Source organism: Streptomyces sp. NPDC111507 (assembly GCF_055638955.1).
Genome location: NZ_JBVKBU010000023.1, coordinates 1 through 57,671, shown reverse-complemented (window position 1 = coordinate 57,671; position 57,671 = coordinate 1). Strand labels below are relative to the sequence as shown.

Annotated in this window: 40 protein-coding genes and 1 pseudogene (1 of these 41 running past the window's edge); 13 read left to right on the top strand and 28 right to left on the bottom strand. The window is 71.8% G+C overall.

Features of this window, described 5'->3' with window-relative positions; genetic code table 11:
- On the top strand, positions 1-1,026 hold the 3' portion of the coding sequence (locus ACZ7M2_RS47315; protein WP_352049999.1) for a threonine/serine exporter family protein. Its footprint begins 615 nt before the window's first position; the window shows 1,026 of its 1,641 coding nt (coding positions 616-1,641); its start codon lies off the left edge, out of view; its stop codon occupies positions 1,024-1,026.
- A gap of 96 nt (positions 1,027-1,122) precedes the next feature.
- On the opposite strand, the gene ACZ7M2_RS47310 is transcribed toward ACZ7M2_RS47315, so the two are convergent.
- Positions 1,123-2,130 carry a DedA family protein gene (locus ACZ7M2_RS47310; RefSeq protein WP_471600541.1) on the bottom strand — a complete coding sequence of 336 codons (1,008 nt, stop codon included), beginning with the start codon at positions 2,128-2,130 and terminating at the stop codon, positions 1,123-1,125.
- 166 nt (positions 2,131-2,296) lie between these two features.
- On the opposite strand from ACZ7M2_RS47310, the gene ACZ7M2_RS47305 reads away from it, so the two are divergent.
- The gene (locus ACZ7M2_RS47305) at positions 2,297-2,662 is read left to right on the top strand and encodes a YbjQ family protein (protein ID WP_471600540.1); all 366 of its coding nucleotides are present in this window, start codon (positions 2,297-2,299) and stop codon (positions 2,660-2,662) included.
- 69 nt (positions 2,663-2,731) lie between these two features.
- On the opposite strand, the gene ACZ7M2_RS47300 is transcribed toward ACZ7M2_RS47305, so the two are convergent.
- On the bottom strand, positions 2,732-3,499 hold the full coding sequence (locus ACZ7M2_RS47300) for a MerR family transcriptional regulator (RefSeq protein WP_471600539.1): 768 nt from the start codon (positions 3,497-3,499) through the stop codon (positions 2,732-2,734).
- Positions 3,500-3,629: 130 nt separating this feature from the next.
- Between ACZ7M2_RS47300 and ACZ7M2_RS47295 the strand changes: the two genes are divergently transcribed.
- Both ACZ7M2_RS47295 and ACZ7M2_RS47290 read left to right on the top strand, forming a co-directional pair.
- Positions 3,630-4,895: an ion channel protein gene (locus ACZ7M2_RS47295; RefSeq protein ID WP_471600538.1), complete on the top strand. Its 1,266-nt coding sequence runs from the start codon at positions 3,630-3,632 to the stop codon at positions 4,893-4,895.
- A gap of 113 nt (positions 4,896-5,008) precedes the next feature.
- On the top strand, positions 5,009-6,415 hold the full coding sequence (locus ACZ7M2_RS47290; RefSeq protein WP_471600537.1) for a glutamate decarboxylase: 1,407 nt from the start codon (positions 5,009-5,011) through the stop codon (positions 6,413-6,415).
- 23 nt (positions 6,416-6,438) lie between these two features.
- Here the strand turns inward: ACZ7M2_RS47290 and ACZ7M2_RS47285 are convergent, their stop codons facing one another.
- The 4 genes from ACZ7M2_RS47285 to ACZ7M2_RS47270 form a co-directional block, all read right to left on the bottom strand.
- Positions 6,439-7,080: a PadR family transcriptional regulator gene (locus ACZ7M2_RS47285; RefSeq protein WP_471600536.1), complete on the bottom strand. Its 642-nt coding sequence runs from the start codon at positions 7,078-7,080 to the stop codon at positions 6,439-6,441.
- Positions 7,081-7,116: 36 nt separating this feature from the next.
- Entirely contained in the window at positions 7,117-7,653 is a 537-nt protein-coding gene (locus tag ACZ7M2_RS47280) for a DinB family protein (protein ID WP_471600535.1), read from the bottom strand.
- Positions 7,654-7,799: 146 nt separating this feature from the next.
- Entirely contained in the window at positions 7,800-9,260 is a 1,461-nt protein-coding gene (locus ACZ7M2_RS47275; protein ID WP_471600534.1) for an aldehyde dehydrogenase family protein, read from the bottom strand.
- Positions 9,261-9,448: 188 nt separating this feature from the next.
- The gene (locus ACZ7M2_RS47270; RefSeq protein WP_471600585.1) at positions 9,449-10,273 is read right to left on the bottom strand and encodes a helix-turn-helix domain-containing protein; all 825 of its coding nucleotides are present in this window, start codon (positions 10,271-10,273) and stop codon (positions 9,449-9,451) included.
- A 337-nt stretch (positions 10,274-10,610) separates the two neighbouring features.
- On the opposite strand from ACZ7M2_RS47270, the gene ACZ7M2_RS47265 reads away from it, so the two are divergent.
- The gene (locus tag ACZ7M2_RS47265) at positions 10,611-11,129 is read left to right on the top strand and encodes an ATP-binding protein (protein WP_054237522.1); all 519 of its coding nucleotides are present in this window, start codon (positions 10,611-10,613) and stop codon (positions 11,127-11,129) included.
- A gap of 124 nt (positions 11,130-11,253) precedes the next feature.
- Here ACZ7M2_RS47265 and ACZ7M2_RS47260 read toward each other — a convergent pair whose 3' ends face one another.
- Positions 11,254-11,523 (bottom strand): DUF397 domain-containing protein, encoded by a 270-nt coding sequence (locus ACZ7M2_RS47260; RefSeq protein WP_352049990.1) that lies wholly within the window; start codon positions 11,521-11,523, stop codon positions 11,254-11,256.
- A gap of 985 nt (positions 11,524-12,508) precedes the next feature.
- Here ACZ7M2_RS47260 and rpsN point away from each other — a divergent pair.
- The 3 genes and pseudogenes from rpsN to ACZ7M2_RS47245 all read left to right on the top strand — a co-directional run.
- Positions 12,509-12,778 (top strand): annotated as a pseudogene (gene rpsN, locus ACZ7M2_RS47255) (30S ribosomal protein S14); the annotation flags it as partial.
- Positions 12,779-12,959: 181 nt separating this feature from the next.
- On the top strand, positions 12,960-13,430 hold the full coding sequence (locus ACZ7M2_RS47250) for a hypothetical protein (RefSeq protein ID WP_471600533.1): 471 nt from the start codon (positions 12,960-12,962) through the stop codon (positions 13,428-13,430).
- A gap of 259 nt (positions 13,431-13,689) precedes the next feature.
- Positions 13,690-14,241, top strand: coding sequence for a DUF4232 domain-containing protein (locus ACZ7M2_RS47245; RefSeq protein ID WP_471600532.1), 552 nt, complete (start codon positions 13,690-13,692; stop codon positions 14,239-14,241).
- A gap of 24 nt (positions 14,242-14,265) precedes the next feature.
- Here the strand turns inward: ACZ7M2_RS47245 and ACZ7M2_RS47240 are convergent, their stop codons facing one another.
- Positions 14,266-15,414, bottom strand: coding sequence for a DUF2786 domain-containing protein (locus ACZ7M2_RS47240; RefSeq protein ID WP_471600531.1), 1,149 nt, complete (start codon positions 15,412-15,414; stop codon positions 14,266-14,268).
- 126 nt (positions 15,415-15,540) lie between these two features.
- Between ACZ7M2_RS47240 and ACZ7M2_RS47235 the strand changes: the two genes are divergently transcribed.
- Positions 15,541-16,314, top strand: coding sequence for a Clp protease N-terminal domain-containing protein (locus ACZ7M2_RS47235; RefSeq protein WP_471600530.1), 774 nt, complete (start codon positions 15,541-15,543; stop codon positions 16,312-16,314).
- Positions 16,315-16,361: 47 nt separating this feature from the next.
- On the top strand, positions 16,362-18,053 hold the full coding sequence (locus ACZ7M2_RS47230) for a bifunctional 3'-5' exonuclease/DNA polymerase (protein ID WP_471600529.1): 1,692 nt from the start codon (positions 16,362-16,364) through the stop codon (positions 18,051-18,053).
- Positions 18,054-18,122: 69 nt separating this feature from the next.
- Here the strand turns inward: ACZ7M2_RS47230 and ACZ7M2_RS47225 are convergent, their stop codons facing one another.
- From ACZ7M2_RS47225 to ACZ7M2_RS47200, 6 genes are all read right to left on the bottom strand, one after another.
- Positions 18,123-21,326 carry an AfsR/SARP family transcriptional regulator gene (locus ACZ7M2_RS47225; RefSeq protein WP_471600528.1) on the bottom strand — a complete coding sequence of 1,068 codons (3,204 nt, stop codon included), beginning with the start codon at positions 21,324-21,326 and terminating at the stop codon, positions 18,123-18,125.
- A 337-nt stretch (positions 21,327-21,663) separates the two neighbouring features.
- Positions 21,664-22,521 carry a glycosyltransferase gene (locus ACZ7M2_RS47220; RefSeq protein ID WP_060898431.1) on the bottom strand — a complete coding sequence of 286 codons (858 nt, stop codon included), beginning with the start codon at positions 22,519-22,521 and terminating at the stop codon, positions 21,664-21,666.
- A 141-nt stretch (positions 22,522-22,662) separates the two neighbouring features.
- Entirely contained in the window at positions 22,663-23,091 is a 429-nt protein-coding gene (locus tag ACZ7M2_RS47215) for a DUF3052 domain-containing protein (RefSeq protein WP_471600527.1), read from the bottom strand.
- A gap of 166 nt (positions 23,092-23,257) precedes the next feature.
- On the bottom strand, positions 23,258-23,554 hold the full coding sequence (locus ACZ7M2_RS47210; protein ID WP_352049982.1) for a hypothetical protein: 297 nt from the start codon (positions 23,552-23,554) through the stop codon (positions 23,258-23,260).
- A gap of 135 nt (positions 23,555-23,689) precedes the next feature.
- Positions 23,690-24,445 (bottom strand): NPP1 family protein, encoded by a 756-nt coding sequence (locus ACZ7M2_RS47205; protein ID WP_471600526.1) that lies wholly within the window; start codon positions 24,443-24,445, stop codon positions 23,690-23,692.
- 398 nt (positions 24,446-24,843) lie between these two features.
- Positions 24,844-25,302, bottom strand: coding sequence for a MarR family winged helix-turn-helix transcriptional regulator (locus tag ACZ7M2_RS47200; RefSeq protein ID WP_099921367.1), 459 nt, complete (start codon positions 25,300-25,302; stop codon positions 24,844-24,846).
- Positions 25,303-25,576: 274 nt separating this feature from the next.
- On the opposite strand from ACZ7M2_RS47200, the gene ACZ7M2_RS47195 reads away from it, so the two are divergent.
- Positions 25,577-27,040, top strand: a complete 1,464-nt coding sequence (locus tag ACZ7M2_RS47195) for an MFS transporter (RefSeq protein ID WP_471600525.1) — start codon at positions 25,577-25,579, stop codon at positions 27,038-27,040.
- A gap of 399 nt (positions 27,041-27,439) precedes the next feature.
- Here ACZ7M2_RS47195 and ACZ7M2_RS47190 read toward each other — a convergent pair whose 3' ends face one another.
- Positions 27,440-27,640: an MbtH family protein gene (locus tag ACZ7M2_RS47190; protein WP_471600524.1), complete on the bottom strand. Its 201-nt coding sequence runs from the start codon at positions 27,638-27,640 to the stop codon at positions 27,440-27,442.
- 257 nt (positions 27,641-27,897) lie between these two features.
- On the opposite strand from ACZ7M2_RS47190, the gene ACZ7M2_RS47185 reads away from it, so the two are divergent.
- On the top strand, positions 27,898-30,894 hold the full coding sequence (locus ACZ7M2_RS47185) for an AfsR/SARP family transcriptional regulator (RefSeq protein ID WP_471600523.1): 2,997 nt from the start codon (positions 27,898-27,900) through the stop codon (positions 30,892-30,894).
- 88 nt (positions 30,895-30,982) lie between these two features.
- Here the strand turns inward: ACZ7M2_RS47185 and ACZ7M2_RS47180 are convergent, their stop codons facing one another.
- Positions 30,983-31,165 carry a hypothetical protein gene (locus tag ACZ7M2_RS47180; RefSeq protein ID WP_352049976.1) on the bottom strand — a complete coding sequence of 61 codons (183 nt, stop codon included), beginning with the start codon at positions 31,163-31,165 and terminating at the stop codon, positions 30,983-30,985.
- A gap of 245 nt (positions 31,166-31,410) precedes the next feature.
- On the opposite strand from ACZ7M2_RS47180, the gene ACZ7M2_RS47175 reads away from it, so the two are divergent.
- Positions 31,411-33,264, top strand: a complete 1,854-nt coding sequence (locus ACZ7M2_RS47175) for an AfsR/SARP family transcriptional regulator (RefSeq protein WP_471600522.1) — start codon at positions 31,411-31,413, stop codon at positions 33,262-33,264.
- A gap of 27 nt (positions 33,265-33,291) precedes the next feature.
- On the opposite strand, the gene ACZ7M2_RS47170 is transcribed toward ACZ7M2_RS47175, so the two are convergent.
- The 12 genes from ACZ7M2_RS47170 to ACZ7M2_RS47115 all read right to left on the bottom strand — a co-directional run bounded on the left by ACZ7M2_RS47170 (position 33,292) and on the right by ACZ7M2_RS47115 (position 57,659).
- Positions 33,292-33,852 carry a YbaK/EbsC family protein gene (locus tag ACZ7M2_RS47170; protein ID WP_471600521.1) on the bottom strand — a complete coding sequence of 187 codons (561 nt, stop codon included), beginning with the start codon at positions 33,850-33,852 and terminating at the stop codon, positions 33,292-33,294.
- Positions 33,849-35,537 carry a phosphoglycerate dehydrogenase gene (gene serA, locus ACZ7M2_RS47165; RefSeq protein ID WP_471600520.1) on the bottom strand — a complete coding sequence of 563 codons (1,689 nt, stop codon included), beginning with the start codon at positions 35,535-35,537 and terminating at the stop codon, positions 33,849-33,851. The genes ACZ7M2_RS47170 and serA overlap by 4 nt, the downstream gene beginning before the upstream one ends.
- Positions 35,538-35,581: 44 nt before the next feature.
- Positions 35,582-41,584, bottom strand: a complete 6,003-nt coding sequence (locus ACZ7M2_RS47160; RefSeq protein ID WP_471600519.1) for an amino acid adenylation domain-containing protein — start codon at positions 41,582-41,584, stop codon at positions 35,582-35,584.
- Position 41,585: 1 nt separating this feature from the next.
- Complete coding sequence (locus tag ACZ7M2_RS47155) at positions 41,586-44,864, bottom strand: amino acid adenylation domain-containing protein (RefSeq protein WP_471600518.1); 3,279 nt, start codon at positions 44,862-44,864, stop codon at positions 41,586-41,588.
- A complete protein-coding gene (locus ACZ7M2_RS47150; RefSeq protein ID WP_471600517.1) occupies positions 44,861-45,679 on the bottom strand; it encodes a thioesterase II family protein in 819 nt (272 codons plus the stop codon). The genes ACZ7M2_RS47155 and ACZ7M2_RS47150 overlap by 4 nt, the downstream gene beginning before the upstream one ends.
- Before the next feature lie 218 nt (positions 45,680-45,897).
- The gene (locus ACZ7M2_RS47145) at positions 45,898-46,560 is read right to left on the bottom strand and encodes a DUF4097 family beta strand repeat-containing protein (protein WP_266627144.1); all 663 of its coding nucleotides are present in this window, start codon (positions 46,558-46,560) and stop codon (positions 45,898-45,900) included.
- A 38-nt stretch (positions 46,561-46,598) separates the two neighbouring features.
- The gene (locus tag ACZ7M2_RS47140; protein ID WP_471600516.1) at positions 46,599-48,851 is read right to left on the bottom strand and encodes an MMPL family transporter; all 2,253 of its coding nucleotides are present in this window, start codon (positions 48,849-48,851) and stop codon (positions 46,599-46,601) included.
- A 215-nt stretch (positions 48,852-49,066) separates the two neighbouring features.
- Positions 49,067-49,342 carry a hypothetical protein gene (locus tag ACZ7M2_RS47135; protein ID WP_471600584.1) on the bottom strand — a complete coding sequence of 92 codons (276 nt, stop codon included), beginning with the start codon at positions 49,340-49,342 and terminating at the stop codon, positions 49,067-49,069.
- Positions 49,343-49,356: 14 nt separating this feature from the next.
- Entirely contained in the window at positions 49,357-49,719 is a 363-nt protein-coding gene (locus ACZ7M2_RS47130; RefSeq protein ID WP_471600515.1) for an ArsR/SmtB family transcription factor, read from the bottom strand.
- A gap of 247 nt (positions 49,720-49,966) precedes the next feature.
- The gene (locus ACZ7M2_RS47125; protein WP_471600514.1) at positions 49,967-51,226 is read right to left on the bottom strand and encodes an MFS transporter; all 1,260 of its coding nucleotides are present in this window, start codon (positions 51,224-51,226) and stop codon (positions 49,967-49,969) included.
- Positions 51,223-52,197, bottom strand: a complete 975-nt coding sequence (locus tag ACZ7M2_RS47120) for an ornithine carbamoyltransferase (RefSeq protein WP_471600513.1) — start codon at positions 52,195-52,197, stop codon at positions 51,223-51,225. Before ACZ7M2_RS47120 ends, ACZ7M2_RS47125 begins: the two co-directional genes overlap by 4 nt.
- Before the next feature lie 89 nt (positions 52,198-52,286).
- Positions 52,287-57,659, bottom strand: coding sequence for a serine hydrolase domain-containing protein (locus tag ACZ7M2_RS47115; RefSeq protein WP_471600583.1), 5,373 nt, complete (start codon positions 57,657-57,659; stop codon positions 52,287-52,289).
- Positions 57,660-57,671: the final 12 nt, after the last annotated feature.

Below are 57,671 nucleotides of genomic sequence, written 5' to 3'. Positions count from 1 at the left end.
CTCGTCGACGACCTGAGCGACCCGGAGACCGCGTTCTCCCTGGAGGAGGCCTACCGGCGCCTCGCGGAGATGCGGCGCAACCGGCACCCGTATCCCGGCTGGGTGCTGACCGGCTGCACCGGGCTGCTGGCGGGCGCGGCCTCGGTGCTCGTGGGCGGTGACGCGATCGTGTTCGTCGCCGCGGCGCTCGGCGCGATGCTGGGCGACCGGCTGGCCTGGCTCTGCGCGGGGCGCGGGCTGCCGGAGTTCTACCAGTTCACGGTGGCCGCGATGCCGCCGGCCGCGATAGGTGTCGCGCTCCAGCTCGCGCACGTCGACGCGAACTCGTCCGCGGTGATCACCGGTGGACTGTTCGCGCTGCTGCCCGGGCGGGCGCTCGTCGCGGGTGTCCAGGACGGACTGACCGGCTTCTACATCACCGCGTCCGCGCGCCTTCTGGAGGTCATGTACCTCTTCGTCGGCATCATCGTCGGCGTCCTCATCGTGCTCTATTTCGGCGTGAAGTTCGGCGCCGCGCTCAATCCGGACCAGGCGCTCAGCATCTCCGAGCGGCCCCTGGTGCAGATCGCCGCCGCCATGCTGCTGTCCCTGACCTTCGCCGTCCTGCTTCAGCAGGAACGATCCACCGTGCTCGCGGTGACCCTCAACGGAGGCGTCGCCTGGTCGGTGTACGGGGCGATGCACTACCCGGGTGGTATCTCGCCGGTCGCCTCCACCGCCGTCGCGGCGGGCCTGGTGGGCCTCTTCGGGCAGCTGCTGTCCCGCTACCGGTTCGCGTCCGCGCTGCCGTACACGACCGCCGCGATAGGGCCCCTGCTCCCAGGGTCGGCCACCTACTTCGGGCTGCTGTCGATCGCCCAGAGCAACGTCGACAAGGGCCTGGTGTCGCTCTCCAAGGCCGCGGCGCTCGCCATGGCCATCGCCATCGGTGTGAACCTGGGGTCGGAGATCTCCCGGCTGTTCCTGCGGGTGCCGGGAGGCTCCGCCGGGGAGCGCCGGGCCGCGAAGCGAACACGGGGGTTCTGAGCGCCGGGTGCCTACGGGGCCGACGCGTGGTGCCGGGTGGCGGCCGCGGGTTCGTTGTGGCTGATCGCGCGGTTCCCCGCGCCCCTTTCGGGGTGCTCAGTTGCCGTACGGGTATTGCTGGTAGCTCTGGTCCTGGTTGCCGTACGGCTGCTGCTGCGGGTAGCCCTGCGGGTGCTGCTGGGGCGGGTAGGTCTGGCCTTGGCCCTGGTCGTAGTTCGGGTCGTAGTTCGGGTCGTAGTGCTGACCGTAGTTCTGGTCCTGGTAGTAGCCCTGGTCCTGGTTGCCGTACGGCTGCTGGGGCTGCTGCTGCGGGTATCCCTGGGCGTACTGATCCTGCTGGTGCCGGTCCTGCTGGTACGGGTCATGGCTCTGCTGCGGCTGGTGCATGCGCAGCGGGCGCGTCGCGTCGTCCATGGCGGGGGGTATGGGCTGCTGCTGGTAGGCGGCCGGGCCCTGGGGGGCCTCCGGCGCCGGCGGGTTCTTCTTGGCCTTGGAACGCGCCCGCAGGAACTCGATGGCGATCGGGACCACCGAGACGAGGACGATCAGGATCAGGATCGCCTCGATGTTGTTCTTGACGAAGTCGATCTTGCCGAGCCAGGAGCCGAGCAGCGTGACGCCCGCGCCCCACAGGACACCACCGATGATGTTGAAGGTGATGAAGGAGCGGTACTTCATCCCGCTGACGCCCGCGATGATCGGGGTGAAGGTGCGCACGATGGGCACGAAGCGGGCGAGGACCAGGGACTTGGGCCCGTACTTCTCGAAGAACTCGTTGGCCTTGACCACGTTCTCCTGCTTGAAGAGGCGGGAGTCCGGGCGGCTGAAGAGCGACGGGCCGACCTTCTTGCCGAACAGGTAACCCGCTTGGTCGCCCAGGACCGCGGCGACGCAGATCAGGGCGACGGCCCCCCACAGCGGGAAGTCCAGCTGGTTCGACGTGATCAGCAGACCGCAGGTGAACAGCAGCGAGTCACCCGGCAGGAAGAAGCCGATCAGCAGGCCGGACTCGGCGAAGACGACGAGCAGCAGGCCCCAGATGCCGAAGTTGTCCAGGAGCGTGTTCGGATCCAGCCAGCTTGGACCAAGGGCAAGCGTCGTCACGGTTCCGGGCTCCTGAGGGGTGAAGGAAGAGTACGGCGGTCCTGGGACGGCAGTACGGCAGTACATCAGTACTGTCGGCCAAAGCTATCAACGCGCAGTGTCCGTGCCAGGTTCCACCAGTGCCCCCAGGATGCACTGTGCGCCCACTGGGACAAAGCTGTGGACCATGGGCATCGATGAATACGGAGGCGGCCAGGGACCCCAGTCGGACGTCCTGGTCGTGACGACGAACGACGCGCCCGGCTACCGCGTCCAGCAGGTCATCGGCGAGGTCTTCGGCCTCACCGTGCGGTCCCGGCACCTGGGCAGCCAGATCGGCGCGGGTCTGAAGTCGATGATCGGCGGCGAGCTCAAGGGGCTCACCAAGACCCTCGTGGAGACCCGCAACCAGGCCATGGAACGACTCGTCGAGCAGGCACGGGTGCGAGGGGCGAACGGCGTGCTGATGATGCGGTTCGACGTGACCGAGGCGGCGGACGTGGGTACGGAGGTGTGCGCGTACGGCACCGCGGTGGTCCTGGTGAAGGCGTAGGAAAGGGCCGCAGAACCGGAATCCGGTAAGGGGCACCCGCCGTTGCGGATGCCCCTTACCGTCCTACCGTCAGGCTTCCTGGGAGTGCCGGGCCGCGTTCGCCGTGATCGCGTCCCTGAGGTGCTCGGCGAGACCTGGGCGCATGGAGTCGTAGTACGCCTTGAAGCGCTCGTCGGACACGTACATCGCGCCGAGGCAGCCGTGGAGCTCGTACGAGCAGTCGTAGTACCACTTGCCGATGTGCTGCCGGTGTTCCTCGGCCATGTCCATGGCCCGCTCACCGGTCGCGAGTTCGCCCGCTTCCATGAGGGCGTCGTAGCGCTCGCCCCAGGAGGCGACCTCGGCCTGGATGCGCTGCCAGTCGTCCTTGGTGTAGCGGGCGGCGCGGCGCTGCGACTCGGCGTACTCCGCCGTGCCGCCCCACCGCCGTTCGGCCTCCTCCGCGTGCTCCTCGGGGTCCTTGTCCCCGAAGACCTCGAACTTCTCCTCGGGCGTGAGGTTGATGCCCATCGTGCGTGCCTCCATGGCGTGCTCCACGGCCGCGGCCATCTTCTGCAGCTTCTCGATCCGGGCGGTCAGCAGTTCGTGCTGGCGGCGCAGGTGCGCGCGCGGGTCCGCCTCCGGGTCGTCGAGCAGGGCCGCGACCTCGTCGAGCGGGAAGCCCAGCTCCCGGTAGAACAGGATCTGTTGCAGCCGGTCGAGGTCGGCGTCGCTGTAGCGCCGGTGCCCCGCGTGGTTGCGCTCGCTCGGGACGAGCAGGCCGATCTCGTCGTAGTGGTGCAGGGTGCGCACCGTGACCCCGGCGAAACCGGCGACCTGGCCCACTGAGTAGCCCACTTCCGCTCCTTCCTCGGTACGCGTCCCACCATCAGCCCTCACGCCACGTGAGGTGCAAGCCGGAATTCCCGGGCCGCCGGAGCGCACCCTTCGGGATGTTTCACGGCTTTTGCCCGCTTAGGGTGTGGCCGTGAGCACCGATGCGTCCACGTCGACCCCCTTACGGCGTCTGCTGCCGTTGATCGTGCCCTCCGTGGTGGTCGGTGTGGCCGCGGCGCTCGTCCTGCTGGGCGTCAGCCTGCTCGCCGACCGCTTCGAGGACGTCCTGTGGCAGACCCTTCCGGACGCACTGGGCGTGGGCCGCTACTCCGTGCTGTGGATGGTCGTGATGCTCACGGCGACCGGCATCGCGGTGGGTCTGGTGGTGTGGAAGGTGCCGGGGCACGCGGGGCCGGATCCTGCGACCACGGGCCTGGTCGACGCTCCCCTGCCGCCCCGCGTTCTGCCCGGGCTGCTCGTCGCCACCGTCCTGACGCTGGCGGGCGGCGTGAGCCTGGGCCCCGAGAATCCGATCACGGCCGTCAACGTGGCCCTCGCCTACTGGCTCGGCACCCGTGTGATCCCGGGCTCCGCCGTGGGGCTGTGGGTGGGCCTGGCGGTCGCGGGCACGATCGGCGCGCTGTTCGGTACGCCGGTGGCCGCCGCGCTGATCTTCTCCGAGGTACTGGCCGGGCAGCCGGGGACCGGCGCCCTCTGGGACCGGCTGCTGCCGCCGCTGCTCGCGGGCGGCACGGGCGCGCTGACCATGGCCCTGCTGGAGCACCCGAGCTTCGACCTCGCGCTGCCCGCCTACGCGGGCCCCCACTGGGGCGACCTGCTGAGCGCTCTGGTGGTCGCCTCGGCGGCCGCGGCGATCGGGATGACCGCGGTGTGCGCCCTCCCTTACGTCCATGGCGCCTTCTCGCGGCTCAGGCACCCCATGGTGGCGCTTCCCGCGGGCGGTCTCGTCCTGGGGCTGCTGGGGGCGCTGGGCGGGCCTCTGACGCTCTTCAAGGGCCTGGACGAGGTGAAGACCCTCGCGGCGAACCCGGAGGGCTGGTCGGCGGGACGGTTCGCGCTGATGTTCGCGGTGAAGCTGGCCGCGCTGCTGGTCGCCACCTCGTGCGGCTTCCGGGGCGGCCGGATCTTTCCCTCCGTGTTCGCCGGGGTAGCTCTCGGGCTGTGCGCGCACGCGTTGGTACCGCGGGTGAATCCCACGCTCGCCGTGGTGTGCGCGGTCCTGGGTGTGCTCCTGGCCGTCACCCGGCAGGGCTGGATCAGTCTGTTCACGGCGGCCGTCCTGGTGGCCCAGCCTGCCGTGCTGCCCGTGCTGGTGCTGGCCTCGGTACCGGCCTGGCTGATCGTCACCGGACGCCCGCAGATGCAGCTGCGCGCCGACGGGAGCTCGATCCGGTGAACCGACAGGCCCCTCCGATCCGATGAACCAGTAGGACCCCTCATCCGCTCAACCAGTAGGACACTCCGACCAACCAGCAGGACCGTCGGACCGCCGACTCGATGGGAGATCCCATGCCGCTCCACCTAGGTCCCGAGAAGCCCGACGAGCAACCGGTGTCCGTCAACCCCTTCTTCGGGGAGGCGAATCCGGTCGGGGGCATGACCGAGGCCCCGCCCAAGCACCGGCTTCCGGAGGGGCCGCTGCCACCCAACACCGCGTATCAGGTCGTCCACGACGATCTGATGCTGGACGGGAACGCGCGGCTGAACCTCGCCACCTTCGTCACCACCTGGATGGAACCGCAGGCCGGGGTGCTGATGGGCGAGTGCCGGGACAAGAACATGATCGACAAGGACGAGTACCCGCGCACCGCCGAGCTGGAGCGGCGCTGCGTGGCGATGCTCGCGGACTTGTGGAACGCGCCGGACCCGGCGGCCACCGTCGGCTGTTCGACGACCGGATCGAGCGAGGCGTGCATGCTCGCCGGCATGGCGCTGAAGCGGCGCTGGATGCAGCGGAACGCGGATCGCTACCCCGGAGCACGCCCCAATCTCGTGATGGGGGTGAACGTCCAGGTGTGCTGGGAGAAGTTCTGCAACTTCTGGGAGGTCGAGGCACGCCAGGTGCCCATGGAGGGCGACCGGTTCCATCTCGACCCACAGGCGGCGGCCGAGCTGTGCGACGAGAACACGATCGGGGTCGTCGGCATCCTCGGCTCCACCTTCGACGGGTCCTACGAGCCGATCGCCGAGCTGTGCGCGGCCCTCGACCAGCTCCAGGAGCGTACGGGCCTGGACATCCCCGTCCATGTCGACGGCGCGTCCGGCGCGATGATCGCGCCCTTCCTCGACCCGGACCTGGTCTGGGACTTCAGGTTGCCGCGGGTGTCCTCGATCAACACCTCGGGCCACAAGTACGGACTGGTCTACCCGGGCGTCGGCTGGGCGCTGTGGCGGACCGCCGCCGAGCTGCCCGAGGAGCTCGTCTTCCGGGTCAACTACTTGGGCGGCAACATGCCGACCTTCGCCCTCAACTTCTCCCGTCCGGGCGCGCAGGTCGTGGCGCAGTACTACACGTTCCTACGGCTGGGCCGGGAGGGCTTCCGGACCGTGCAGCAGACGACCAGGGACCTGGCCCGCGGGCTCGCCACGCGGATCGAGGCGCTGGAGGACTTCCGACTCCTCACCCGGGGCGACGAGTTGCCCGTCTTCGCTTTCACCACGGCACCCCATGTGACCGCGTACGACGTCTTCGACGTGTCCCGGCGCATGCGGGAGAGCGGCTGGCTGGTGCCCGCGTACACCTTCCCGGCCAACCGGGAGGACCTGTCCGTCCTGCGTGTGGTGTGCCGCAACGGCTTCTCGGTGGATCTCGCCGACCTGTTCATCGAGGACCTGACCCGGTTGGTGCCCCAACTGCGCAGGCTGCCGCACCCACTGACCCAGGACAAGGAGGCGGCGACGGGCTTCCATCACTAGGGGCTGTCCGGCGGAGGGCGTGGCTACTCCTGGTCGCCGGGGTGCGGGGTTCCCGTGGCGTACGGGTTCTCCTCGCCGTCGACCAGGACGCCGACGAAGGGTTCGCCCTCCCCGGCGAAGGTGTACGCGCCGCCCTGGATGCGCTCGATCAGGCCCCGGGTCCACTGTGCGCCGAAGTCGGCGGAGTGGACCCAGAAGTTCATGATCTCGCCGATGTGGCCGAGCTGCCCGGGGCCGTCCTCGGGGGTGTAGTACCCGGTGACGGACCCGCGCCACTCCTCGATGGCGCGCACCCGCTCCTGGAGGAGTGCGAGGGTCTCCGCACGACGGAGGTCGACCATGAAGCCGAGCGCGGCCGAGAGGATGTCCGGTTTCTGGTCGTACGCGGTCAGCGACCGGCGCAGCAGCGTGAAGTACTCGTCGGTGCCCTGGCCCGTGATCTCGTACTCGGTGCGCGGCGGGCCGCCCGCCGTGGACGGGGCGATCTCGTGGGCCAGCAGCAGTCCCTGTTTCGCCATCTGCTTGAGCGCGTGGTAGATCGAGCCGGGCTTGGCGTTGGACCACTCGTGCGCGCCCCAGTACTCGAGGTCGTTGCGCACCTGGTAGCCGTGGGCCCGCCCGTGCTGGCGGACGGCACCCAGCACCAGGAGACGGATCGCTGACATGGGGTCCAGGTTATGGGGCAGATGAGGGCGCGGAAGTCAACCTTCCTGTGCGCGGGCGACCAGCTCGAAGGCGGTGGCGCCGTCCAGGGACTCGCGGATGATGTCGGCGTGGCCGGCGTGCCGGGCCGTCTCGCGGATCAGGTGGAGTGCCACCCAGCGCATCGAGACCCGTTCCCGGGGGAACCAGGGGGCTTCGGGCAGTGCGAAGGTCTCGTCGAGGCTGGATGCCGAGCGGATGAACGCCTCCGTCTCGGCGGCGACCTTCTCCCAGTGCGCGAGCTGCGACTCGACGGTCTCGTCGCGGACGAGCGTGAAGCACTCGTGCCAGGTCGACTCGTCCCGCTCGACGGCCGGCGGCTCGCCCTTGGCGCGGGCGATCCAGCCCTGCTCGGTCTCGGCGACATGCTTGAGCAGTCCGGCCAGGGACAGTTCGCTCGCGCTCGGCCGGCTCGTGGCCTGTTCCGGCGTCAGACCGATCAGGGCTCGTCGGATCCCGCCGCGCTCGGCCTCCAGGAAGGAGAGCAGCGCTCCGCGCTCGTCGCCGGGAGCCCCTGCCGAAACGTGAGTAACCACGATCGCCGCCTTTCGTCGGTCCACCTGCCTGGCACCGACGAACGTACGGGCCCTTGCGGTCAACTTCTGTCCGCAAGGGCCCGGTGGCGACAAAGAGACTCAGAACGGGCGGAGTCTCAGAAGGGGCGGAGTCCTGGAAAGGAGTCCTAGAAAGGGAAGAAGCTTCGGCCGTGCTGGACCGAGATCCACTTCTGGGTGGTGAAGGCGTCGACGGTCGTCTCGCCGTTCAGGCGGCCGATGCCGGAGTGCTTCTCGCCGCCGAAGGGGACCAGCGGCTCGTCGTGGACGGTGCCGTCGTTGACGTGAAACATGCCGGTGTCGATCTGCTTGGCGAAGGCGACACCGCGCTCGATGTCGGCGGTGTGCACGGCGCCGCTGAGCCCGTACGGAGTGTCGTTGACGATGCGGACGGCCTCCTCCTCACCGTCGAAGGTGACGAGGAGCGCGACCGGGCCGAAGATCTCCTGCCGGAGGATGGCGGAGTCGGCGGGCAGGTCCGTCAGGACGGTCGGCTCGACGAGGTTGTCGGTGGTGGCGCCGCGCACCAGGGCCGTGGCGCCCTCGGCGATCGCCTGGTCGACCGCGCCGGTGAGCGAGTCCGCCTGGGAGGAGTTGATGACCGGGCCGATGATCGTCTGGGGGTCGCTCGGGTCGCCGACCTTCAGCGTCGTCACCTTGGCGACGAACTTCTCGGTGAACTCGTCCGCGATCGAGCGGTCCACGAGAACGCGGTTGGCGGCCATGCAGACCTGGCCCTGGTGGACGTAGCGGCTGAAGACCGCCGCGTCGACGGCGTAGTCGATGTCCGCGTCGTCGAGGACCACCAGGGCGCTGTTGCCGCCGAGCTCCAGCACCGCGCTCTTGAAGTGCGAGGCGCAGACGGTGGCGACGTGGCGGCCGACCTTGTCGGAGCCGGTGAAGGAGATGACCTTCGGAACGGGGTGCTCGATGAAGGCGTCGCCGATCTCGGCGATGTCGGTGATGACGACGTTGAGCAGACCGCCGGGCAGGCCCGCGTCCTCGAAGATCTTCGCCACCAGGGAGCCGCCGACGATCGGGGTGTTCTGGTGCGGCTTGAGGACCACGCCGTTGCCGAGCGCCAGGGCCGGCGCGACGGACTTCAGGGAGAGCAGGAAGGGGAAGTTGAAGGGGCTGATCACGCCGACGACACCGACGGGGACGCGGTAGAGGCGGTTCTCCTTGCCGTCGATCGGCGAGGGGAGGATCTTGCCCTCGGGGCGCAGCGCCAGCTGGATCGACTCGCGCAGGAACTCCTTGGCGAGGTGGAGCTCGAAGCCCGCCTTGAGGTGGGTGCCGCCGAGCTCGGCGATGATCACCTCGGTGATCTCGGCCTCGCGCTCCTCGATGAGGCGCAGGGCCCTCTCGAAGACGGCGCGACGGGCGTACGGGTTGGTCGCCGCCCATTCCTTCTGGGCGCGCCGGGCGGCGAGGTAGGCCTCGTCGACCTCGTCGGCCGTGGCTATCGTGATCGACGCCAGCTTCTCGCCGTTGTACGGGTTGAAATCGATGATGTCCCAGGAGCCGGTGCCCTGGCGCCACTCGCCGTCGATGTACTGCTGGGCCAAGTCGGTGAAGTAGGACGACATGTGCTCCCTCAATCCCCTTGCTGCCGAGGCAGACATCCGAGTCTGAGTCAGCAGACACATCCGATCAACGTCTGATCAGACGTCATCGTACTTGCGTCCAAAGGGAGTTGGAGAGCACCTCCGAAGAGTCCACGAAGACTCACAGGCGAACAGACTGTGAAGACTCACCGGAGGCGGTGGGGAGAAGGTCAGGAGAGCTGGAGCAGTCCCCGCAGCAGATCGCGGCTCTCGGAGGGCCCGGGGCTGTCCTGCTGCAACTGCTTGAGCGCGCCTTCGTACTGGGTGACGTCCTCGCGTTTGTCCAGGTAGAGCGCGCTGGTGAGCTGCTCCAGATAGACGACGTCCGACAGGTCGGACTCGGGGAAACTCAGGATGGTGAAGGAACCGCTCTCGCCCGAGTGGCCGCCGAAGCTGAACGGCATGACCTGAAGTCGTACGTTGGGGCGCTCCGACACCTCGATCAGATGCTGGAGTTGCCCGCGCATCACCTCACGGTCGCCGTAAGGGCGGCGCAGCGCGGCCTCGTCGAGGACGATGTGGAACTCCGGGGCCTTCTCGGAGACGAGGTACTTCTGCCGCTCCAGGCGCAGTGCGACGCGCCGCTCGATGTCGGCATGCGAGGCGCCCCGCATGCCGCGTGCGACGACCGCGTGGGCGTAGGCCTCCGTCTGCAACAGGCCGTGCACGAACTGGACTTCGTACGACCGGATCAGATGGGCCGCACCCTCCAGGCCGACGTAGGTCGGGAACCAGCTGGGCAGGACGTCCGAGTAACTGTGCCACCAGCCCGCGACGTTGGCCTCCTTGGCGAGGGAGACGAGCGACGTGCGCTCGGCCTCGTCGGTGATGCCGTACAGCGTCAGCAGGTCCTCGACGTCGCGCGTCTTGAAGCTCACCCGTCCCAACTCCATGCGGCTGATCTTCGATTCGGAGGCACGGATCGAGTAACCGGCCGCTTCCCGGGTGATTCCGCGCGACTCCCGCAGGCGCCGCAGATGTGATCCCAGCAGCATGCGCCGCACCACCGAGCCGCTCGACTCACCAGCGCTCACGTTCGTCCGCCTCCCCAACCGTCTTCAAGGGCCGAAGTCTGCCACTAAAACACTTCAAGCAGTACTCGTTCAGTTACAGAAACGGAAAGAGTCCAAAGGGGCCACACAGGAAAAGATCAGTAGAGGGTCAACAAGCGAGAAGAAGGTGACAGAAGAAATGGCCAAGAAAGGGTGGAGGAAGGTCTAATTCGGGCGCGTGCACGTGCATCTGCCCTTGCATCTGCTGTACGCATTCGGAACCATGGTCCTCGCGCCACCGCTGCATCGCAACGACCGCGAACACCCGGGAGTGCCTCGCATGGGGACGAATGGATCGACCATGCTCGAGCCCTTACGGCAGGGACTTCCGCCGCTCGACCCCGCGGCTGTGTCCAGCGCCGCTTCCTGCGCCCTGCCGGCGCGCTACGAAGCGGTGCGCGAAGCTCGGCAGTTCACGCGCAGAACACTGGACCAGTGGGACATCGGTGAGCGCTTCGACGATGTCTGCCTGGTGGTCTCCGAGCTCGTGACCAACGCCCTGCGGCACGCCCTGCCCTCGGACACACCCCGTTCGGACGACCAAGGCCCGCCCGTGCGGCTGCACTTGATGCGGTGGACCTCACGTCTGGTGTGCGCGGTGCGCGACCCCAGTCACGACAGTCCGGTCGCGGGCGACTCGGAGGACTTCTCGGCGGAGTCGGGCCGGGGCCTGTTCCTGGTCGACTCGTTCGCCGACAGCTGGGGCTGGCACCCGCTCGCGGGCACGCTCAGCGGCAAGGTCGTGTGGGCGCTCTTCAGGCTTCCGCAGCCGGCCGCCGGCGGGGTTTCGGCCGAATAGAGAACCGCGGCGCTTTTTGGCGCCGCGGTTCTACGCGCGTTACGCGCCGCGAGAAGGCCGTTGCCGTCAGTTATGCCGGTTGCCCCGCCCGAAGGCGCGCCCGGGTGTGCGGCGCCGACTCATGTCAGCCGACGATCAGGTGGTCGAACTCGCCGTCCTTGATGCCCAGGAGCATGGCTTCGATCTCGGCGCGGGTGTAGACGAGCGCGGGTCCTTCCGGGAACCGCGAGTTCCGCACCGCCACGTCACCTCCGGGCAGCCTCGCGAACTCCACGCAGGAGCCCTGCGAGTTGCTGTGCCTGCTTTTCTGCCAGGCCACCCCGGTCAGTTCGGTCGCAGCCATGCCGTTGTACACGTCGTCCAGGTCATCCACGTCGTACACGTCGTGGTCCACAAGTCGCTCCCCGGTCGTGCAGTGGCCGATGTGGCCATTGATGCAGTGGCCAACTGCCCCGGATCATAGCTCTGTTCATGTGCAGATGCATGGGCAGATGCACGTGCACGGGGGGTGGTCCCACGGTTACAGCTTTTACCGCCATTTGACTACCGAGTGTTGACCGCCCGACTACTGCCTGGTACTCGCCGGGCCGCATCTGGTTCAGCGTCTGCCCCGAGGAACGCATGACATGCGCTCCCCGGCCCCCGTGCATGATCTTCCACGCCATCATCCGCGCTGGGTCGTCCGGGTCGAATCCCTCATGCAATAAGAAGAGACGCGTACCGGGCCCTTCGAGTTTCAACGTTCACGTAATGGCCCAATCCGGAGGGGTCACCGGATGGATGTCGGCCCACCGGACGCGCGGCATCCGTTCCGGCGCGTACGCGAGAATCCGCACGTCGACGGTGCCGGAGATGCGGATCGTCCTCCGGAGCGGGGGGCGAGGCTCTGTCCGGACGGGATTCATGACGTGCCGCCACTGGGTTCAGTCTCGGCCTCGGGCCCGGCTTCGGCCCCGGCTTCGGCTTCGGTGCCCATGTGGTCGAGGAGTTCACCGAGGCCCTTGGGGCGGTCGCGCAGGAAGCGTTCGTACGGTGGAGCCCGTTCCGTTCGTGGGCAAGCGGGGCGCCTCCCCTCCACTTCTCCACGGAGTGGAGCGTGTCGGCCGGGTGGGATCGGCGGCCGGGGCCGGAGTACGGCAACAGCGCCATCTCGCGCGCGTTGCCCGTACAGAAGGGGCGGCTCACGTTCGAGATCTCGACGTCCACCACCGGACAGGGGTCTCCGTCCTGCCATTCGACGAAGCCGGTTCCGGCCGTGGACCGGAGCTTGATGACGGGACGGAGTTCGTTGTGTGCCATGGCCGACACGTTAATGAAAATGACTCCCATTTCTAAGGCGCTTCAGAGAGAGGTGCGTCACCCTCAAGACCGTCGACGCGATCGGCGTCGAGACGGCCGCGCGGCGGGCCGAACTGAAGGAGGTCCTCTGCCGGCCGTCCTCGACCGAGGCCGAACGGGCCGCCGCGCGGGAGGAACTGCGCCGCCTGCCGCGCGACGCGAGCGCCACCCGCGTCCGCGACAGCGACAGCGACAGCGACAGCGTGGACGGTCGCCCCCGCGGCTATCTGCGCGCCTTCGGGGTGTCCCGGGGGAATCTGCGGGAGCAGGCGCACGCCGGATTCCTGCCGGGTGTCCGCAAGTCGTCCTGGTGGACGACTCCCTCAGAAGATTCGTACGTTCTCCCGATGTCTCGCTCAGGGTGTTCGTGAGTGTGGCTGATAGCTTGCTGCGGTCGTTCCGGCGACCCCAGCCACACCATCACCCTTGGGGGCTTCAGTGACATCGGCGACTTCGGCGACTCTTCCGCGTCGGCGGACCCGGGGCGCGGCCATGGCCTTGGCCGCGGGTCTGGCGGGCACACTCGCGCTCACCGGGTGCAGCAGCGACTCGGGATCCGACTCCGGGGACGGGTCCGCGAGTCCCGGCGCGTCCGCCTCGGGGACGACCGGCACGGGCGGCGACTCGGGCACTCCGTCGGCCGCCACCAGCAAGCTGGAGGGCAGCTGGGTGGCCACGACCGGCGGCAAGGCCGTGGCTCTGGTGATCACCGGCAAGCAGGCCGGGCTCTTCACGACGGGCGGCACCGTGTGCACCGGGACCGCCGGTGACGAGGCGGGCATGCGGATGATCCACCTCAAGTGCACGGACGGGAACAAGGACCGCGCGACGGGCATGGTCGACTCCGTGAACAGCGCGACGCTGAAGGTCACCTGGTCGGGGAACCTCGGCAAGGAGTCGTACACAAAGGCCGAGGGCGGTCAGCTCCCGTCGGGACTGCCGACGGCGAGCCTGGGCTCCTGACCGGCCCGACCCCTCCCTGACCTGCCCTGACCTGCATCGATCCACCCCAGTCGGCTCTTGGCGGCGGGCCGCGGAATCCCCGGGACTCCGCGGCCCGTTCGTCTGTCCGTCGCTCATACCGGCGACGCGGGGCGGCCTTCGGGTCACATTCGGGATATATGCGGCACGGGAGAGACGCGTGACAGGGGGGCCGCGCAACGCGCGCCCACCGGTCTGCGTGATGATCCATGAGCACCTTCACGAACCCAGGGGGAAACCCATGCGCGCCCTTCCGATCGCCGTCGTCGCCGCCGCGGCGGCACTCACCCTCACCGCCTGCGACAGCGGCGGCAGCAGCAGCGACAGTGACGGCGGCAAGAAGGCCTCGACCGCCTCCTCCGCCGCCGCCTCCACGGCCTGCAAGATCGACCGGATCGGCATCCAGGTCGGCCCCGCCAACGCCGCCCCGGCCGCCGGAGACACCGGCAACGTGCCCGTCACGCTCACCAACAAGGGCGCCGAGTGCACCCTTCAGGGCTTCCCCGCCGTCAAGGTGCTGGACGGGGGCACGGGTACGGACGTGCCCGAGGAGAAGTCCGCGACTCCGCCGAAGCTGACGCTGGCGGCGAGCGGTACCGCCTCCTTCACGATCACCTACGTACGGGGCACGGCGGGCGACGGGAAGAGCCTCGCCGCGACCACGCTGAAGATCGGCCTGCCCGGCGCCGCCATCACCCAGAGCTTCAAGTGGTCGTACGGTCCCCTCGCGGGCAAGACCGGTCCGAGCGACCCGAACGCCACCGTGAGCTCGTTCCAGCCAGCGGGCGACTGAGCGGCTCCCGGCGCACGCCGGGCGTCAGCGAAGTGGCGGACGCGCTCTGACCTGGGCGCGGTCCGCCGCCGCGGCCCCTTCCTGCCACCCGGCCGCGTCGTTGACCCCGCGCAGCCGGGTGGTGACGGTGTCCGGGAACATCCGCTCCATGTGGTCGTCGACCGCCACGTCACGGGCCGCCAGGACGGGCAGCAGCTCCGCCACCGGGGCCTGCGACGCGGCCTCCCCCTCGGCCCCCTCGGCGGCGGTCGCCAGCCGGTCGCCGATCCGGTGCGCGTACGCGGCCAGGAACGACTGCCGGAAGCTCTTCGTACGCTTCCTTCCCCCGGCCCGCTGGGCCGCCTCCGCCTTCGTCATCGCGGCTGTCGCCTGTACGAGCAGCGAGGTGTAGAGGAGTTCGACGGCCTCCAGGTCGGGTTCGAAGCCGACGACGGTCGAGAATCCGAGCGACTCGTTCCACACGGCGCGACAGCGGTTCGTGCCGGCCACCGCGTCCAGCAGCACCGCCTTGGCCGTCTCGTACGGCGGCTCGACACCGATGCGGCAGGCGCCTGGCGCGTCCTTGGCGTGCGTACGGGCCGCGAGCAGCGCCTCGTCGATGCTGTGCCGGGCCATCAGCTCCTGGGCCTTGGCGCTCAGCGCCTCCGCCTCCTCCGGGAATCCGGTCGCCTCGGCCTTGGCGAGCAGCGCGCGGATACGGGTGAGCATGCGGGATTCCTGCGGGGCGGCCGGGTGGCGTGACGCGCCGTCAGACAGGTGCGTGTCGAGGGGTTCGAGGATGGGGAGGCGGAGCAGCAGCCGGTAGAGCTCCAGCGTGGCGGTCGCGAGCGAGAAGCGGTCGGTGCGCGGGGCGCGGGCGTCCAGCTCTTCGAGCTGCGCCGCCCAGCGCGGGCCCCGCGGTCGCCGGTCCCGGCCGGACTCCGCGCGCACCAGCTCCGACACCAACTGCAGGTGCACCTCGTCCAGTTCGCGCCGCACGATCCGTACGACGTCGGCGGGCTGCCAGCCGCGACGCCACGCCGAGGCGACGAACTCCTCGCCGCGGCGGGCGAGTTCGGCGTCGGAAGCGGGGTCGGCGGCGAGCAGCGAGGCGCCCGTGTCGAGGGCCGCGTCGCTGTCGGCGTAGAGCGCGGCCTCGAAGGCGCGCTCCACGATGCTGGGCGTACTGCTCATGCGTCGATCGTGTCACGCCCGCCGAACCGGACCGTCCACACCCTGTGGACAAGGAAGCGTGGACGGGAGTCCTGAGTATGTCAACTCCGGGTTGACACCCTCCGACTGTCAACCTACGGTTGACGCATGACGACGAACCCACCTGCCAAGGCATCCGTACGTCTCGACGACCTCATCGAGGCCATCAAGAAGGTCCACACCGACGCGCTCGACCAGCTCCAGGACGCGGTGATCGCGGCGGACCACCTCGGCGACGTGGCCGACCACCTGATCGGCCACTTCGTGGACCAGGCCCGGCGATCGGGCGCGTCCTGGACGGACATCGGCAAGAGCATGGGGGTCACCCGGCAGGCGGCGCAGAAGCGCTTCGTCCCCAAGGCCGAGTCGGACCTCGACCCCAGCCAGGGCTTCGGTCGCTACACGCCCCGCGCCCGGAACGCGGTCGTGGCCGCGCACAACGAGGCGAAGGCCGCGGGCAACGCGGAGGGACTCACCGCGCACCTCGTCCTCGGCCTCCTCTCCGAGCCCGAGGGACTCGCCGCGAAGGCGATCACCGCGCAGGGCGTGACGCTGGACGCCGTCCGCGAGGCCGCGACCGCGGCGCTCCCGCCGGCGGCCGACGAGGTCCCGGAGCTCATCCCGTACGGCCCCGCCGCCAAGAAGGCCCTGGAACTCACCTTCCGCGAGGCCCTGCGCCTCGGCCACAACTACATCGGCACCGAACACATCCTCCTGGCCCTCCTGGAGTACGAGAACGGCAACGGCGTCCTCAGTGGCCTCGGCATCGACAAGACAGCGGCGGAGACCTACCTCGCGCGCGTGCTGGAGATCGTCGCGGTGGGGGGACAGCAGAAGGACCAGCAGCAGGACCCGCAGAAGGACCAGCAAGAAGATCAGTAGGGCCGCGTCCGCGGCCGTTGTCAGACCCCCCTGCGAGACTCGGAACCATGAGCGACCGGTGGGCTCTCGGGCCGGCCGAGGACGGTGGTGCGGAGGTCGCCCCCCTCGGCTCCGACGGGCTGCCCGCGGGGCCGGTGCGCAGGGAGGCGGACCTGGTCGAGGCCGTGCGGGGGCGACCCGACGTGGTCCGGTGGGTCTGGCGGTCCACGGCCGAGGTCTATCCGCGTCTGCTCGCCGCGGGGGTGCGAGTGGAGCGGTGCTACGACATCGAGGCCGCCGAGACACTGCTGCTCGGCCACGAGGGCCGGCTCGGCGAACCCCGGTCGGCGGCCGCCGCGCTGGCGAGGCTGCGCGGCGGCCCCGTACCGCCGGATCCCCCGCAGCGCTCCGCCGAGCCCGGCTCGCAGTCGTCCCTCTTCGAGCCGCGCCCGGTCCGCGTACCCCTGGAGGACCTCCTGGCGGTGTACGCCGATCAGCGCCGCCGGCACGACATGACCGCGCACCCGCAGCGCATGCACCTGCTGACCACGGCCGAGTCCGCGGGCATGCTGGTGGCGGCCGAGATGAACCGCACCGGGCTGCCGTGGCGCGCGGACGTCCACCGCGAGGTTCTGCACGAGCTGCTCGGCGAGCGGTACGCGGGCGGCGGCGAGCCCAGACGCCTCGCCGAGCTCACGGACGAGGTGTCGGCCGCCTTCGGCAGGCGCGTCCGCCCCGATCTGCCCGCCGACGTCGTCAAGGCCTTCGCGCAGGCCGGGATCAAGATCAAGTCCACCCGGCGGTGGGAGATCGAGACCATCGAGCACCCGGCCGTGAAGCCGCTGCTCGAGTACAAGAAGCTGTACCGGATCTGGGTGGCGCACGGCTGGTCCTGGCTCCAGGACTGGGTGCGCGACGGACGCTTCCGGCCCGAGTACCTGCCCGGCGGGACCGTCACCGGCCGCTGGGTGACCAACGGCGGAGGCGCCCTGCAGATCCCCAAGGTGATCCGGCGTGCCGTCGTCGCCGACCCGGGCTGGCGGCTCGTGGTGGCCGACGCCGACCAGATGGAGCCGCGGGTGCTGGCCGCGATCTCGCGCGACGCCGGCCTGATGGAGGTCGCGGGCCGGGAGAGCGACCTGTACCAGTCGGTGTCGGACCGGGCGTTCGCCGGCGACCGGGCACAGGCCAAACTCGCCGTGCTCGGGGCGGTGTACGGGCAGACGTCCGGCGACGGCCTGAAGAACCTGGCCGCGCTGAGAAGACGCTTCCCCCGCGCCGTCGCCTACGTGGACGACGCGGCGCGGGAAGGCGAGGAGGGCCGACTCGTACGGACGTGGCTGGGGCGGACGAGTCCCCCGGCGGCCGGTGCGTCCGACGCCTCCTCGGAGGAGGCGGGCATCCCGCAGGACGAACCCGCCGAGCCCCTCGGAGACCAGGGCTGGGTGCCGGGCTACGCCTCCTCCAACTCCCGCGCCCGCGGCCGCTTCGCACGCAACTTCGTCGTCCAGGGCAGCGCCGCCGACTGGGCGCTGCTGCTGCTCGCCGCCCTCCGGCGCACCTGCGCGGACCTCGCCGCCGAGCTGGTCTTCTTCCAGCACGACGAGGTGATCGTGCACTGTCCGACCGAGGAGGCGGACGCGGTCGTGGCCGCGATCCGGGAGGCCGCGGAGCTGGCGGGACGGCTGACGTTCGGCGAGAGCCCGGTCCACTTCCCGTTCACGACGGCGGTGGTGGAGTGCTACGCGGACGCGAAGTGACCCGGACGGCGGCCCGCGTCTCGCTCCCCCCAGGTGACCGGCACCTCCAGGTGGCCTCCTCCAGGTGACCTACTCCTCCTCCAGGAGTTCCCTCAGCGCTCCCACCACCGAGGTGTCCGTCCCGTCCAGCGCCGCGAGCGCCGACTTCCACAGCTCGGACGCCCCTCCGGCATCCCCCTGCGCGTGCAGCAGCAGCCCCAGCTGATGCCGGGCGAGCCCGCCGGTGTACCGGTCGGCGCGCTGATCGGCGCGGAGGAGCAGCAGGTCGCACTCACGCGTGGCCCGTTCGGCATGCCCCACCCCACGCAGCGCGCGCACCAGCCCGAGCCGCGTCTGCGACTCCCCGTGCCAGTCCCCGTGACCGCCGAGGATACGCAGGCTCTCCTCGAAGTGCGGTACGGCGGCGGCCGGTTCGCCGAGCGTCAGGTGGGCGTAGCCGATGTTGCAGTGCGCGGAGTGCCGGATGATCACGTCGTCCATCGCGTCGCCGATCGCCAGACTGCGCTTGTGGTGGTCGATGGCGGCCCGGGCGTCCGTATGCTCGTACAGATTGCCGAGGTGGCTGTAGGTGATGGCCTCGGTGTGCGGGTCGCCCAGCTCCCGGGAGAGTTCGAGGCTCTGCAGCAGCGCCTCGCTGGACTCCGCGTGGCGGCCCAGCCCCTCCAGGAGCATGCCGCGGTTGTTCAGACCGCGCCGGATCCACGACAGCACCCCGAGCCGCCGCCAGATCGCCAGCGCCTCGTCGTTCAGCGTGAGCGCCTCGCTCGCGCGGCCCGTCATGAAGTGCAGCCCCGCGAGGTCCCCGAGCGCGTACGCCTGCGCGGCCTCGTCCCCGAGCCGCCGCGCCGCGCCCAGCGCGGCCCGCAGGAGCACCTCCGACTCCGGTACGCGCCCGCTGCGCTGGAGATAGGGGTTGAGCAGCCGCACCAGCACGGGAACGTACGCGGAGGTGTCCGCGTACCGCTCCACCAACGCCACCACGTTCTCCAGTTCCAGGTCGCCCCAGGTGAAGGCGTCCCTGGCGGTGCAGAACGGCGGCGTGGCCGCGGCGTCCACCGTGTGCGCGGCCGGTTGCGCGGCGGTCGGCCGGCTGCGGTCCTCGCGGTCGAGGCCCGGCTCGACGATCGCTTCGAGGGAGCGGGCGGCGACACCGGCGTACCAGCGCAACGCCCGCTCGGACGCACGGATGCCCGCGCCCCCGTCCCCGGGTTCCCCGTCCGTCTCGCCCGCGATCTCCCGGGCGAAGTCGCGGACGAGGTCGTGGGGTGCGTAGCGGCCGTACGCCGTCTCCTCCAGGAGCGCGACGTCGACGAGGCGGTCGAGGGCGGCCTCGGCACGGAACTCGGCGACGCCGCAGAGCCGGGCGAGCAGGGGCGCGCCGTACACGGGGAGGTCGAGCGCGCCGATGCCGCGCAGCACGAGCGCCGCGTCCTGGTCGGCCTCACGCTCCGAGGCACGCAGCGCGTCTAGCGCGACGGCCAGCGATCTGCGGACGCTCAGGTCGTCGTACTCCAGATGATGCAACCGCCCTTCGGTGGCAGTCAGTTGACTGGCGAGGACGTCCGGCGTGAGCGCGCGGCGCGCGGCGAGGCGGGCCGCCACCACACGCAGGGCGAGCGGCAACCGGCCGGTGAGCTCGACGAGGGGGTGCGCACTGTCGAGGCCGTCCACCCGCCCGGACACCGCGCGCAGCAGCGCCGCGCTGTCCTCCACCGAGAGCGGCGCGAGCGGGAAACGCCGCGCGCCGTCCAGCGCGGTGAGCGGTGAACGGCTCGTCACGATCACCGCGCACCCTGCGCCCGCGGGCAGCAGCGGCCGTACCTGAGCGGCGTGCGCGGCGTCGTCGAGCACCATCAGGGTGCGCGTCGGAGCCAGCATCGAGCGGAGCAACGCGGCGGCAGCGTCCGGGTGTTCGGGGATCCGGCGCGGCTCGGCACCGACATCGCGCAGCAGCGCGGCGAGCGCCTGGCCGGGGGTGAGGGGGGTCATTCCGGGCGTGGCGCCGTGCAGGTTGACGTACAGCTGGCCGTCGGGGAAACGTTCCCGCAGGCCGTGTGCCACATGCAGCGCCAGGGCGCTCTTGCCGACTCCGGCCATCCCGCTGATGACGGCGACGGCCGGAGCGGCGGAGCTGGGGCGCCGGGCCGTGTCGAGGGCCACGTTCAGTTCCCGGCGTACGTCGGCGCGGCCGGTGAAGTGCCCGGGCGTAGGCGGGAGCTGGGCGGGTCGGGGCGGGACCGGTTCCGCCGGGGCGGCCTGCTCCGCACGGTCTCCGTCCGCGTTCTCGTTCCCGTCCCGGTCGGGTGCGGACGCGTCGCTCTCCCCCGCCCGCTCACGCAGGATCTCCAGATGCGCCGCGCGCACCGCGGGCCCGGGCTCGACACCGAGTTCCTCCACCAGGCGGGCCCGTAGGTCGCGGTGGACGGCCAGGGCTTCGGCCTGACGTCCGGTGCGGTGCAGTACGAGCATCAGCAGCCGGTGGAAGGCCTCACGCAGGGGGTACTCGGCGACCAGGGCGGACAACTCGGGCGCGAGGGCGGCGAGTCGGGTGACGCCGGGGGTGCTGGAGGTGTTGGGAGCACTGGTGGTTTCCGTTGCTTTTGCGTCGGCGGAGACCCCGGCGTCCCCGATGTCACCGCCGTCCCCGGTGTCACCGAAAACCCAGCCGACCCCGGTACCGCCGGTGCCCCCAGCATGCGCCTTGTCACCGGCGCCCTCACCCGCATGGGTCCCCCCGGCCCCCGGCCCTGCAAGCCGCAACTCGGCCTCGTACCGGCACTCCAGGACGAGCAGCCGCGCCTCCTCCAGGCGCTGGACGAGCGCGTGTCCGCCGAGTTCGGGCGGGACCCCGCCGAGCGGTGTGCCGCGCCACAGCACGAGCGCCGCCAGCGCCTCGCGCAGCGCCCGCTCCCAGTCGCGCCCGGCGTGCGCGGCGCGCGCGGCCGTGACGTGGGACTCGAAGACGCGCACGTCCAACTCGCCCTCGCCGACCCGCAGGAGATACCCGGGCGGCATGGCCCGCAGCCGCTCCGGATCGTCGAGGAGCCGTCGCAGCCGGGTGACGTGGTTCTGCAACGAGGCCTGCGCGGACGCGGGCGGCGCCCCACCCCACAGCGCGTCCTTGAGCGTGTCCACCGAGACGACCCGGCCCGGCTCCAGAAGCAGCGCGACCAGCAGGGCGCGCATCTTGCCGCCGCCGATCGAACGGACCTCGCCGTCGGCGTCGTACAACACCGGAGGCCCCAGCAGCCCGAAGCGCAGCCCGTACCGCATAGCCCGCCCCACTGCCTTTCCGTGCGACCGACCCGACCGGTTCAGACCGGTACCGACCACACCCATGGCGACTTCGCGCCTTCTTGCGACGACTTCACGCCGACCGACTTCCGGTTTCCGGGTTTCCGGATGGAAACCCGTTGGCGACATGTTAGCGATCCGTTGGCGCGGGCTGATGGGATCACTGCATCGGATCTGGCCCGACGGTGCGCGCGTACAACGCGTAACTCGGGGGAGTGTCGCCGCCGTGGCCGGATCCGGGGACAGAGAGGGCCCCGGTCGTCGGAGGTGAGCGACCGGGGCCCTCGTCCGCTCCCGGCCGTCCTGCCGCTCGCCGTCAGATGACGGGCGGGCGTCCCAGCCGCGTGAGCCGCCACACCGTCCGCCACCGCATCGGCCGCCGCTCACCGCCCGACTGCCGCAGGCCCTCCGCGAAGCCGCCGAACCAGGCCCGCAGCCCGCCGAGCGACCGCGTCCGTGCGAGCGTCAGCAGCATCCAGATTCCCAGGTGCACGGGGATGAGCGGGAGGGGCAGCCTGCGACGGGTGAGCCAGACCCGGTTGCGGGCGGTGACCCGGTAGTAGATGGCGTGCCGGGCGGGCGAGGTCTTGGGGTGCTGGAGCAGCAGTTCGGGCTCGTAGAGCACGGTCCACCCGTCGTCGATGGCCCGCCAGGCCATGTCCGTCTCCTCGTGTGCGAAGAAGAACTCGGCGGGCCAGTCCCCGATCCGGGCGAGCATGGGCATGGACAGCGCGTGTCCGCCGCCGAGGAACCCGGTGACCGGACCGCCCCGCATCGGGTCCTTGGCCCCGACCCGGGGCACGTGCCGGCGCTGGGTCTCCCCGTGCTCGTCGGCGATGCGGAAGCCGACGATGCCCAGGCGCGGATCGGCGGTGTACAGGTCCCGCACCTTGCGCAGCACATCCGCGTCGACCAGCAGCCCGTCGTCGTCCAGCTCGACGACGACGTCCACGTCCGCGAACTCCCTGAGGCGGGCGAGGCCCACGTTGCGCCCGCCCGGGCAGCCGAGGTTCTCGTCGACCTCGATGCCGGTCACCTCACCGGGCAGTCCCAGCCGCTCGGCGAACTCGGGCAGTGGACACCCGTTTCCCACGATCACGATCCGCGCGGGCGCGACGTCCTGCTTGGCCACCGAGGTGAGCAGCGCGTCGACCTCGTCGGGCCGGTTCCCCATGGTCACGACGGCAACGGCGATCCGAGGACCCTCCGACACGACACCACTCCATCCCAGGCCGACAACTCTGCCCGCGATGCTAGCCGTTCACCCGGAGTCTCCCTCACGTACGCCGCGTTTCCCCGCGCCCTCCGCATTTACTCACGTCGTACGAAGCTCTTTGCGCCGTACGAACTTCAGTCCCGACCAGTCCTCCCCCAGCGCGGCCACCTTCACGTCGACCAATCCGAGCGGCAGGAAGATCTCGCGCAGGGCGTTCTCGGTGAGGTCGCTGCGGTGCCCGGCCGCCCTGCGTGGCCAGGCGATCCAGAGCATCGCGTGATCGGCGAGGCCGCCCACCAGCGCGGGAGCCTCGGCGACCAGTTCCCCCAGGGACCGGTGGAAGACGACGGTGACATCGGCCCCCGCGGCCCCGTCGCCCCCGGACACGGCACACCCCTCCGGCAGTCCGGGGATCTCCCACCCCTCGGGCCGGTGCACCAGTCGTACCCGCTGACCGGCCTTGACGCCGATCTTCTTGGTGAGCGGCGTACCGGAGTAGCCACCGCCGGCCGTACGGGACGTACTCACACCGGGCCCCTTCCCGCCCCTGCTTTCCGCGCGGTCAGGGGCGAACCTGCTCGGAACCTACTCGTCGCGGGGGCCACGACACGGGGTGCGCGCCCGGAGTCCCGGCAACTCTCACCGACTCTTACCGACTCGCGTCGGCTCTTACCGGACGCACACCCGCGCGGCCTCAGGCGGCGTACGCGCCCCGCACCTCGAAACGCTCGGCGGACGGCGGGGCGGCCAGCCAGTCCTTCAGGCCCGCCTGGAACTCACGGAACTCCTGGATCGCGGAGAGCGGATTCTCGATCCCGTCCGCGATCTCGAGTTCGGCGAGGTAGGTGACTCCGTCGGGGAGCCGGTACGAGGCGTAGCGCACGCCCTCGGGCCGCGCGGCCTCGATCGCGGCGAACATCTTCCGCAGCGCCGCTTCGAGCGCGTCTACGCACTCGGGCCTCACCGTGGCACGCACCATCAGAACGGCCATGTCGTCATCTCCTTCTCGTCCCCGTCACACCTGTCATGCCTGTCACACCGCTACCGGGCCACGTGGTGGCGCCATCTCCCTGACGCGCCCGGAGGCTGAGGTGTGACGGGGACGAAGAAGGAAATCCCCGACCGGTCAGGCGTTGGGGTCGAACGAGATGCCCGCCGGCATGGCCTTCGTGAGGTGGGCGGCGAAGTTGGCGTCCTTGAGTCCGAAGTTGGCGCTGCCGAAGTCGTAGGCGCTCAGCTTGTCGCGCAGACCCGCCGGGTAGCCGTTCCAGCCGACCAGGGCCGGGTACTGCCAGGTGTGGTAGCCGTTCTCCGGCGGCTCGTCGCCCGAGTTCGCGAGCCGGAAGTCGTGGGTGCTCAGACCGTCCTTGTGGTAGACGATCTTGGGGTGCGTGCCGTCCCACAGGACCTGGTCGGCGCTGTAGACGTTGAAGTCGCCGTGCGCGGACGTGGAGACGTACTTGGCCTGGTTGTTCTGCACCCAGACCGCCACGTGCTCCCAGTCGTGGCGGTGCCCGCCGATCGTGGCCTGGTCCTTCTCGAAGTAGAGGCCGTAGAGGATCACGCACCAGCCGTTGTTGCACTTCTCGCGCGAGTAGCCGTTGGTGTTGTCGAGGTCCGAGGTGTCGTGGCACTCGCCGCTGGGTGAACCCGAGGGCTTGAGGCCGCCGTTGATGGTCCCGTCGGGGCCGATGGCGGGCGTGGGGTAACAGCCGTCCGTGTCGTAGTCGTACGCCGGCTGCCAGGTCTTCTCCAAGTCGTCCGCGTTGGCGGGCAGGGCCTTGGGCGGGGCGGCGAGCGCGCTGCTGGGGAAGGCGACGACCAGCGCGACGGCGCTGCCGAGGATGAGAGAGGCCCTGCGTACGCGCGAGCTCTTCTGCACTGCGTCCTCCTGAGGGACCACGAGGGGGGTGGGGCAAGCGGTTTCATTGGCATGCCCGGATCACCCTCACTCGACTCGTTGAGCGCTCAAGCGGTGCGGGGTGTCCCGAGGGTGAAGGATCAACCAACAAAGGGGACGGGGGAGTTGACGCCGATCTCGACCGACGCCTCGGTCGACACGCCTAGAGGTGTCGACCCACCTCTCGGTCGGCATCCCTAGGGGGACACCCCGGTCGGCCAGGCAGACACCCCGGCCGGCGTCCCGGACACCTGGGGGTTCGGCCGCCGGTCCTTGGGGACGGCGCTCGCCGTCGCGGCTCTCATCGTGCCGTTCGGAACCACACCGGGGCGGGCCGGTTCTGCGGCCCGCCCCGAGTCCCCGCCCTCCCCTTCACCCGCTCAACCGCGCGGCCAGGGACGCCCGTCGAGACGCTCGATGTCGCGGTTGAAACGGCTGAGATAGGCGGCGAACTCGGCCACGTCCTCGGGATCCCAGTCGGTCATGATCTTCTCCAGACCGTCCAGGTTCTCGGCGCGGTGGGCCTCCAGCCGGCGCCTGCCCTCCGCGGTGATGGCGAACTTCCGGGCGATGCCCCCCTCGGGGTCGGGCATGCGCTCGACGACCCCGGCCCGCAGCATCGCGGCGGTCTGCCGGTTGAGGGTGGACGCGTCCAGACCGAAGGCCTCTCTGAGCTCACCGATGGACATCGGTCCTTGCACCTGAATACGGCTGAGCAGGACGTACGCGCTGCGGTCCAGCCGCTCCTCACTCACCCCGCGCCCCCGCGGGTTGAGCATGTGCATGTGGCGCCCGAGCAGCATGGTCTCGAATTCCAGCAGGTCAAGTGGCTTGTCCACGCGAGGCATCCTTCGGCTCCCGGCTCGCTTCCCCTACAGGAAAGCTACCTCCCGCCAGGTATACCACCGCGATGTGTATGATGCATGAGACGTGCATGATGCACATTGCGTGCAGCATGCAACTCGCGTGCGCCTTGCCCGCGACTCACCGCGATCCGGGTGATCCGGGTGATCCGGCGACGCGGCCGGCCCGTAGACGCGGCAGGCCCGGATCCCCCGCAGGCCCGGATCCGCAGCACAGCAACAAGCCCGGAATGAGCAACAGGGAGTACCCGTGGACAGTTCCCAGCCCGCAGCCCGCTCGGGCGGTGTTGTCGGCATCCTCGCCTTCGGCGGCATCGTGGCCGCGATCACCCAGACACTGGTGGTGCCACTGATCGGGGAACTCCCGACCCTCTTCGACACCACCGCCTCGAACGCCTCCTGGGTCGTCACCGCCACGCTGCTCGCGGCGGCAGTGATCACCCCCGTCTCCGGCCGCCTCGGTGACATGTACGGCAAGAAGCGCATGCTTCTGGCCTCCCTGGTCCCGCTGATCCTGGGCTCCGTGGTCTGCGCCCTGTCCTCCTCGATCGTCCCGATGATCGCCGGCCGCGGTCTGCAGGGCCTCGGCATGGGCGTGGTGCCCCTCGGCATCAGCCTGCTGCGGGACGTCGTACCGGCGGAGAAGCTCGGCTCGTCCATCGCGTTGATGAGCGCGTCCATGGGTGTGGGCGGCGCGCTCGGCCTGCCGTTCTCCGCGGCGATCGCCGAGAACGCCAGCTGGCGCGTGCTGTTCTGGGTCGTCGCCGCGCTGACCCTCGCGATCGCCACGCTGATCTGGTTCTTCGTGCCCGCGGGCCGCGAGAACACCGCCTCGGGCAGCTTCGACCTGCTCGGCGCCATCGGCCTGGGCATCGCCCTGGTCTGCCTGCTCCTCGGCGTCTCCAAGGGCGCGGACTGGGGCTGGGGCAGCGTCACCACGCTCGGCCTGCTCGCCGCCGCGATCGTCCTGCTGCTGGCCTGGGGCTGGTGGGAGCTGCGCAGCGCCGAGCCGCTGGTCGACCTGCGGGTGACCGCGCGTCCGCAGGTACTGATGACGAACGCCGCCTCGATCCTGGTCGGCTTCGCGATGTACTCCCAGTCCCTCGTGATCCCCCAGCTGCTGCAACTGCCCAAGGAGACCGGCTACGGCCTCGGCGAGTCGATGCTGGCCATGGGCCTGTGGATGGCCCCGGCCGGCCTCATGATGATGATCATTTCCCCGGTCGGCGCCAAGCTCTCCGCCGCCAAGGGCCCCCGGATCACCCTGACCGTCGGCGCCCTGGTCATCGCCGTCGGCTACGGCATCTCCCTGCCGCTCATCGGAAACGGCTCCGCCTTGGGCCTGCTCGCCGTGACCATCGTCTGCAGCACGGGCGTCGGTTTCGCCTACGGTGCGATGCCCGCGCTCATCATGGGCGCGGTGCCCCAGTCGGAGACCGCCTCGGCCAACAGCTTCAACACGCTGATGCGCTCGATCGGCAGCTCCGTCTCGGCCGCCGTGATGGCCGTGGTCCTGGCCCAGATGACCACGAAGTTCGGCCCGGTCTCCCTGCCGTCCGAAAGCGGCTTCCGTGTCGCCATGCTGATCGGCTCCTGCGTCGGCATCGCCGCCGCGATCGTCGCCTTCCTCATCCCGGTCCGCCCGGCGGCCGCCCAGCCGCAGGCCGAACCCACCCCGGCCGCGGCCCCCGAGGCGGTCGAGGCGAAGGCCTGACCCCACCCGCGCACCCGAGCCACACTCTCGCAGCATTGAAGAAACCGCAGGTCAGATCCCTGGCCTGCGGTTTTCTGGTGTTTTCTGGCTGTGGCGGTTCGCTGGCAATTCGGGCCGTGACCGAGCATCACCAACGGGCCCCGGCGCCGGCGGACGCGGGCACCGTGCTCACCAGCACGGCGACGCGGACGAGTTACGGACCGAGCGGAGAGACGAAGCGGAGCCGCCGGCACGGGGAATGGCGGACCTGGCCTGGCGGAAACAGGGGCAGAACTAAGCGGGTCGGGCGCAGTCCGCTGCGGTTCGACAGCGCGCTGAAGGGGCGCGGGGAACTGCGCGACCGGCCACGATGGAGCCGCAGACGATCGACGGCACCTCCCCGCACTTCCAGCGGAGCGCTTAGTGCCGGAGCGAGGCCGGGCGCATGTCCGTCCAGGTGGCGTCGACATGGGCCAGGCACTCCTGGCGGGTGGCGCCCGCCAGGGTCGGCTCCCAGCCCGCCGGGACCTCCGCGAAGGACGGCCAGAGCGAGTGCTGGCCCTCGGAGTTGACCAGGACGGAGAAGGTGCCGTCGGCATCCTCGAAGGGGTTCGTTGCCATGTCAGCTTCCTCTGCTCGGCGGTGCCTCGCCCCTGTGCGGCGGCGAGCGAACGTCACAATCCACTCTCCGCGAGGACCTATATTCCCTCTCCATCGGTCCTGCATATAGTGATTTGGATCAGAAAGGAGGCACATGATCACCCGGTCTGTGCGTGCCGTGTGAACGCTTTATGGATCTTGGTTGATTCTGCGACGCGGCAAGGCCCACAATGTCTCGGCGACTCCGGGTGGGGGACTCGGGGGAAGTGGAGGGCGTCTTGCACCGGATCGACTTCAGGCTGCTCGGACCGCTGGACGTACGGGTGGACGGGGAGCCCGTCAGACTTGGTGGTGGCCGTCAGCGCACCGTGCTGACGATGCTCCTCATCGCTCTGAACAGAGTGGTCTCCGTGGACGCCCTCATCGAGGCCGTCTGGGGCGAGGAGCCACCGGCCACCGCGCGGAACCAGATCGCCATCTGTGTCACCGCGCTGCGCAAGACCTTCCGCACCTCGGCCGGCGTCGACGACCTGATCGTCACCTCCCACCCCGGCTACATCCTCGACCTCGGCGAGCATCGGATCGACATCCACGAGGTCGAGACCCGGGTGCGCAAGGCGCGGGAGCTGGCCCGGGCCGGCGACACCGTCCAGGCGTGCGCCCTGTTCACCGAGGCGCTCTCGCTGTGGCGCGGATCCGCGCTCGACGGGGCTGCGGGCGGACCCATCGACCACGAGGCCTCCCGGCTCGCCGAGTTCCGGCTGGAGCTGCGCGAGGAGCAGGCGGGACTGCAACTGCAGCTCGGCCAGCACCGTTCACTCATCTCCGACTTGGCCGCGCTGGTCCGCGAGCACCCGCTGCGGGAACAGGCCCGGGCCCATCTGATGCTGGCCCAGTACCGTTCGGGGCGACGGGCCGAGGCGCTGGAGATCTTCCGCGAGGGACGCCAGGTGCTCGTGGAGGAGCTGGGCATCGAGCCCGGCGCCGAGCTGCAGGAGCTGCACGAACTGATCCTGCGGGACGACCCCGAGCTGACCCTGCCGCCGGAGCCCCAGGTCGCCCCGGAGCTGCGTACCGTGCCCGCGCAACTCCCCTCGTCGGCCGCCGCGTTCACCGGACGCAGCCGGGAACTCGCGCTGCTCGACCGGCTGCTCGACGGGGAGGGCCAGGAGTCGCCGCTCGCCGTGGCGGCCGTCTCCGGCATCGCCGGGGTCGGCAAGAGCGCGCTCACGGTGCACTGGGCCCACCAGGTCGCCGGGCGGTTCCCGGACGGCCAGCTCTTCGCCGACCTGCGCGGCTACGACGAGTCGGACTCGCCGCAGGCGCCGACCGCCGTGCTCGACCGGTTCCTGCGCGCGCTCGGCGTGCCGGGGCCCCAGATACCGGGCGACCAGCACGAGCGGGCCGCGCTGTACCGGTCGATCCTGGACGGCAAACGGATCCTGGTGGTGCTCGACAACGCCCGGTCGTTCGCGCAGATCCGGCCGCTGCTGCCGGGCGGCCGCCACTGCTGTGTACTGATCACCAGCCGGGACGCCATCGACGACCTCACCGGCGACTACGACGTACACCGCATCGAGCTGAACGTGCTCGGCCAGGCGGAGGCGACCGCCATGCTCGGTGCGGTGGCCGGACCGGAGCGGATCGCCGCCGACCCCGAGGCCGCCGCCCGGCTCGGCACGCTCTGCGACCGGCTGCCGCTGGCACTGCGGATCGCGGGCGCCCGGTTGGCCGCCAAGCCCCACTGGTCGGTCCGGCACCTGGTGCGACGCCTGGAGGACCAGCGACGCCGGCTCGACGAACTCAGCCCCAACGAGGGCGGCGTGCGAGCCGGTTTCCGGCTCAGCTACCGCGATCTGCCGCCCGCGGCGGCCCGCATGTACCGGCGGCTCGGGCTGCTGACCATGCCCGACTTCGCGGCATGGGTCGGCGCGACGGTGCTCGACACCGACCCGATCGAGGCCGAGGACCTCATCGAGGAACTGGTCGACGCCCAGCTCCTGGAGGTCGCCTCGGGCCGCCCCGGCGAGCCGCCCCGCTACCGCTTTCAGGCCCTGCTGCGCCTGTTCGCCTGGGAGTGCGCCCAGGAGGAGGACACCCCGGAGGAACGTGAGGGCGTCCTCGACCGGGCCCTGGACGGCTGGCTCTCGCTGTGCTGGGTCGCCTACCAGCGGTTGTACGGCGCCGAGTTCGCGTCCCTGGACGGGATCCCGGAGCCGAACCTTCCGCAGTCGCTGGTGGAGGAGCTGCTCACGGATCCGATGGAGTGGATGGAGGCGGAGCACAGCGCCCTGGTCGACGCGGTCCGGCAGGCCGCCGAGACCGGCCGGGCCGCCCATGCCTGGAAGTTGGCGCTGCTCAGCAACCCGCTGCAGGAGTCCCGCAACTATCTGGAGGAGTGGGAGATCTGCTCCGAGCGCGCGTTGGCGGCCGCTCAGCGGTGCTTCGACCGCCAGGGCGAGGCCAGCATGCAGCGGCTGCTCGGCGGGGTCGCGCTGCACACCCAGCGTTACGAGATCGCCGAGGGGCGGCTCAGGGCGGCCCTGCGGATCTTCGACGAGATCGGCGACGTGGCGGGCGCCGCCCTCACCCGGCGCATGCTCACCCACAACGCGCGGGTACGCGGCGACCTCGACCAGGCGCTGCGGGACGGCGAGGCCTCGCTGCTCGGCTTCCGGGAGATCGGGGACGCCCGCGGCGAGTCGCACGGGCTCGGCGCCCTGGCACAGATAGAGCTGGAGCGCGGAAACCTGGAGCGCAGCCTGCGGCTGTCCACCGAGGCCATCGCCCTGAGCCGGGCGACGGGGCTGGTGCGCGGCCTCGCACAGTCCATCCTCCGCCTGGCCGAGGCACTGATGCGGCACGGCCGGCTGGACGAGGCGGCGAGCGAGTGCGACGAAGCCCTGAGGATCGTCCGGGAGCACGGCGACCGGACCGGCGAGGCCCACATCCTGCGGCTCGCGGGCGAGATTCTCTGGCGGCAGGGGAATCTGACCGAGGCGGAGGTGACCCTGCAGGAGGCGTTCACGATCGCCGACGACATCAACGACCATCTGCTGCGGGCCCGGGCCGAGGCCAATCTGGGCTGCCTGGACCTGCTGGCCGGGCGGGACGGGGCGGTGGGCCGGCTGCGCCGGGCCAGGAACACCTTCGCCGAGTACGGCGCCAGACCACAGGGCGAACGGATCACCCTGGTGATGGACTCGTTGACCGCGGAGCATCCCCCGTACGGGCCGTCGCCCGAGGAGCTCCGGCAGTTACTCTCCGCGCACTGACTCTCTCGCCGAAACAGAGCGCCCAAACGGAGCGCCCAAACGGAGCGAGCCCCGCACCTGCGCCAGGTGCGGGGTTCCGTCACTCGGGTCAGCTCCAGGGGTTGTTCTCGTCGACGACCGCCGGGGTGTCGGCGATGACGACGAGCGCCGGGGCCTCGACGGCCCGGACGGACGGCATCTCCACCGCGCCTGTGCCACCGACCAGCAGGACACCGCCCAGAGCGGGCGCGCCGAGAACCGAGGCCAGGAAAGTGCGGGTGCTGCTGCGCATTACTTCTCCCCCATATAAAAACAGTCGTTCGTACGCCATGTGCGGGTGAACGTTTCGTTGACCGCCCCGACCGCTCGCCTTGTCTGCGGTGCGCCCGGTGCGACAGGAGAAACGTTATGGATCACACCTGTCGACCCGATGTCGTTTCGATTTCGCCCCTCACGAAATCGGGCCGAAAAGACGTCAAAAATGAGCCGTCCTATCCTCCAAGAGTGTTCATCACAGAACTCACAACGGGGGCCCACATGGAATTTCGACTGCTAGGACCGGTCGAAGCGAGCCGGCGCGGCACCGTCGCCGCACTGTCGGGATCGAAGATCCACACGGTGCTGGCGGCGCTGCTGCTGGCCCGCGGTCGGGTCGTGTCCGACGCCCGCCTCAGCCACCTGCTGTGGGGCTGGTCGCCTCCCGCGACGCTGAACTCGCAGATCTACACCTACGTCTCGCGGCTGCGCAAACAACTCGGACCCGATGTCGAGATCGCGCGGCAGCAGCCAGGATATGTACTGCGCCCCGGAAACAGCAGCATCGACTTTCTCGAATTCGAGCGGCTCGACCGGCTCGGCCGGGAGGCGTTGCGGCAGCGAGACTACGAAACGGCCGGTAACTTCCTGCGGGACGCACTCGAACTCTGGCGGGGGCCCGCGCTCGCGAACGTCACCGAATTCCTTTCGGAAGTCGAGATTCCGCAATTGGACGACGCCCGCGCGGCGACACTGGAAAACCGGATCGAGGCCGATCTCGCCCTCGGCCGGCACCAGGAGATCACCGCCGAGCTGACCGGTCTGGTAACCCGCCACCCCACGCGCGAGAAGCTCCGCTCGCAGCTGATGCTGGCCCTGCACCGCTCGGGCCGGCAGTCCGACGCTCTGCATGCCTACCACCACGGCCGCCGCATCCTCGCCGACGAGCTCGGTGTCGACCCCGGCGCCGAGCTCGAAGCGGCGTACCACATCGTGCTGCGCGGCGAGCGGACCCCGCCGCCCGCCACCGCGGCGCCCTCGACGCTGCCCGCCGACACCGTCGCCTTCACCGGCCGGGAGGACCAACTCGCCTCCCTCTGCGAGCTGGTGAGGCCCGCGCCGGGCCGCGACGCCTGGCGCCCCCGGCGCTTGTTGATCACCGGCATGCCCGGCATCGGCAAGACCGCGCTCGCCGTGCGGGCCGCGCACGCCAGCACCGAGCACTTCCCCGACGGGCAGCTCTACGCCGATCTGCGCGGCCCCGACGGCACCCCGAAGGACCCCTGCGACGTCCTGCTGCGGCTGCTGCGGGCGCTCGGCGAGACCGGTCTCGACCGGGAGAGCCACATCTCCGACGACCTCGACGAGCTGGTACGCCGCTACCGCACCCGCACCGCGGGCAAGCGCCTCCTGCTGGTGCTCGACAACGCCTCCGGCGACCTCCAGCTGGGCCCACTGCTGCCCGGCAGCCCCGACATCGCGGTCATCGTCACCGCGCGGACCCCTCTCACCGAGACGGTCGGCGCGCACACCACGGTGCTCGGCCCGCTGGACGACGCCGCCGCGCACGAGCTGCTGCGCACGGCGGCCGGTCCCGGCCGGATCGACGCCGCACCCCAAGCGGCCCGGGAGATAGTGGCGCACTGCGCGGGGCTCCCGCTGGCGCTGCGGATCGCGGGAGCCCGGCTCGCCGCCCGGCCGCACTGGTCGCCGGACCGGCTCGCCCAGCGGCTCGCCGACCCGCGCACCCGGCTGCTCGAACTCCGCCTCGGCGACCTCGATGTACAGCGTTCCCTGGGCCGGCCGCTGGAGGGGCTCGACCGGCCGAGCCGGGCGCTTCTCGGCCGGCTGCCGCTGCTTGGTCGGGAGCCCTTCCACGCAGCGGCGGCCGGGGTGGCGTTCGGCACCGGTGAGGCCGCGGCCGAGGAGCTCCTGGAGCAGCTGGTGGACCTCTCGATGCTCGACCTGTGCGGCATCGACCGCCGCGGCCTGCCGCTGTACCAACTGCACCCTCTGGTGCGACTGCTCTTCCTAGGGCCCCTGGAGGACGCCGTCGGGTCCGGATCCCTGCCCGGTTCCGCACCTCGCTCCACCCCGCTCCCCGCGCCCGGCTTCGGTCTCGTCAAGGCGGGCTGACACGGGACAGGAGCTCGGCGGGGCGGCTCAGGCCGGCATCGGGGCGGGGGTCGCGACGCGGGCGACGCGCGGGCGGGCGAGCGCCCGGTACGGCTCGACGCCGAGCGCCAGGGACAGGTCGAGGCGAGCCGCGTTGAAGAAGATCTCCTCCCCGGCGAGCAGGTCCGGGTCGACCACCAGCTCCAGCTCCGGGTGGAAGCTGAACGGCACGATCGAACCGCTGACGCAGCCCGAGAGCCTCTCGGCGATCTCGCGGGACGCGAAGGCGGTGTCGGTACCCCCGAACAGCTCCTGGACGCAGGCCATGTCGACGCGGCGGTCGCCGGGTACCACCGCCAGCACGTAGCGGCGTCTTCGGCGGCCCGTGCCCACCCTCACCACCAGGCACTTGGCAGCCTGTTCCAGGGGGTGGCCACGCAGCTTCGAGGCGCGGTCGGTGCGGCCCTCGGGGGCGTGCCGGATCAGCCGGTACGGGACGTGGGCGTCGTTCAGCAGGGAGAGCAGGCGACGCGAGGTGTCGGTGCGCGGGACCTCGGCGCGGGAGGCCCCGATACGCGGGACCTCGGCACGCAGGACTTCGGTGCTCATGCGCGGCCCGTCCGGCCGGTTCGGGCGGTGGCCGCCGGCACGGTCCAGCTCTGGTCGGCGCCGACGGAGGCGGCGGCGCGGCCGAGCGCGGTGGGCGGTACGGGCGAGTCCACGACGAGGCCGGCCAGGGCGGTGGTGCCTGCGGCGTCCCTGGCGACCTGCATGGCCGCGATGTTCACGCCCTCGTCGGCGAACTCGCAGCCGATCAGGCCGACCGCGCCCGGCCGGTCCGGGTAGCGCAGGAAGGCGAGGTCACCGGAGAGCGGCAGCTCCAGCTCGTGGCCGAGCACCTCGACGAGCTTCTCCTGGAGGCGGACACCGGCCAGGGTGCCGCTCACGGTGACGACCCGGCCGTCGGGAAAGATGCCGCGCAGGGTGACGGTGGAGCGGTGGCTCCCGCCCCCCTGGTGGGTGGTGAGCCGCGAGGTCAGGCCGCGCTCCAGGGCGACCAGCGGGGCGTTCACATGACTGACCGCGCCCCCGGCAACGGTCTCCAGCAGGCCCTTGAGCGCCCCGAGTTCGAGCACGCCGGCGTCCAGCTCGGCGATCTCGCCGTGCAGCTGGATCTCCAGCTGGGCGGGGACGCCGCCCACGGCCCGGGTGAAGACCTGGCCGAGCCGCTCGGTCAGCGGCAGCCACGGGCGTACCGCGTCGGGGACCGGGCCGCCCTGCACGTTCACCCCGTCCGGCACGTGATCGCCGGCCAGCGCGAGCCGCACCGAGTGGGCGGCGGCGATGCCCGCCTTCTCCTGCGCCTCGTCGGTGGAGGCACCCAGGTGCGGGGTCACGACGACGTTGTCGAGGTCGAACAGCGGCGATTCGGTGCACGGTTCGGCGGCGTACACGTCGAGTCCGGCGCCCGCGACGCGGCCCTCCTTGAGCGCGGCGTACAGCTCGTTCTCGTCGACGATGCCGCCGCGCGCGGCGTTGACGATGCGCACGGTGGGCTTGACCTTGCGCAACGCCTCGAAGCCGATCAGGCCGGTGGTCTCCGGGGTGCGCGGCAGGTGGACGGTGAGGAAGTCGGCCTGGGCAAGCAGCTCGTCGAGCGAGAGCAGCCGCACACCGACGGCGGCCGCGCCCGCGGCGGTCACGTAGGGGTCGTACGCCGCCACGTCCATCCCGAAGGCGGCCATCCGCTGAGCGACGAGGGTGCCGATGCGGCCGAGGCCGACGACGCCGAGGACCTTGCCGGCCAGCTCGACGCCGGACCACCGGCTGCGCTGCCAGGCGCCGGTCTTCAGGGCCGCGTCGGCCTGCGGGATGTTGCGGGCGACGGCCAGCAGCAGGCCGACGGCCATTTCCGCGGCGCTGGTGATGTTGGACGTCGGGGCGTTGGCGACGAGGACGCCGGCCTCGGTGGCGGCCGGGATGTCGACGTTGTCGAGACCGACGCCGGCCCGGGCGATGACCTTGAGGCGGGGCGCGGCGGCGATCGCCTCCCGGTCCATCCGGGTGGCGCTGCGCACGAGGACGGCGTCGGCCTCGGCGAGCGCGGGCAGCAGAGCCGCACGGTCGGCGCCGTCGACACGGCGGATGTCGACGTCCCGGCCGAGCGCCTCCACGGTGGCCGGGGAGAGCTCTTCGGCGAGCAGGACGACGGGGCGCGGGGAGCGCACGTTGGCACGGTGACGGATCACGGTCTGGCCTCTCGGTGAGTGCTGTCTGCTGACGTGCTCGGGCATAGGGGGCAGCCACCCCTCTGGGGGCCTGGCGGGCCCGGGATGATCTAGTAGCCGCCCCACTGGACGAGCAGTTGGGCGCGCTCCGCCTCGTCCATCAGGTCGATGCGGTGCAGGGGCGTCGCCGGGTCGTCGGCGAAGGCCCGCAGTACCTTCGTGGTGCGGCCGAGGAACTTCGCCGCCTCGTCGGCCCCATGGGTGTCGGGGCGGTGGCCGAGGCGCATGGTGAGTGCGCCGCCGGGCCCTGGGACGGCGACCAGGCGCAGCGGATAGTGCGTGGCGTCGTCGACCCCGATGCCGGTGAGCCTGGGGCTCGCGAGGCCGCCGGAGAGGGCGTCGAGGTCGAGCGGGTAGTTGACGAGCATGGTGGTGGTGTCGAACAGCTGGCCGGTGTGGGCGAGTTGCTGGATGCGGCCGAGCCCCAGGTGGTGGTGGTCGATGAGTTCGGCCTGTTCGCTCTGGAGGCGGGCGAACACGTCGAGGAGGCTCGCCCCGCCGGGCACCCGGAGCCGTACGGGCAGGGTGTTGACGAAGAGGCCCACCATGCGTTCCATGCCCGCGAGTTCGGAGGGACGCCCGGAGACGGTGGTGCCGAACACGACGTCGTCGCGTCCGGTGACGCGGGCCAGGACCAGCGCCCAGGCGCCCTGGAGCAGGGTGTTGAGGGTGAGCCCGTGCCGCCGCGCCTCGTCGGTGAGGCGGCCGAGCAACTCGGCGGGGAGCTCCTCGATGACGGTCTCCTGCGGGACGGGGTCGCGGTCGGCCGCCTCGGGGGCGACGAGCAGCGGGCCCTCGAGTCCGCCGAGGTGTGCCGCCCAGGCGGCCTCGGCGGCGGCGGTGTCCTGTCCGGCGAGCCATTCCAGGTGAGCCGCGTGCGGGACGGGCCGGGGCAGGGCTTCGGCGCTGCCGCGCGCCCACAGGGTGAACAGCTCCTCCACGAGGACCGGCGTCGACCAGCCGTCCCAGGCGATGTGGTGCCCGGTGATGATCAGCTGGTGCCGTTCGGCGCCGAGCCGCAGCAGTACGAGCCGGAACAGCGGTGGCCGGGTGAGGTCGAAGCGACGGGCCCGCTCACGGGCGGCCACCGACGCGGCCTCGGCGGCCCGGTCCCGCTCGGGGAGCGCGCCGAGGTCCACCTCGGCCCAGGGCAAGGCCACTTCGCGGTGGACCACCTGGGCCGGAACGGTCAGGCCCTCGTGGTGGAAGCCGGCCCGCAGTGCGGTGTGCCGGGCGACCAGGCGCTCCCCGGCCCGCAGCAGCGCGGCCGCGTCGAGCGGGCCTTCCAGGTCGAGGCGTACCTGCGTGGTGTAGACGTCGAGCCCCTCCCCCGCCTCGGCGGCGTGGAAGAGGAAGCCCTCCTGGAGCGGGGTGAGGGGCAGGATGTCGGCGGGGCTCGGGGCGGTGGCCTCCAACTGCTCGATGTCGTCCTGAGTGAGCCTGACCAGCGGCAGGTCGGACGGGGTGCGCCCGCCCGCGCCCGGCCGGCCGGCGAGGAGGGCGAGGGCGTCCAGTTCGGCGAGCCACAGGTGGGTGAGTTCGGCGGTCTCCTCGGGGGTGAAGAGCTCCCCGGGAGTGGTCCACACGGCGTGCAGTTCGGGGCCGGAGGGGGTCTCCTGGGCCAACACGTGCACTTCGAGGGCGTACGGCGTGGGCATGCCGGGGTCGGCTCCGTGCGGCAGCGCCGCGGACGGCAAGATCCGCCAGCCGCCGCCGGTGGTCGCGGGGTCGTCGCCGATCCTGCCGAGGTAGTTGAACAGGATCTGGGCTCGCGGCGGTCGGGCGTCCGCAGGGTGTGCGCGCAGTTGTTCCTTGACCCGCTTGACCGCGCCGGGCAGGTCGGCGCCCGCGGGGGTGAGCAGGGCCGGGCGGACCTCGGTGAACCAGCCGACCGTGCGGGACAGGTCGCGGGCGTCACCGGAGTCCCGGCCGTGCCCCTCGATGTCGACGGCCACGGACCCCGAGGGGCCGCCCCGCTTGACCCGCCAGGCGTCGACGGCCCGGGCGAGCGCGGTGACCAGGAGATCGTCGGGGCGGCCGTGGAAGGCGGCCGGCACCGCGCCGAGCAGGTCATCGGCGAGGTCGGCCGGGACGACGAGCCGGGTGTGCCGGGCGGCGGCGAAGGTGTCCCGCCCGGGGTCCACGGCGCGCGCGCCGAGCGGCGCCTCGTGGGGGCTCTCCACGGTCCAGGCGTCCTCGGCCGCCCGGGCGCGGGCCCATGTCCGGTAGGAGACCGGGACCGGGGCGAGGGCAACCGGGCGGCCCTCGGTGAGGGCGGCCGCGGCGGCGGCCAGATCCGGCAGGACGATCCGCCAGGACACCCCGTCGATCACCAGGTGGTGTGCGCAGAGCAGGAGTTGGTCCGCTTCGCCGTCGGGGGTGATCAGGCGTACGGCGCACAGCATCACGCCGCGCTCGGGGGCGAGCCCGGCACGGGCCGCCTCGGCGGCGGCGGTGACGGCGGCCGTACGCTCCGGCGCGCCCTGGTCCGGAAGCTCGGCGCGGGCCAGGCGGATCGGAGTGGCGCCCGGGGCGCCCGGGGCGGGGATCGCGAAGTGCGGCTCACCGTCGCCGCGCACCAGAGTGGCGCGCAACAGGTCGTGCCGGTCGGCCACGGCCTGCAGGGCAGCGGTGAGGGTACGGTCGTCGAGTCCGGCGGGCAGCTCCACCAGGACGGCCTGATGGAATCCGTCGATCTCGCCGTCCCCGGCGAGGAGTTCTTGGCCGAGGGGGCTCAGCGGGGCCGAGCCGAGGCCGGCGTCCGGGGCTTCGGCTGCCGGCTCCGCGGCGGCGTCCCGCGCGGCTTCGGCGAGCGCGGCGGCGGTGCGCAGCCGGAAGACCTCGCGGGCCGTGACGACCAGTCCGGCCTCGCGGGCCCGGGAAACGACCTGCATCGCCATGATGGAGTCGCCGCCCAGGTCGAAGAACGAGTCGTCGGCGCCGATCTCGGCGAGGCCGAGCAGCTCGGCGAAGGCGGCGGTGAAGACCCTCTCGCGGTCGCCCGCGGCGCTGCGCCCTCCGCCGGTCGGCGTCTCGGGGGCGGGCAGTGCCTTGCGGTCAGCCTTCCCGTTCGGCGTCAGCGGCAGCTCGTCGAGCACGACGATCGCCGAGGGCACCATGAACTCCGGGAGGACCGCGGCCAGTTCGCCGCGTACTGCTTCCTCGTCGAAGCCGGTGGCCACGACGTACGCGACGATGCGCCGCGCGCCGGGCCGGTCCTCGCGGACGACCACGACCGCCTGGGCGACGTGCTCGCAGGCGGTCAGGGCGTTCTCGATCTCGCCGAGCTCGATGCGCAGGCCGCGCACCTTCACCTGGTGGTCGGTGCGGCCCACGTAGTCCAGTACTCCGTCGGCGCGCCAGCGCACCAGGTCACCTGTGCGGTACATGCGTGAGCCGGGCGCCCCGAACGGGTTGGCCACGAATCGCTCGGCGGTCAGGCCCGGGCGGCCCGCGTAGCCGCGCGCGAGGCCGGTGCCCGCCAGATACAGCTCGCCTGCGACCCCGGCCGGGACCGGGCGCAGGCCGCCGTCCAGGACGTACACCTGGGTGTTGGTGATCGGCGCGCCGATCGGCACCGAGCGGGCGTCCGGCTCGGGGCGGCACTCCCAGGAGGTGACGTCGACGGAGGCCTCGGTCGGCCCGTACAGGTTGTGCAGCCCGACGTCCGGCAGCACCTCGTGGAAGCGGAGCTGCTGGTCGAGCGGGAGCGCCTCGCCGCTGCACACCACGCGCAGCAGGCCGGTGCAGCGCGCGGCGGCGGGTTCGCGCAGGAACGCGGCGAGCATCGACGGCACGAAGTGCACGGTGGTGACCCGCTGCCGGACGATCAGCTCGGCGAGCTGCTCGGCGTCCTGGTGGGCGTCCGGTGGCGCGACGACGAGGGTGGCGCCTTCGAGCAGCGGCCAGAAGAACTCCCACACGGAGACGTCGAAGCCCGCCGGGGTCTTCTGGAGCACCCGGTCCCGGGCGGTGAGCCGGTAGCGCTCCTGCATCCAGCTGAGCCGGTTGACGATGCCCCGGTGCGGCACCGCGACGCCCTTGGGGCGGCCGGTCGAGCCCGAGGTGAAGATCGTGTACGCCGTGTCGTCGAGGGACGCGGCCGGGTGGCCGTGTGCGGCGGGCCGGGTCCGGGGCAGCCCCGACAGGTCGAGGGTGTCGAGGTGGCGGACCGGGACGTCGGTGGCGGGCAGCCGGACGGCCGTGCCGGTGGTGCTGAGCACGGCGACCGGGGCGCCGTCCTCGAGGAGCTGGGCGATGCGGCCCGCCGGGTAGTCCGGATCGACGGGCAGATAGGCGGCGCCCGCCTTCAGCACGGCGTACAGGGCGACGACCAGTTCGAGGGAGCGCCGCACGGCGACCGCGACGAGCCGGTCGGGGCCCGCCCCGTCGGCGATCAGCAGCCGGGCCAGCCGGTTGGCCCGGACGTCGAGTTCGCGGTAGGTGAGCGAGGTGTCGCCGAAGACGACGGCGGTGGCGTCGGGCGTGCGGTCGGCCTGCGCCTCGAAGCGCTCGATGAGCGTGGCGGTGGGCCGCGGACCCTCGGTGGCGTTCCAGGTGGTGAGCAGCCGGTGCCGCTCCTCCTCGGACAGTACGTCGATGGCGCCGACCGGGCGGGTGGGCTCGGCGGCGATGGCCTCCAGGACACGGATGAGCCGGTCGAGCAGGGTCGTCGCCTCGGCGGCGCCGACGACGTCGGTGCGGTGGCCGAGGCGGAGGTCGAGCCCGTCGCCGGGGGTGACGGCGAGCCGCAGCGGGTAGTGCGTGGCGTCAGCGATGCCGTAACCGGTGAGGCGGAGCCCGCCGCGCGAGAGCAGACCGTCGAGGGCCGTGTGGTCGAGCGGGAAGTTCTGGAAGACGGTGGTGGTGTCGAAGAGGGTGCCGTGCCCGGCGGCCCGCTGGACGCTCACGAGGCCGAGGTGGTGGTGGTCGAGCAGTTCGGCCTGTTCGGCCTGGAGCCGGGCGAGTGCGGTCAGGGCGGGCTCGTCCTCATGGAGCCGGATCCGGACCGGGACGGTGTTGAGGAGCATCCCCACCATCCGTTCCGCTCCCGCGAGCTGCGCCGGACGGCCGGAGACCGTGCCGCCGAGGACGATGTCGTCGCGGCCGGTGAGCCGGCCGAGCAGCAGGCCCCAGGCGAACTGGACCACCGTGTTGGCGGTGACGCCGTGCGGGCGGCCGTGCTCGGCGAGCCGGTCGGCGACCGCGGCGGGGAGCCGCGCCCTGACCTCGTCCTGCGGGGCGGGCGGCAGGTCGGCCGCGTGCGGGGCGTACAGGGTGGGTTCGGCGAGCCCGTCGAGCGCGGCCGCCCAGGCCTTCTCGGCGCCCGGCCGGTCCTGGGCACGCTGCCAGGCGAGGAAGGAGCGGTACGGGACGGCCGGGGGCAGTGCCGCGTCCGGGCCGTCGGCGTACAGCGTGAACAGCTCGGTCAGCAGCAGCGGCACCGACCAGCCGTCCCACAGGATGTGGTGGGCGGTCAGCACCAGCCGGTGCCGCCCGGCGTCGAGCCCGAGCAGCGCGAACCGCAGCAGCGGCGGACGCGACAGGTCGAAGCCCCGGGTGCGCTGGGCCGCGGCGAGCCGGGCGGCCTCGTCCTCGCGCTCGTCCTCGCCGAGTCCGTCGAGGTCGAACTCCTCCCAAGCGAGGGGCACATGCCGGTGCACCAGTTGGACCGGACGCTTGAGCCCCGCGTGCCGGAAGGCGGCGCGCAGCGCGGTGTGCCGGGCGATCAGCCGCTCGGCGGCCGAGCGGAGCGCGGCCCGGTCGAGCGCACCCTGCAGGTCGATCCGGATCTGAGTGGCGTACGCGTCCACGGCGCCCGCGGCCCGCGCGTCGGCGGCGTGGAGCAGGAAACCCTCCTGGAGCGGGGAGAGCGGCAGCAGCTCCTCGATGCCCTCGGGAAGGGTGCGGGTGGGGCGCGCGGCGGGCGCGGATCTTGATGCCTCGACGGCCGGGACCGGCCCGCGTGGCGTCTCCCGTGTCGTGTCCGGTGCCGTGTTCGGTGCCGTGTTCGGTGCCGTGTTCGGTGCCGTGTTCTGTGTCGTCGGTGTCATGTCAGTGCCCCGCTTCCACGACCAGGTCGGCGTCAGCCAGGCCGAGCTCGTCGGCGAACCCGGCTTCCAGTACGGCCAGTTCGTCGTCGTCCAGCTCGATGAGCGGCTCGTCGGAGAGGACCGGGGCAGCCGGCGCCGGCTGTGCGGACTCGGCGATCGCGGCGGCCGTGCGCAGCCGGAAAACGTCGCGGGCGCTGATCACCAAGCCGGCCTCGCGGACCCGGGCCACCACCTGCATCGCCATGATGGAGTCGCCGCCCAGGTCGAAGAAGGAGTCCTCGACGCCGGCCCCGGCGACGCCGAGGACCTGCTGGAAGGCGGCCGCGAGGACCTCCTCACGGGCGTCGGCCGGGCCCCGGCCGCCTCCTGCGGTGGGGGCCTCGGGGGCGGGCAGCGCCGCGCGGTCGACCTTGCCGTTCGGCGTCAGCGGCAGCTCGTCGAGCGCCACGATCGCCGCGGGCACCATGAACTCAGGTAGCTCGCCCGAGAGTTCGGCGGTCAGCCGCTCCGGCCGGAGGTCCTCGCCGACGACGTACGCCACCAGGCGGCGGGCGCCGGGGCGGTCCTCGCGGACGAGGACGATCGTCTGGGCCACGCCGTCGAGCGCCATCAGGGCGGCCTCGATCTCGCCGAGCTCGATGCGGAAGCCGCGCACCTTCACCTGGTGGTCGGTGCGGCCCACGTACACGAGTACGCCGTCGGCGCGCCAGCGCACCAGGTCACCGGTGCGGTACATGCGCGAGCCGGGCGCCCCGAACGGGTCGGCGACGAACCGCTCGGCGGTCAGACCCGGGCGGCGCACATAGCCGCGCGCCAGGCCCGCGCCCGCCAGGTACAGCTCGCCCGCGACCCCGGCCGGGACCGGGCGCAGGCCGCCGTCCAGGACGTACGCCCGCATGTTGTCGAGGGCGGCACCGATCGGCGGCACGTCGTCGACGGTGTCGAGCGGGAAGTGGGTGGCGTAGGTGGTGGTCTCGGTCGGCCCGTAGACATGGGCGAGCGCGAGCTCGGGGCACGCCTCGCGGACCCGGCGCATGGCGGCGGGGGTGGCGGCCTCGCCACCGGTCAGGACGGTGCGCAGGGGCGCGAAGGCGGCCGGGTCCTCCCCCGCGATCAGGTTGAACAGGGCGGTGGTCAGGAAGACCCCGGTGAGGCCGTGGCGGGCGGCGAGCTCTCGCAGCCCCGGCGCGTCGAGCCCGGCCGGCGGAGCGACGACGATCCGGCCGCCGGAGAGCAGCGGCACCCAGATCTCGTAGGTGGAGGCGTCGAAGGCGTGCGGGGAGTGCATGAGCAGGCGCTCGTGGGCGCCGCCCCGCCAGCGCCGGTCGGCGGCGAACGCGGCCACGTCGCGGTGCGCGACGGCGACACCCTTGGGCACGCCCGTCGAGCCGGAGGTGTAGATGACGTACGCCAACTGGGCGCTGTCGACGGGGATTTCCAGATTGCCGGGATCGGCGTCGGCATCGGCGGCGTGGGCGGGGGTGCCGGCGACCCGCAGGACGGTGACGCCGGCGGCGAAGCCGAGGGCCGCGTCGTCCCGGTCGGTGATCAGGACCGGGGCACCGGTGTCCTGGAGCACCCAGCCCATCCGCTCCGGCGGGTACCCGGCGTGCAGCGGCACGTACGCGGCGCCGGACTTGACGACGGCGAGGGTCGCCACGACGACGTCCGGCGAGCGTTCCAGGAGCATCGCGACGGGGGTCTCCGCGCCGGCGCCCAGCGCGGTGAGGCGGCGGGCGAGGGCGTTGGCACGGGAGTTGAGCTCCCGGTAGGTGATCTCCCGCTCGCCCGCGGCGATCGCGACCGCGTCGGGGGTGCGGGCGGCCTGCCGCTCGAAGAGGGCGGCGAGACTGTCGTCCGGCACCGGGTACGCGGTGTCGTTCCAGCCGTCGAGGAGCTGGGCCAGGGAGTCGGCCGGCAGCAGGTCGACCGTGGCGAAGGAGCGGTCGGGTGTCTCGGTGACCTCCTCCAGGAAGTGCAGGAACCACTCCTGGCAGGCGGCGAGGTCGGCGTCGGTGTAGCGCTCGGGGTTGCCGTCGAAGTCGATGCGCAGGCCGGTGCCGTCGCCCCGGTCGTAGAGGGCGACGGACAGGTCGTCGACCGGGCCGAGGCCCAGGTTGTGGATGTCGGCGCGACAGCCCGCGAACCTCAGCTCGTAGTCGAACGCCATGATGTTGACGACCGGGCCCATCAGGCTGTGGTCGCTGCCGGTCAGGCCCAGGTCGCGGCGGAGGTCCTCGTAGCGGGCCCGCTGGTGCTTGAGCGCGCCGCGCGCCTCCCGGGTGACCCGGGGCATCAGCTCACGCATGGAGTCGCCCGGGGCGACCTCGATGCGCAGCGGCAGCACGTTGGAGGCGAGCAGCGGAGTGCGGCGGATCGCGGGGGTGGCGCGGCCCGTGACCGGGAGGCCGACGACGACCTCGCGCTGTCCGGTGACGCGGTGCAGGAACGCGGCGGTGGCGGCGACGGCGAACAGCGGCCAGCGGGTACGGCAGCCGCGCGCGGCCACGGCGAGGCGGTCGGCGTACTCCTGCGGCAGCCTGCTGGTGCGGCGGATCCGCACGGCGGGCGGGGCCGCCGCGGCGCCGGGGCCGCCGGAGAGGTGGTCGCTGAGCAGCGCGGGTGAGGGCATCCCGACGAGCCGCCCGGTCCAGTACTCCCGGTCGGCACCGGCCTGTTCGCCCGCGCGGTACGCGGCGTCCTCGGCGAGGGTCTCGGCGAGCGGGGCGAACGGTTCGAGGCCGCCCTCGACGGCGGTGGTGCCCGCCAGCTCCGTGTAGGCGTCGGCGACCTTGCGGGAGATCAGCGAGCCCCCGAAGCCGTCGATGAGGATGTGGTGGACGCGCTGGTAGTAGAGGAAGCGGTCGTCGGCGACGCGGAACAGCGCGAACGTGCTGAGGTGGCCCTCGGCCAGGTCGATCGGGCGCTCCATGTCGTCGTCGATCCACGCCCGGGCGGCGTCGAACGCCTCCGGTTCGGTGCGCAGGTCGAAGTACGGGAGCCCGGGCAGCGGCCCGTCGTCGACGAGCTGCCAGAGGCTCCCGTCGGGGTCCTCGACGACGCGGCGGACCCGCAGCGTCTCGGCGTCCGTGAGGAGCCGGTGCCAGGCGGTCTCCATCAGCTTCGGGTCGAGCGCGCCCGCGATGTCGAAGTACTCGGCGATGTTGTAGGCGAAGCCGGTGCGGTCGAGGCCGTGCGCGAACCAGACTCCGGTCTGCGGCACCGACAGCGGCAGCCGCCGCAGGGCGGGAGCGGGCGGGTCGGACGGGTGGCGGTTCACGGGCGGGTCCCCCTGTCGGCGGGTGCGGTCACGGTCGTCGCGCGGACGGTCCCGGGCAGTTGGGCGGCGAGCCGGTCGGTGAGCAGCCGCATCAGTTGCTCACCCGCCGTCTCCAGGTAGAAGTGGCCGCCGGGCAGGGTGTGCACCTCGTGTCCGGCCACGGTGTGCCGCGCCCACTGGGCGGCGTCGTCCGGTGTGCAGGAGCGGTCGCTGTCGCCGGTGACGACGGTGACCGGGCAGGTCAGCGGGGCGCCCGCGGTGAAGCGGTACTTCTCGATGAGACGGAAGTCACCGCGCAGCACGGGCAGCGTCAGCTCGCGCAGCTCGGGGTTGTCGAGCAGGGCGGCCCCGGCGCCGCCGAGGGCGCGTACGTACTCCATGGCATCGGCGTCGCCGCTGAAGCTCACGGCGCGGCTGATGTCGACGTGCGGGGCCTTGCGGGCGGAGACGAACAGCCGGGTGGGGGCACCCGGGTGGGTGGCGCGCAGCCGGCGCGCGGTCTCGAACGCGACGGTGCCGCCCATGCTGTGGCCGAAGAACGCGGCGGGCTTGTCCAGGCGCGGTCTGATGGCCTCGGTGACACCTGCGGCGAGCTCTTCGAGGGTCTCGGCGAGCGGTTCGCCGTAGCGGTCCTGGCGGCCCGGGTACTGAACGGCCACCAGCTCGATGTCCGGCGGAGCGAGCCGGGCCAGCTCGCGAAAGGTGCTGGCCGCGCCGCCCGCGTGCGGGAAACAGAACAGCCGCAGCCTGGCGGCCGGCCGGACGGCGAACACCCGCAACCAGTCGGTGCCGGTGGCGGCCTGGACAACAGTCATGAGCGCGGCAACTCCCTGCTCGTCAGCGGTGGTTCGGTGGAGGCGGCGAGATGCACCGCGCCAACGGTGAAGCCCCGGACGGCTATCCGTCCGGGGCTTCACTCTGCCGGGAGTGCCTATATTTTTCCGTTACGCGACCATGACGGGGGACGTGAAGGCCCCGTACGGAGACGGCCCTCCAGGAGTCTCGTGAACTGCCGGTTCCCGGCAGGACCTGGCTAGGCGGACTGGACGGTGACGTCGCCGCCCGCGCTGTGCGCCTTGACCTTGTTGGCCGAGCCGTCGTTGACCGGCACGTCGACCTTCTTGTTGCCGCCGTCGGTGGAGGCGTCGACGGCGTACGAGCCCTTGGGGAGTTTGACCGTCACGTTGCCGCCCTCGCTGTCGGCGTTGACGCTGGCGGGTGCCGTGCCGAAGGCCACGTCGACGTTGCCGCCGCCGGTCTTGGCGACGACGGTGCCGCCGAGGCCGGTGCCGGTGATGTCGCCGCCGCCGGTGCTGGCGTCGACCTGGACGCCGGCCGGCACCTCGATGCGGTAGTCCACGGAGCACTTGGAGGCGGAGCCGCCGCAGTCGCCGCCCTTGAGGGCCAGTGCGCCACCGGAGACGGAGTGCTCGGTCTTCGGCTTGCTGTCGCTGTACTCCAACCGCTCGGTCACCTTGATCGCGCTGCCGGTGCCGGCCACGATCTCGATGTTCCCACCGTTGTTGTCGACGCTCACCCCGGTGACCTTGTCGGTCACGTCGTACGACTGGCTGGAGCTGGAGGCGGACTTGCCGAGGCCGTCCGACTCCTGGCAGCCGGTGGTGACGACCGCCGCGGCCGCCACGGTCACCGCGCACACGACGAACTTCTTGAGGCTCCTGCTGTCAATGCTCACGAGGATCTACCTTCTCATCTTCCGTGCGGGTGGTCGGCTTATCGGCGGGACGTGGCGAGGTCGGCGGACTCCGCCTCGGGCGCGGCGAGTTCGCCGGTGGCGGAGACGGGCGCCGGGGTGGCGGCCTGCGGGCGCTTGCCCCAGGCACGGTCGCCGAGGAGGGTCAGCGCGGCAGGGAGGAGCAGGCCGCGGACGATGGTCGCGTCGATGGCGATCGCGGCGGCCATGCCGACGCCGAGCATCTTGTACTCGATGCCGGACATCGTGGCGAAGAGCGCGAAGACGGAGATCATCACGACCGCGGCGCTGGTGACGACGCCGGCGCTGGAGCCGACCCCGCTGACCACCGCGTCCTTGGCGCTGTCGCCGCGCTGCCACAGCTCGCGGACCCGGCTGAGGATGAAGACGTGGTAGTCCATGCTCAGGCCGAACAGGATCACGAACATGAAGAGCGGGAGCCAGCTGACGATTCCGCCGTAGGAGTCGAAGCCGAGCAGACCGCCCAGGCCGCCGTTCTGGAAGCCGAGGACGACCAGGCCGTAGGCCGCCCCGATGGAGAGCAGGTTGAGCGCGATGGAGACGAGGGCGACGACCGGCGCGCGGAAGGCGAGGGTCAGCACGACCAGCGCGAGGACCAGGACGAAGGCGAAGACCCAGGGGGCGCGGCCGCTGAGCGCGGAGGCGAAGTCGTGCTGTCCGGCGATGGAGCCGGTGACGGCGTACTCCAGGCCCTTGGTGTCCTTGAAGGCCTTCGGCAGGGCGTCGTCGCGGAGCGTCCTGAGCGCGTCGGTGGAGACCTTGTCGGTGCCGGAACCGGCCAGCGGAACCTTGATGACCAGGGCCTCGCCGACCTTGTGGGTGGAGATCTGCTCGCCGAGGGCCGGACTGTCGGCGGCCTCGCGGCGCAGTTCGGCGACGGCCGCGTCGGCCTTGCCGGTGGTGGCGCCCTCGCCCCAGACGACGACCGAGGCCGGGGCGGGACCGCCGGGGAAGGCCTCCTGAATGCGGACGCCTGCGTCGACGGCCTCGATGGAGCGCGGCAGCGAGCGGGTCTGGCCCGGGTCGGAGAGCTTCATGTGGAGCGCCGGCGCGGCCAGGGCGAGCAGCAGGGCCACGGCGGCGGCGCCCATCAGCAGCGGCCTGCGCACCACGCCGCGGGCGATGGCGGTCCAGGTACGGGACTCGGTGGCGGCGGTACGGCGGCGGCCCAGGAGGGGGATGCGCAGCGCGTCGACGCGGCGGCCGAGGAGGGAGAGGGTGGCGGGCAGTACGGTGACCGAGCCGAGGACGGCGAGGCCGACCACGAGAACGGTGCCGACGGCCATGCCGTTGAAGACGTCGATGCCGGTGATGAAGAGCCCGGCGACGGAGAGCATCACGGTGATACCGGAGACGACGACCGCGTGGCCGGAGGTGCGGGCGCTGGCCTCCAGGGCCTCGATGGCGGACCTGCCCGCCGCGCGCTCCTCGCGTTCGCGGCGCAGGTAGAAGAGCGAGTAGTCGACGCCGACCGCCATGCCGATCAGCAGGACCACGGAGGAGACCGTGCTGTTGGCGGGGATGAAGTTGCCCACGACGCCGAGCAGGCCGAGGGCGGCGAGCACCGAGGTGACGGCGAGCAGCACCGGGATGCCGGCGGCGACCAGGGCGCCGAAGACCACCAGCAGGATGATCAGGGTGAGCGGCAGCGAGGTCAGCTCCGCCTTGGCGAGGTCCTTGTCGGCGGCATCGTTGACGGCCGTCTGCAGGGACAGGTCGCCGGCCTCGGCGATGCGCACGTCCGGGTGGGCGGCCTTGGTCTTCTGCACGGCGGCGAGCACCGATTCGAAGTGCGCGTCGACCTGCTCCTCGGGGCCCGCGACGGTGAAGCCGACCAGGCCGGAGTGGCCGTCCTTGGAGATCTGCTCCGCGCCCTCGGCGCCGAGGGGGGACGCCACGTCGGTGGCGGCGGCGCCGGTCGCCTTCAGGTTGGCGACCAGGTCCCGGGCGGCCCGCTGCAGCTTGACGTCGTCGGCGAACCTCGCGGAGGTCCGGTTCTTGGCCTCGACCAGCACGGACTCCTGGTAGGGCTCCTCGACGTCCTGGTCGCGGATGATTTTCTGGGCCCGGCCGGACTCACCGGGGTCGGAGGTCTGCGCGCCGGACCCGGCCGCACCGCCGATCAGCACGGCGAGCACCACCAGCAGGAGCCAGCCCCCGATCGTCTTCTTGGCATTGCGGGCGGACCAGCCGGCGACCCGTACGGTCAGCGGCCTGCGCCCTTCCCCCAGCGGTGACGTGGGGGGTGTCATGCTCGGCATGAGATGGTCTCCTATGCAGGGGAGTGCAGTGCGGTAGCGGACGCACGCCGGCCGGGGTCACGGCCTTCGGTTCCTAGGCCTTGCCGTGACACCAAGATCGGCTGTGCGGGACTTTCGTGTATTCCCTTGCCCGGGCCGCGCCACCGAGCGCCAACTCGGTGGTGCGGCCCACGGCACGCAGGGGGATGGGACCAGGCCTCTCGGCCCTATTCGATCTCGCGCATCATCTTCTCCATCGAGACGATGGCCTGACGCGCCTGCGTGAGCTCTTCGGACGTACGGCGGTGAAGCTCCACGTTGTCCTCGAGCAGTTGGGCGTACTTGGCGGTGAGCCGGCGGTACTCGTCCTCCCGGGCGGCCAGCATGCGGGCCCGCCAGGTGGCGGCGATCTGCCAGACGATCACGATCAGCAGCAGGAAGACGCCGCCCGACGCCACGAGGCCCGTCGAGTCGTCGCTCCACGGATCACTGGCCAGCTTCACCGTCTCGTACCCGTTCACTTCGCTCCCTTTGTGGTGCTCGCGGTCTCGTTCTTGCTCTCGTCCTGATCGGTCAGGGTCCGGGCCGCGGCGGCCACGGTCTCGGGGGTCAGATGCAGGACGAAGGGGGTGACTTCGAAGTACTTCATCGCCTTACCGCCCTCCGACAGTTCGAGTACTCCGGTCACGAGCCCTGCCGCCTCGAGGCGCTGCAGATGCATATGGAGCAGCGGGCGGCTCATACCGATCTCGCGGGCGAGCCGACTGACGTAGTTACGCCCCTCCGACAGCGCCGCGACGATCCGCATCCGGTGCGGATTCCCGAGCGCTGCCAGCATCTGCAACACCTCATCACCGGTCGGGGTCAGGAATGTTTCCATCGCGACCTCTTTCATGTGTAAGAAAACCATGACAGGTGCCAGAGGTACCTGTCAACAGTTTCTTACACGTGAAAGACAGACGCTGTGGAGTTGTCCCGCTGCGCCGCATGGCGGAGCACCGGACCCATGGGGGCGTCCGGTGCTCCGAGCCTTCCGTGCGGCTCTATATCCCTTCGATATCCGGGTACGCCGACGACGGGCACCCGGAGTCGGCCCACGCCGCCAGGTGCCCGCCGACCGGGCCGGATCAGCCCTGCCGCTCCTCCGCGCCCATGCTGCGCACCGCGGGCGTGGCCAGGGCCACGAGGGCGAGGACGGCCATCGCGGCGGCCACGCCCAGAACGCTCCGGTACGTGCCCGCCGCAGCCAGCAGCAGCCCGCCGGCAAGGGCTCCCAGGGAGTTCATGCCGGAGCCGACGAGACCGAACACGCTCATCGCGCGGCCCTGCATCTCGTCCGGGGTCACCCGGACCTGGTGCACCCCGGCGGCCACGTTGAGCAGCGCCCCGGCCCAGCTGGTGCCCGCGCACAGCACGCCGAGTACCACCGGCTGCCCGGTCAGCGCGATCCCGGCGATCAGGCCCGCCCAGCCGAGCAGCGCGCCGATCAGGATCGCGGGCAGCGGCAGCCGCTTCATGAACCAGGAGGCGGTCAGCGCGCCCAGGACGCCGCCAACGCCCTCGACGATCCCGATGACGGCCATGTACGAAGGCGGGTACCCGCCCTCCTTGACGATCAGCACCAGGGCCAGATTGAGGATCTGGAACAGCAGGTTGCTGCCGCCGACGATGACGATCGCGGCCCGCATGAAGCGCTGTCGCCACACCCAGGCGATGCCCTCGCCGATCTCGGCCCGCACCGACCGTCCGGCCTCCTCGTCCCGCTCGTCCTGGAACGACTTGGGGATGAGCAGCAGCGTGACCAGCGCGAAGAAGTGGGTGAACGCTGCCACCCCGAACGGCAGCCAGCGGAACGCCTGGAAGAGGACCGCCGCGCTCGGCTGCCCGAGCAGCCCGGCGGCCTGGCCGCGCGCCTCGTTCTGCGACAGCGCGGCCGACAGATGGTCGGGGTGCACGACGTGGCGTACGGCGGCCCGCTCGGCGAGCTTGTAGAAGATCACCGCGCCGCCCTCCAGGAACGCCGCGGCCATCACGTGCGGCACGGACAGCGCCCCGAACCACAGCGCGGCGGCCAAACTGCCCATCGAGACGAGCCCGACCGCGTCGCACACCACCATCAGCCGCCGCCGGTCCCAGCGGTCCACCAGCGCGCCGGCCGGCAGCAGCAGGAGCAGCTGTGGCAACAGTGCCGCCGAGCCGACCAGGCCGGCGTCGGCGGGCGAGCCCGTGTACCAGAGCATCAGCAGCGGGTACGCGGAGACCGCGGCCCGGACGCCGAACTGGGACAGTCCCGCACCGGACCACAGCAGCAGGAAGTTCTTGTTGCGGCGCAGCGGGGGCGGCTTCTCGGCCTCCTCGGGGACCTCGGCCTGGTCGAGCAGGGTCACCGGCCCGCCCCCACGGCCACCGGCTCGGAACACGGGACGCCGCCGACGGTGCCGAGGCGGCACCACTCCAGGACCGCCATCGCGCTGTGCATCTTGTTCTCCGCCTGGTCGAAGGCGATGCTGTGGCGCCCGTCCAGGACGTCGGCGGCCACCTCCTCGCCGCGGTGCGCGGGCAGGTCGTGCATGAAGACCGCGCGCGGGCTGGTCTTCCACAGGTCGGCGGTGACCCGGAACGGCACGAAGCCGGCGCGCCAGTCCGGGTCGGCCTTGGCGGTGCCGGTGGTCTGCCAGCGCGTGGTGTAGATGACGTCGAAGTCGTCCGGGAGGGCGTCCATGTGGTGGTGCTCGACAACCGACGAGCCGGTCCGCGCGGCCTGTTCGTCCGCCCGGCGCCGTACCTGCCCGGCCAGCCCGTACCCCTGCGGCGTCCGCAGCTCCAGCGTGGTGCCGTTGAAGCGGCTCAGGCCGAGGGCGAGCGCGGCGGCGGTGTTGTTGCCCTCGCCGAGGTACAGCACCCGCAGCCCGTCGACCCGGCCGAACCGCCGCAGCAGCGTGGTGAGATCGGTGAGGCCCTGCGTGGGGTGCTCGTCCGCGCTCATCGCGTTGACCACCGACATCCGCCGCTGTGCGGCCCAGCCGCGCAGCTCGGCGGGGTCGCCCGCGGTCCGTGCGACCAGCACGTCCAGCATCCGGGAGAAGACCCGGCCGGTGTCCTCGGTGGTCTCGCCGGTGTTCAGCTGCAGGTCGTCCGGCCCGTACGAGAGGATCTGGCCGCCGAGCCGCAGCGCCCCGGCCGAGAAGGCGGTACGGGTCCGGGTGGAGGTCTTGCGGAAGTAGACGCCGGTGACGGTGCCGGCCAGCGGGGCTCCGTGGGCGGCGGTGCCGGCGGAGAAGTCGGCGCCGCGGGCCACGATCGCGCGGAGTTCAGCGTCGGAGAGGTCGTCGAGGGAGATGAGGTGCCGAGGGGTCACGGTGTGCTCCTGGGGTGCGTCGATGGCGGCCGGTCCGACGGGTCGGACCAACGAGGCCCTGCCGGACCGGCCACCGGAAAGGGGCGGGGTCAGACGGTGTCCATGGCGGCGGCGATTGCCTTGACCACGTGCTCGCCCGCGTCCCCGTTGGTCAGCACGACCAGTCCGGAGCCCGCGGTGAGCCGGGTGACGGACACCCCGTGGTACCCCGTCGGGGTGCCGCCGTGACCGAACTGGGTGTCGGCGCCGGTGGCGTCGACCACGGTGCCCAGACCGTAGAAGGTGTCCCGGTGGGGCGTGAGCAGCTCGGCCGCCGTCTCCTCACGCAGCAGCGCGAGCGGCCTGCCGAGCGCCGAACGGCGGATCTCCAGGGCCAGCTTGGCGAGGTCGGGCGCGGTGGACCAGAGGCCGGCGGCAGCCGCGTCGGGGCGGATCCGGCGGCCGCCCTCGATCTGCCGGCCCTCGGCGTCGTGACCGAGCGCGACCTTGCCCACGCGCCCCGGCATGACAGGGAAGCCCTGGTCGAAGCTGCTGTCCCGCATGCCGAGCGGGTCGAGCACCAGGGTCCGCATCAGCTGGTGGAACGGCTCGCCGGTGGCGTCCGTCATGGCCTGCTGGAGCACCGAGTAATGGACGTTGGCCTTGCGGAAGACCGTGCCGGGTTCGAGGTCCCGGCCGACCGGGGCGGTCGTCGCGGGCCCGCTGCCGTGCAGCAGGTCGAGCAGGGTCGGTACCGCGTCGCCGGGCTGGAAGCCCTTGCCCGGGGTCGGCGTGAGACCGGCCAGGTGGCCGAGCAACTGCCGTACCGTGACCGGGACCTCACCGTCCGGCACGCGCCATCCGCGCAGATAGGTGTTGACGTCCTCGTCGAGGGCGAGCACCCCGTCCCCGACCAGCCGCAGCGCGCCGAAGGCGGTGACGTGCTTGCTGAGCGAACCGACCTGGAACGTCGTGACCGGCGTGACCGGGACCCCACCCGCGGCGAGGCCGTGCGCCTCGGCGGCGACCAGTTCGCCGCCGATGATGACGGCGACGCTGACCCCGGGCACCCGGTACCGCTCCAACACCTCGGCCGGCACCGGCAGCAGGCTCGCCGGGGCGGGCACGGGGGCGGGCTTGGGCGCGGCGGCCGCGACCGCCTCGTCGACGGCCGCCGCCAGCTCCGCCAGCGTCTCGTGCTGGTAGAGCATGAACAGCGAGAGCGGCAGCTGGGCCTCGCGTGCGGCGGCGACCACCTGGATGACCAGAATGGAGTGGCCGCCACGGGCGAAGAAGCTGTCGGTGGCGCCCACCCGCTCCACCCCGAGCACCCTCGACCAGATGGCCGCGAGGGCGGTCTCGGTCGGGGTGGCGGGCTCCACGAACTCGCCCTCGCTGTCGGCCTCTTCGGGGTCGGGCAGCGCCTTGCGGTCGACCTTCCCGTTGGCGTTCAGCGGCATCGAGTCGAGGACCGTGAACGTCGCCGGGACCATGTAGTCGGGCAGCTTCCCGGTGCAGTGCCGGGCGAGCGCGCCCGCCTCGACGGCCTCGTCGAGCACCACGTACGCGGCGAGCCGCACATCGCCCGGGGCGTGCTCGCGACCAGTGACGAAAGCCGCGCGGACCGCCGGGTGGCCGAGCAGGACGGCCTGGATCTCGCCGGTCTCCACCCGGTAGCCGCGGATCTTGACCTGGTCGTCGGCGCGGCCGAGGAACTCGACCGTGCCGTCGGCCAGCCAGCGCGCCAGGTCGCCGGTGCGGTAGATCCGAGCGCCCGGGGGGCCGTATGGGTCGGGCAGGAACGTCTCGGCGGTCAGGGCGGCGCGGCCGATGTAGCCGCGGGCGACTCCGGTGCCGCCGACGTACAGCTCGCCGACGGCCCCGGCCGGCACCCGGCGCATCCCGCCGTCCAGGACGCGCATCACCATGCCGGGAAGCGGGCGCCCGATCGGCACCACCTCGGCGGCGAGAGGCCACGTCAGCGGAAGGACACTGGTGCCGACGGAGGCCTCGGTCGGCCCGTACTCGTTGATGAGCCGTCCCGCTCCCAGCACCTCGGTCCAGCGGGAGGCGAGTTCGCCCTGGAGCGCCTCGCCCGCGACCACGATCACTCCGGCGAGGTCCCGGGCCTGCTCGTCGCTCACCTGGTGCGAGAGCACCTCCAGGTGGCCGGGGGTGAGCTTGAGGAAGGCGTACGGGCCATGGGCGAGCAGCCGCTCCCCCAGCTCGGACAGGTCGAGGTCCTGCGGCAGCAGCACCACGGGCCGGCCGGTGAGCAGCGGCGCCCACAGGTTGGGGACGACCAGGTCGAAGGCGACCGAGGAGAAGACCGCGCCGCCGCCGGTGCCCGCGCCGACGAGTTCGCGGACCGCCCAGCCCAGATGGTTGGCGAGCCCCCGGTGGGAGACCGCGACCCCCTTGGGGCGGCCGGTGGAGCCCGAGGTGTAGATGACGTAGGCGAGCCGGTCCGGTTCGCTGGGGACGCCGGCGGGGGCCGCCGGCCGGGCCGCGATCGCGGCGGCGTCGGCCGCCAGGTCGACGACCGTGACCCCGGCGGCGAACCGGTCGGTGTACCCGGTGCCGGTCAGCGCGAGGGTGGCGCCCGCGTCGTCGAGCATCGTCTCGATACGGGCGGCCGGGAACGCCGGGTCGAGCGGGATGTAGGCCGCTCCGGCCTTCCACACGCCGAGCAGCGCGGCGTGCAGGTCCGGGCCCCGGTCGAGGAGCACACCGACGAGCGACTCGGTGCCGACTCCCTGGGCGAGCAGGTGGTGCGCGATCTGATTGCTGCGCGCCTCCAACTCGGCGTAGGTCAGGGAGAATCCGTCCCCGGCGACCGCGACGGCGTCCGGGGTGCGGGCGGCCCGCTCGGCGAACACCTCGTACACCGGGCGGTCGGCGGTCGCCCCCTCGGGAGCCGCCTCCCAGCCCGCGATCCGGCCGGTCTCGGCGGGCGGCAGGCAGCCGGAGCGGGCGTCGCCGTCCGCACCGCCCGCCATCTCCACCAGGACCTGGCGGTAGAGGGCGGCGATCCGCTCGCCATGGGCCCGGCCGACCGCGCGGGGCGCGCAGCGCAGCTGGAGCCGGCCGGGGGCGGTGCCGACGGAGAAGCCGAACTCGTTGGAGCTGGCGCCGGTGCTGGCATCCGCGTCGACCCGGGCGCCCAGGTCCTGCTGCCCGGCGACGACCGAGGTGAAGTCCTGATAGCTGAAGTACACCTCGACCAGCCGGGAGCCGTCGCCGAACTCCCGCTGGATGGCGGGCATCGGGAAGTGCCGGTGCCGCCAGCCGACGAGCTCCGCGGCGAGGGTCCGCTCGACGAGGTCGCGCCAGGTGCGGGCGCCGTCGGTGTACCCGATGGGCTGGATGTTCAGGAACATGCCGTGCACCCGGTCGGCGCCGGCCGCCTCGGGCCGCACGTGCGAGGTGAGACCGGTCAGGAAGGCGGCCTCGGGAGTGAGCAGGCTGAGCGCCTTGAGATGGGCCGCGAGCAGCACGCTCTTCATCGGCGCCTGGGCCTGCGCGGCGAGCCGCTCCAGGCCCTCGGTCAGGTCGGCGTAGCCGACGTCGAGGAGGTACATCTCCTCGGACGCGTCCGGGTCGGTCTCGCCCCAGCCGGCCGGCAGCGCGAACCGCTCGTGCCCGGCGACGACGGCCTGCCAGTGGGCCCGGTCCTCCTCCGACTCCAGGGCCCGCGCCTCGGCGGCGACGGTGTCGGCGAACCGCACGGCGGGCGCCTCGTGGGCGGGCAGCTTCCCGGCCAAGGCCCCGTCGTACAGCGCGAGCAGTTCGGTGAGCAGCCCGCCCAGGCTCCAGCCGTCCAGGATCACATGGGAGTTGACGGCGGTGAGCTGGCGGCTCCCGTCGGCGCACAGGTGGACGGTGACGTCCAGCAGGGGCGCGGCGGCCGGATCGAGCGCGGTCCGGCCACGCTCGTCGACGTAGGCCTCGATGGCGGCCCTGGCACCGGCCTCGCCGAGCCCGGTCAGGTCGACAACCTTCAGCCGGAGTTCCGCGGTGCCGTGCACCAGTTGCAGCGGGACGCTGTAGGTGTCGAGGTCGACGCTGGTGCGCAGCACGTCGTGCCGGGCCACCAAGGCGTCCAGGGCACGCTGGAACGCGGCGGCGTCGAAGGGCCGTGCGTCGCGCAGCCGCAGGCTGGTCACCAGGTGGTAGTCGGGCCGCTCGGGCGCCGACAGCATCTCGATCTGCATGCCGAGCTGGTTCTGCGTCAGCGGATAGGCGTCCACCACACCGGCGGGCAGCAGCTCACGGTCTGCGGTGGATATCTGGGCGTACGGCGCGACCCGGGCCGGGACGGCGGCGGGCGCGGCACCGGTGCGCCCCGCGAGCAGCTCGGCGAGCGGGCCGAGGACCGGCCGCTCCATGAGCTCGCGCACGCTCAGCTCGTACCCGGCGTCCCGCAGTGTGCCCACGAGCAGTACGGCCCGGATGGAGTCGCCGCCGAGGTCGAAGAAGCTGTCGTGGACGCCGGCCCTATCGACGCCGAGCACCGACTGGAACACCGCGGCGACCTGGGCCTCGATGGCCGTGCGGGGAGCGACGTACCCGGCGGCCGTGCGGAGCTGACCGCCCTCCTCCGGGGCGGGCAGGGCGCGCTTGTCGAGCTTGCCGTTGGTGGTGAGCGGGAGGGTGTCGAGCGCCACGAAGGCGGCCGGAACCATGTACTCGGGCAGGGTCCGCGCCAAGTGTGCGCGCAGGGCGCCCGCGTCGGGGAGGAACTGCCCGGCCGCGACGAGGTAGCCGACGAGTCGCTTGTCGCCGGGGGTGTCCTCGCGGACGACCACGACGGCCTGGGCGATGTCCTCGTGCGCCGTCAACGCGGCCGAGATCTCGCCCAGTTCGATGCGGTAGCCGCGGATCTTGACCTGGTCGTCGATACGGCCCAGGAACTCGAGGCTGCCGTCCTCACGGCGGCGGGCGAGGTCACCACTGCGGTACATCCGGCCGCCGGCCGGCCCGAACGGGTTCGGCACGAACCGCTCCGCGGTCAGGTCCGGACGTCCGAGGTAACCCCGCGCCACACCCGGACCCGCCACATGGATCTCGCCCTCGGTGCCGACGGGCACCTCGGCGCCCTGGGCGTCGAGCAGGTGCACGGTCAGGTCGGCCAGCGGACGGCCGACCGGGTTGCCCGCGCCCGGTGCGAAGTCCCTCTTGGTGAGCCGGTGGTAGGTGGTGTGGACGGTGGTCTCGGTGATGCCGTACATGTTGACGAGCGAGGTGCGACCGAGGCCCAGTCTGTCCGTCCATGGCTGGAGTTCGGAGACCTCCAGCTTCTCCCCCGCGAAAATCACCGCGCGCAGGCTCAGCCGCTTGACCCGGCGGTCACCGGAGGCGGCGGCCGCGACCAGGGACCGGAAAGCAGTCGGCGTCTGAGAAAGAACCGACACCTCCTCCCCGACCAGCAGATCCAAGAACTCCTCCGGCGCACGCGTCACCGCCTGCGGCACCACCACCAGCCGCCCACCATG

Coding starts and splice junctions, on each gene's coding strand:
- ACZ7M2_RS47130 (WP_471600515.1), bottom strand. CDS start 49,719: ATGGAAACATTCCTGACCCCGACCGGTGATGAGGTGTTGCAGATGCTG.
- ACZ7M2_RS47235 (WP_471600530.1), top strand. CDS start 15,541: ATGACGACGAACCCACCTGCCAAGGCATCCGTACGTCTCGACGACCTC.
- ACZ7M2_RS47180 (WP_352049976.1), bottom strand. CDS start 31,165: ATGCGCAGCAGCACCCGCACTTTCCTGGCCTCGGTTCTCGGCGCGCCC.
- ACZ7M2_RS47275 (WP_471600534.1), bottom strand. CDS start 9,260: ATGTCGTCCTACTTCACCGACTTGGCCCAGCAGTACATCGACGGCGAG.
- ACZ7M2_RS47250 (WP_471600533.1), top strand. CDS start 12,960: ATGGCCTTGGCCGCGGGTCTGGCGGGCACACTCGCGCTCACCGGGTGC.
- ACZ7M2_RS47245 (WP_471600532.1), top strand. CDS start 13,690: ATGCGCGCCCTTCCGATCGCCGTCGTCGCCGCCGCGGCGGCACTCACC.
- ACZ7M2_RS47270 (WP_471600585.1), bottom strand. CDS start 10,273: ATGCTGCTGGGATCACATCTGCGGCGCCTGCGGGAGTCGCGCGGAATC.
- ACZ7M2_RS47265 (WP_054237522.1), top strand. CDS start 10,611: ATGGGGACGAATGGATCGACCATGCTCGAGCCCTTACGGCAGGGACTT.
- ACZ7M2_RS47160 (WP_471600519.1), bottom strand. CDS start 41,584: ATGACACCGACGACACAGAACACGGCACCGAACACGGCACCGAACACG.
- ACZ7M2_RS47150 (WP_471600517.1), bottom strand. CDS start 45,679: ATGACTGTTGTCCAGGCCGCCACCGGCACCGACTGGTTGCGGGTGTTC.
- ACZ7M2_RS47170 (WP_471600521.1), bottom strand. CDS start 33,852: ATGAGCACCGAAGTCCTGCGTGCCGAGGTCCCGCGTATCGGGGCCTCC.
- ACZ7M2_RS47140 (WP_471600516.1), bottom strand. CDS start 48,851: ATGACACCCCCCACGTCACCGCTGGGGGAAGGGCGCAGGCCGCTGACC.
- ACZ7M2_RS47220 (WP_060898431.1), bottom strand. CDS start 22,521: ATGGGGAACCGGCCCGACGAGGTCGACGCGCTGCTCACCTCGGTGGCC.
- ACZ7M2_RS47240 (WP_471600531.1), bottom strand. CDS start 15,414: ATGAGCAGTACGCCCAGCATCGTGGAGCGCGCCTTCGAGGCCGCGCTC.
- ACZ7M2_RS47210 (WP_352049982.1), bottom strand. CDS start 23,554: ATGGCCGTTCTGATGGTGCGTGCCACGGTGAGGCCCGAGTGCGTAGAC.
- serA (WP_471600520.1), bottom strand. CDS start 35,537: ATGCCCGAGCACGTCAGCAGACAGCACTCACCGAGAGGCCAGACCGTG.
- ACZ7M2_RS47230 (WP_471600529.1), top strand. CDS start 16,362: ATGAGCGACCGGTGGGCTCTCGGGCCGGCCGAGGACGGTGGTGCGGAG.
- ACZ7M2_RS47175 (WP_471600522.1), top strand. CDS start 31,411: ATGGAATTTCGACTGCTAGGACCGGTCGAAGCGAGCCGGCGCGGCACC.
- ACZ7M2_RS47305 (WP_471600540.1), top strand. CDS start 2,297: ATGGGCATCGATGAATACGGAGGCGGCCAGGGACCCCAGTCGGACGTC.
- ACZ7M2_RS47285 (WP_471600536.1), bottom strand. CDS start 7,080: ATGTCAGCGATCCGTCTCCTGGTGCTGGGTGCCGTCCGCCAGCACGGG.
- ACZ7M2_RS47225 (WP_471600528.1), bottom strand. CDS start 21,326: ATGCGGTACGGGCTGCGCTTCGGGCTGCTGGGGCCTCCGGTGTTGTAC.
- ACZ7M2_RS47290 (WP_471600537.1), top strand. CDS start 5,009: ATGCCGCTCCACCTAGGTCCCGAGAAGCCCGACGAGCAACCGGTGTCC.
- ACZ7M2_RS47190 (WP_471600524.1), bottom strand. CDS start 27,640: ATGGCAACGAACCCCTTCGAGGATGCCGACGGCACCTTCTCCGTCCTG.